We start from the raw sequence: 57,671 nt of genomic DNA on the forward strand, positions 1-57,671 counted from the left end.
TCCCGTTCCGCCTCCTGGGTTTCCTCCGGTTCCGTTATCTTTCCCCGTTCCGCCTCCTGGGTTTCCTCCAGTTCCGTTATCTTTCCCTGTTGTGTTTTCCATTTTTTTAATAATAGGGTTTTTAGCACTGTGTACTAACGGCATTATGCCATACTGTGATTTATGAACCACATTTTCCACCTTGCTATTTTCCGTTTGTGTTCCTTTATCTTCTTTGTTAGGTTTTTCTTTTTCAGGTTTATGAGTCCCACTCAATTCCCACTGCCACATTACAGGAGAGAAAACATCTATATTGATGTTTGGATCTTTTAACTTCACATTCAGATTAATTTTTATATCCCCTTCATTACGAGGAGGTATAGTAATTTCTCCGTTTTTCTCCAGAAACATACTTGTGTAATCCACATCATCAATCTTCAAAGCTTCTGTACTTCCATATAGTTCAAACTCTTTCGGAATACTTATCTTCAAAGTTTGTGCAGATTCCATTTTAATTACTTTCGCAGTATCACTAAATGTAATTCCCTCTGTATAAAGTCTATCCTTTACTTCTTTAATAGCGTTTCCTAAAGATATTTTATTTACAGGATCATAATAAAAATTATTTTCTTTATTATATTTTTTTGTAAATTGAATTACATTTTGCAGTTGTAATTTCGTTGTATCTGTCAAATCACTTTGACCGATTTCTTCCATGTTTAAACTAGGTAATTTCGCAATTAAATTCTCGATTTGTTTCTTTATTCGAGCATCTGGTTGTTTCATTAATGTATTTATGAAGATTTCTTGCTTTCCATCATTCGACATAGATTGCTTTAACTTCTTAATTACCGTCTCTTGAATATCACTTTCTAACTTTCCTGCAAGTTCTGTATCATATTCAGATACTTGTTTTTTTACATCTGCTAAATATTTTTGAATCGCTGCAGCATCAGTTAAAATATTCGGTTCTTTCTCTGAAAACGTAAATTGATTTGAAATAATTTTATTAGCGGATTCCAATGCACTTAATTGCTTTAAAGCATCGCCTGTATTCATATCATTCATATATTGATTGAATTGATTTGTGAAATTATTCGCTAACAAATTGTTATCAGTTTGCATTTTTTGAAAGTTATTAAAACCATCTAAGTACGTACTGTTAGATTTATTCCCTTCATCTAACGCTTGACCGAAACCTTTTAAAACATCCTGAAATCCTTTGAAACTATTAACAGAAACACCTGTATAATCTTGTACTGTTTTAAATTGATTTGTGTAATTTGCTAACGGACTATGTATATCTTTTTTATACATAGTTGTTTGAACGTTTCCTTTTTCAATTATTTTACCTATATTATCTTGTGCACCTTGTAGCTTACCGATAATACTCGCAAAATAAACGTCGATTATTTGCTTATTGAAATCTTCTAAAATAACAGAAGCTGTATTTTCTGCCTCAGCTTTCAAATCCTTATTCCCAGTTGCATTTACTTTGTAGTTTAACGTTAATTTCTCTGGAATCTCTGAATCAATCGCAACTGCCTTCCTAGAAAAATCATTTGGAATAACAATCATCATATTGTAATTATTATTTTTCAATCCATTTTCCGCTACCCCGCGGCTAACTACGTACCATTCTTGTTTCGTATTTTTATTTACATTTTTAACAAATTGATCTCCAAACGCTATTTTATTGCCCTCAAATACAGTGCCCTGATCTTCATTTACCAACGCAACTGTCATTTTTGGTGTAGTATTCTCATTAGCTTTCTTAACATTTTGATTTAATGCTAAATAGGAGACCCCTGTTGATAGTACAAGAGCTAAAATAATAAACAACAAGATGCTCCATTTGAACTTTTTCACTACTTATCACTCCTGCGACTGCGAGTCTATCTAATGAAAGACTTCGTATCTTACTCTAGTTTTAAAGTAATTTAGCCATACAACGTATGGTTGCATGGCTAAATTATATATTTCTTTTTATCTGTCTTATTGTAGACCGAAATTACGAGAAAGATCTTCGTCATGTCTAGCAACAGCTTCTGCAGTTTTATTAAGCTGCATATTAATTTCTTGTAATAGCTGTGCGAAGTTTTGTACTTTTGGCTTTAATTGATTGAACTGTTGGTCAAAACCTTCGAAAGCACGCCCTTCCCATTCTCCTCTTAATTCATTTTGTAAGTTTTGTAGTTGACGTAAAATGTCCTCAATTTGATTTGCACCTTGTCCATATCGAGTCGCTTTCGATTTAAGCTCCTCTGGTGACATACGAATTTGTCCTGCCATTATTAAATCCCCCTTAAAATTAAAAAATAGTAAAATTAACCAATAATCAATTCTACAAATTGATTATATCAATAATTTAAAAATTTCTAAACAAAAAAATGATATTTTTCCAAAATTTCTCTTTTACTATAATAACGATATATTGTATAATACTAATTTATTTGTTTTTTAAGCACACTCTATAAATCTACTATAAAATAAAGGCAAACCATCTATTTTATATATTTATAAGGACTTATTCACTTTAAATCCCAGCGATAAAGTAGCCACTAAATCATTATTTTCCTCCCATTCAGACTATAATACTCACTTCAAAGTCATAATTACCTGCCTTTCAACAAACCCAAACTCTTCGTACATCTCTTTTGCAAAATTCCCAGCAAATACATTCAACCGAATTTCTGAATACTTCTCCTTTAATTCCTTAATACTAGCTTCCATCAGTTCTCGCGATAATCCTCTCCCGCGATATTCTGGGAAAACGTACAATTCATATATAAATCCAAGTTTTTCACGAGAAAAATAGTCTGTATTTTCCCCTATTAATATCCATCCCATTACTTTATTTTCTTCTTTAATAATTAAATAGTATGCTCCTTTTTCTACAATCGGCTTTGTAATCTCAATTGCTTTCTCGGTACTTAATTGACAATTGCCTCTCGTCCCTTCAAAAAGCGATTGAGCCGAATATTTTAATATTTCATTGGTATCTTCTTGATTCGCCTTAACAATCATTTTTCACAACTCCCCTTGAATAATAGGCATTACTATCGCTTGTTCAAGATTCTCCGCTTCCATAACAATTGCTGTTAATCCGTGTTCTGTACTTGTTTCATGGAGCTCTCCCTTTTCCCAAAACACAGCTTGTCCCGCCTCTATCTTTATCTTTTCTTTATTTACTCCACATACATATCCTGTCCCGTCCACAATAAGAAGCAGTTGAGATACAACTGCTTCATGATTACCGATGATTCCATTCTCGTGTAAATGCATAGCACCGATATGTATATTTCCTCGATGGTTTAATATTTTCGACATGATGAAATTAGATTCAAATACTGATAGGTGCTTTCCTACTTTTTCACTAAAATCAAACATTTTCATTACTAGTCCTCCTTATACGTATAAAACCATCCTTACTGTCTGCATCATATGTCCTTCAAAGTCTTCTTCAAATTGCTCTAATTCAGCAAAACCTTTCGCTTCATAAAAGCGTTTTCCTTTTTCATTTGCTGCTTCTACATGTATGTACAATTTCCGTATCCCATTTAATGCTTTAATTCCTTTTTGTAATAAAGCACTTCCGATCCCTTTTCCTTGCTGATCTGGTAACAAATAAATCGCACCTAATTCCGCTTCGTTTTGTAGTCTAACAGGTGAAAAGTTCGCAAACCCTATTACTTCACCCTCTTCTTCCGCAACGAATAAATGTGTATTTTTAAGACGATATTTCATTTTTTCATCAGAATATGCCTCGTCTAAAAAACTATCTTGAATTTCTCTCGGAATAATGCCTTCATATGTATCATGCCAAGCTATTTTTGCTACTGATTGTACAGCGTGAATGTCTTCTTGCTTCATTTCTCTAATTATATATGTCATCTCGATGTCTCCATTCTCTTTAAATTATATTCTGCTAATATACTAGAAGAAACGGCAAAACCATTTTCATAATTCACCTTAATTAATTTTAATTTCTCAATTGAAGCTGTTGCAAAATTAAACTTTCCATAAATATATTCCATTACACTTAAAAACTGCTTTGTATGTAATCTATTTGCAATTGTACAATGCGGAACCCATTTTCCCGGTACGTAATATGAATTTGGGTTGTCATGAAAAGTTTTAAAATAATCATGATAAGAATAATGAAGTTTTAACAATTCATCGGTAACGGTCGGCGCTAGAAAGACCGTTCCATTAGTAGGAAAAATTCCAACAGAAGGAAAAGTTACTGCGTCTATATTTTCTTGAATAGCTACAAACTCCCCTAGTTTCTCCGTATACAAATGAACATCTAACTCATTATAATCCGCAATCGTTATATGAGGTTCTACTCCAGCTAATTGATTTGTTCCAATTACATTTGTTAATTCATTTTGCAGTTCTGTAATTTTATTAGTAAACACACCATCAAATGTAGCAATAATAGCGTACAATCTTTCTCACCCCTTCGTTACACATAGCGCTTCCCATTCTTCACGAATCATGCCCATTCGAATAGAATCATAGTATGTTCCGTTATAATAACGACACTTTCGCATTCTACCTTCTAAGCTCATTCCTATTTTCTCCGCTACTTTCATCATTCGTTCATTACCAGACCAAGTCGTGAGCCCTACTCTACCAATTTCCATCTTTTCAAATAATAAATCTCGATATAACGTTAACGCTTCTGTACCGTAGCCACCATTCCAGTAAGTTGGATTATAAATAACAATTCCCATCTCCAACCAACGCGTCGGTTTATGCTCCCAATAAAATCCGACCGTCCCTATAATTTGACCGTTATTTTCTATAATTAAATTTGACAGTGGTTCTTCTTGCAAACGAGTTTGCATCTTCTCTTTATAGGAAGAGTATTCTTGCATTGAGAACGGGAAATATGGCGCATCCCATTTCTTCCATTCTGGGCTTTCTTCTTTAAATATGATATTCCATAATGTTTTTATATCCGATTCTTCTATTGTACGAATTGTAACTTTCTTCCCCTTTAATACAACGTTTTGCATAATTCCCTCCTGCATTCCTCTTTATTTCATATATAATTATAATATTTTTTCAGAAAAATCAAAACTAATATCATTTATTATATTGTATAATTTTGTTATTAGATACCAATTATTGATTTAGAAAGCTGGTGATTTAGTGAATAATCGATTTAGTATTGCTATATTTCTCACTATTATTACGACAAATATTATTCTATATTTCTTCTTACCATCAAATATTGTTACGAAATGGGACTTCAATGGAACGCCTACATCAACAATGGATAAAAGCACTTTTGTAATCGTAAATATAATTATATGTTCCTTCTTATTCTTTGTATTTTTAGCTTTATCTAAAGCAGCGAGTAACCAGAAATTTCTCCATTGGATCGGCAACACAATGTTACTATTCTTATTTTTTGTCGATATTGTCATCGCCCTCATCGCTCTTGGCTTTTCACTTCCTCTTGATCATTTCATATTTTTAGCATTAGGGCTTTTATTTATATTAATAGGTTATTTCAGTTCCAAAATTGATACGACTAAATCAACCGTTTCATTAGAATGGAATGATAAGCACCTTGAAAAAAGAGCTTCAAATATTAGTAGTATTTCAATGATGATAGCAGGTATTTTTTTAGCGATACTTCCTTTTATCGTTTCTGCTCCCTATAGAGGTTATGCTATACTAGCAATTCTTTTAGGAATGACGCTTATCATTCTGCCGAGTACGATTTATTTACTTATTAAAGACAGCAAGCAATCTACTCCTTTAAAAAAATAGGAGGTTATATCCCTCCTATTTCAGCTTAATGTTTTATTTTTCACTTTTTCTATCTCAACTAAAATCCCTTTCCCTATCCAACCCTCTACGCCATCTTTTTTAATTAAATCATATCCTGAACAGCTATCATCAATGAGAGAAACGATATCTCCCTTCCTAACGCTTATTTGCGCACAAGAAATATCGGTTTTCACTGTATATTCACCTGACTCAAGTTGTTTCATATATTCATTTTTTACAGTGAGTAAATTATTCGTTTCCTTTTGTTTACATACGGTGTAATCTTGCATCTTCTCGATAGGCTCTATGTAATAATACGGATATGTCACTCCGCCCTGCATTTCTGAATTCGCATTAAAATCCGCTATTACTTCATACTCCGGAAAATAGTCTACATATGTATAAGAAAACGTATCGCCCGTTTGTTTCCTCTGAATAATAAATACGTTTAATTGCCCTGCTTCTTTAATTGCATTTCCTCCATCAATTGCAATAATTTTTTTCTCCTTATCAATAACTGGATTGTTAGACGGTGCTTCTTCAGAATAGTTCACGACAGGCCAATGACCAACTATTACATACTTATTTGCTTTATGTGATTTATTAAAAAACTGTGGCATTGCTATCGCATTTTTGCGCTCAGTTTGTTTCCAATCTACTCTATCTTCTAGACCGGCATGCACAAAAATATAATCTTCTGTTTCAATCGCTGTTGGCAACTCTGTTAGCCAATATAGTTCTTGTGAAAATTCACTTAACAATGCTTCTTTCACTTCACGAATTGAAGTGCCCTCATGAACTGAAAAACCCAATTGCTCTAGCCATTCATTAAAAATCGAGTGCTTTCTCATACATAAATAATTAATAAGATCAGGATTTTCATTTAGAAGAGCATCAACTATAACTTCACAATTCCCTTCAACAACGTGAACCTTTGAATTGTTCTTTACAAGATTCATAACGTAGTTTACTACGCCTACGCTATCTCGTCCTTTCTCGCAAAGATCTCCATTAATAATTAAATAATCTTCATCTTTAAAGTTAACTTTATGTAGTGCTTCTTTTAAAAGATTTAATTCTCCATGAATATCAGATATGACGATAACTCTAGCATCATTAGGGATTGATAGTTCCTTTATTTTTTTCAAGTATAAGCGCTCCAATCATTCTCTTTATTAAATTAAAACAATTCGACAAAATACACTATATAACCTTTTCAAATACATATACCATAACTTACAACCTATTTACGGTTTAATAATAACTTAAAAAATAAGAAGAAGCTGTTCCCAACTTTTGCGGGACAACTTCTTCTTATTTTTTATAATTCTTTATGAAAAGAATAACTCACCTTATCATACCCTTCTCTTTCATAAAAACGATGAGCATCAATTCTTGAAAATGCTGACGTGAGGACGATAGACTCACATTCGTTTTCCTTTCCCCAGTTCTCTATATACGAAAGTAATACTTTCCCATGTCTTTTTGAACGATGTGCTTCTGCTGTTACAAGGTCATATACGAAAACGTGTTTCTTATTATAAAAGTTCGTACAAATTGCTACACCTGCAAGGCTAACAACTTCACCATCCTCATTACGCAGCGAAAATAGTTTATAATTTTCTTCTTTCATATTTCGAAATAAAGAGCTTGTTTCCTCTTTTGAAAGTTTCGTTCTTAATTGCTGTAAAACAGGTAATACTTCATGTAATTGCTCTTCTGTTACTACTTCTTTAACATTCATTTTTAACTCTCCCTTAACTATTTAAATAATTTTCTAAATGTTATATCATTATTATAGAAAGAAACTGCCCTTTACTTAAGTGGCAGTTTAAGTGTTTTTTATAAGGCCAGTTTTAAAGGAGAGTTTTATATGGATTTTACTATCCCATTGCAATTACAAAGTAACACACCTATTTACTTGCAAATTTACGAATATATAAAAGCTGAAATTATACAAGGGACTATTTCTGTTGGCACACGTCTACCCTCACACAGAAATTTAGCATCACAACTTAATATTAGCCGCATTACTGTTGAATCAGCTTATCAACAGTTATTAGCTGAAGGTTATGCAGAAAGTAAACCGAAACGTGGTATTTTTGTAGCAAATTTCGATATTGACGTTATCCCAAATAAAAAACGAAATGCAGCAAAGAAGACGAACAATTTGATAGAAGAAAAATTTGAATATGATTGTAGCCAAGGGCTTATTGATCAAAATGCATTTCCGATTACAAATTGGAAACGAGCATTACAAGAATCCATACTTACATACGAAAATGCACTATTTGCCAAAGAAGATCCTCAAGGTGAATTCGCTCTTCGAGAGCATATATCAACATATTTATATCATTCTCGCGGTGTACATTCTTCACCTGATCAAATTGTGATCGGCGCCGGAACACAGCCACTTCTCTGGCTACTACTTCAACTGCTTGGCCCTACAAAAGAATACGGCATTGAAAACCCTGGATTTCACCGTATACACGCAATTATTAAAAGCTGTGATAGACAAATTCATCCCATACTATTGGATGAAAAAGGGATTGATATTTCTAGTTTATACAATACAAATTCCAATGTCGCATACGTTACACCATCACACCAATTTCCACTCGGGATTATTATGCCTTTATCTAGAAGATTAGAATTGTTAAAGTGGGCTAATGATTGCAATGGATACATTATTGAAGATGACTATGACGGAGAGTTTCGCTACGCTGGTAAGCCGATTCCTTCTTTACAAAGTCTTGATTCAAATGAACGCGTTATTTATATGGGAACTTTCTCAAAATCTTTTTTACCTTCTTTACGAATGGGATATGTTGTTTTACCACCACATCTTTTAAAAACATATCAAGAACTGCATGGAATTTTCAAACAAACAGTCTCTACAATACAACAACTTGCTTTTGCTAACTTTATACAAAACGGGAATTGGGAACGTCACCTTAATCGGAGTCGTACACTATATAAAAGAAAACATCATACGTTAGTAAAATCCATTACGAAAGAAATGGGGGCTAATGTTCAAATTCTTGGCGAACAGTCCGGACTTCATATTGTTTTATGTGTAAATAACAGTATGAATGAAAATGAACTGATTGAATCCGCTAAAAAACAAAGCGTTAAATTATACCCACTTTCTCCATATGATTTCGTGAATGATTTACGTAAGGAATCATACGTATTACTCGGCTTTGGTAGTATTCCGGAAAATAAAATTGAAACGTTGGCTATATTATTGAAAGACGCTTGGTTTCCTAGTTGCAAGGAAACTTGTTAACATTGGGTTTAACTTGTAACATGTTAACAATTCAACAAAATAAAAAAGAAGGCTGTTCCAAAATAACTTTTTGGACAGCCTTCTTCTAGTTATTCACCTGACCTAACTTTCCTTCCCGGACGTTTCACACCAGTCGTTTCTGTTGAATAGGAAGCTTCAATTATAGCGGTTGGATCTACAGAGAGAACGAGATCTTTCATTTTCGGATAAATGAATCGGTTTGTAATGCAATAAATGATTCTCTTATGCTCCCCTAAAAAACCACCTTCTCCATGTAGATACGTAACAGATAGTTGCAATTCTTTCATAAGTAAATCGCCTATTTCTTTATTCTTACCAGAAATAATCATAACGCTCTTACCTTGATTAATACCATCTAGTATAAAATCAATCATCTTCGTAACAATATAGAAAATTGCTAACGAGAACATCGCTTGTTCGATTGAAAATAAAATGGCAACAAAAATGAAAATAACTGCATTTACTGCAAGTAAAAATGTACTAATCGGTACATTAAAGTGTTTATTCATCCAAACTGCCAACATTTCCGAACCGTCAATTGCTCCACCCATTTTAACAACAATCCCAACACCAATTCCAAACAGTACTCCACCATAAAGTACAATTAATAACTCAGAAGTCGTAATTGCTGGAAATGGTTTTAAATAAATTAATCCGAGTGTTGTAACTACATTCGCATAAGATGTACGGATAAAAAATTTCTTTCCCATTACTTTTGCAGTAAATAATAAAATTGGGATATTAATTCCTAAGAACACACCATAAAGCGGCAATCCTGCGACTTTATTTGCCATAATAGCAATAGCCGTTACCCCGCCATCTACTAATCCATTAGGTGCTAAAATAAGCTCTAATGAACCTGCTACTATAATTGAGCCAATTGTTAATAATACGTATTCAAATACTTTCTTCATTCATTACCCCCAAAACTTATATATTTTCTTAGTATTATTTTAACGTAATTTTACTACTAATTCAAAGGTATCGATTTATATACAGAAAAGTTTCTCCTTTATCGCTATTTTTATGTAACACATGTAACGCGTAATACTAAAAACACACTTACAAATTAAAAGTAAGTGTGTTTTTAACATCTATTTAATCTTTACGTACGGCTTCATTTTTAATTTGAATATTTCCTCAACTGCCCTTTGATATCCACCGGCATTTCTAAGCGACTCTCCCACTTTACGACTATTCTCCTTAAACGTCACATCATCCATTACTTTCTTTACAGCCTCACGTAACAATTCAGAAGTTAACTCGTTGCGATTAAGTCTTATTCCTGCCCCTACTTCAGTCAATCGTTTTGCAACGAATGGCTGATCTCCTGTTACCGGAATTACAACTAATGGAACACCGTAATATAACGCTTCACTCGAACTATTCATACCACCATGTGTCACGAATACATCAGCATGCTGTAAAACTTCTAATTGCGGGACATAATTATACAACTTAAAGTTTTTCGGGATATTTTCAAATTGACTTATATTTATCTTCTTACCAACGACTAATACGACTGTCGCATCAACATCTTTAAAAGCTTCAAAACATTTTTCATACAAAGCAGGTTGTTCATTAAAAACTGTTCCCATAGAAATGAAAATCACTTTTTCATTTTTTAAATCTTCGGTAGGAAAACTCCCCACTTCTTTTCGAGTAGCAATTGATGGACCTACAAATTTATACGATTCATCAAATACCTCTGAACGTGGCTGATATTCTTTTGAAGTATATACAATCGTAATATCACCAGGATGGTTCATAATATCATACATACTATTACATTTCATTCCATACTGCTTATTCCATCTTTCCATTCCCGCTAAACAAGATTGATATAATGGATCCATTTCATCTACTTGTCTCGATTCTTGCTCATCATGAAAATTAATGTACTGATTAACAGCAAACGTTGTACAGGATGAAACACTTGGTAATTGTAAAATATTCGCTATAATACGTCCTACTGGAAAATGATTATCATATATTAAATAATCGTATTTTTCCTCTTTTGTTTCTTCTACAATTTGAGTAACAATACGCTCTGATGCTTCAATCATATGAGATAGCATCGTCAAAGGGCTCCCACCTTCATTTACTCGTTCCATAATATTAATTTGAGAGAGAAAATTCTCAAACACTCGGAATTCCGCACCTGTTGCTTCAACCTTCTTTCTATAATCTTCAATACAATAAGAAACAACTGTTTCCCCTCGCTGAATTAACTCACTTACAATAGCTAAAGTCGGATTAATATGACCTTCCCCAGGAAAATTTATTACGAGTACATTTGCCATAACATTCTCTCCTATCCAATTAATATAATAAAATTAACAATTAATTATATTAATTAATTTAAGTCTATTATAAATGAATGCATTCTACTTCTTCATGCTTTTCTCTTCATTTTATTATTGAGAAATATTTTCTATAGTCTACATTATTGTGATTCACAATCTTATAAATGAATGCTTAATTTTACTTTTACTCTTCATAGATTTAAAGATACGAGTCTTACATTCAAGTATTACCACCATTATTTTTAGACAATTCATACAAAAATAGAGAAATATAATATTTTTAATGAGTTTTCACTATAAATGTAAGTATGCTTTCAATCTTTTTATCTTTATCCTCATAACTCATCATCTGTTATATAATGAATTTATGGAATTTACAGAAAAAGGAGTCTTTTCATGTTACAACAACTATTCAATTCACCTATTCTATCCGTTCAAGCCTTGCACCCAGGTTATGAAGATCATGCAAGTGATGTTTTTCTCGTTCAAACAGAAGATACAGAAGTTATCGTTCGTGCTTCTAAAATGAATGAAGAACCAAATAATGATTTTTGGTGGGGATGTAAAAATCTATTTGGAATTGATCCAAGGAACGTCCATCATTTAGAAACTGTACATACATTGCTGCAAGAACATACGAATCTTCCTATCCCAACAATATTAGAAAAACATGTTTTAAATAGCCGTGAATTTGTGGTGGTCGAAAAGTTAGTAGGTAACACAGTTCAATCTTTTATCGAGCAACCAGATTCTATTTTATTCAGCCTAGGAAAAGGACTTGCAGAAATACATAAATTTAAAGCCGATTTCATAGGAAATCCGTCTGGCACGTTCCAAGTTCCACTAGATGAATTCCAATCACATATTTTAAACGTGAGTAAAGAGCTTGTGAATATGTTTTATTCCGATGATGAAAGCATAAAAAATGCATTCCCTACCTTTGAATCACAACTTTCTTCCCTGTCCGTACCAAAGGAATCTACACTCGTCTTAATTGATATGGATCCTACTCAATTTTTATCTGACGGTACAACTATTACGGGTTTAGTAGATACTGAAGCTTACGCTGTTGCTCCGCGAGAGTTTGATTTTATCGGACTAGAATATGTACTTACCGAAAAAGAAGCACATGCCTTTAAAAGTGGTTACGAAACAATTATGTCTATTCCTCACTTAGAAGAATATAGACAGCCTTATCGTTATTTATACCGACTGTTATCTGTGCAAGGTAATGTGGAATTAAAGAAATGGTTAAGTCACCCATCCTATTTTTAAATACAAATGAGAGGGAGTATACAATGGATATTCAGAAAAAGCGTTCTGTAACAGAAAGTGAAATACAGCAAATGAAGGATTTAGCTTATATTTGCGGACAACAAGATAATCTTGATTACTCTTCAGATTTACATATCAACTTTTTAAAAAATCGAAATGAAGATTATATAAACGTTTTTCTTCTTTATAACGGTACTCAATTAATTGGCGCTTTAAATATGTATGATTTCGAAAGACCAACAAAGCTTGAACTAATAGGCTTTGTACATCCTCATTTTAGAAAACAACATTTCGGAACTATCCTTTTACAAACTGCAATGAAAGAAATACAAAATAGAGCGACAGATGAAGCTCTTCTTATTATTAATGGGGATTCTATTTCTGGGAATGCATTTGTAAAACATATGAAGTTACCATATTTATATAGTGAATATAGTATGGCGTTCAAAACAAACGAAATTCAAAAAACAACAGATAATAATATACAGCTTACTCTTGCACCTTCAGAATCACTTCTTGACCTTATTAAAATTTCTAGTAAAGCTTTTGGTGATTCAGTAGAAAATACGGCTACATGGTTACAAAAAATGATGAATTCATCTTCCCATCAAGTTTACAGTGCCCTTATTGCTGAAAAAGTGATAGGAACAATTACAGTTTCTAAACAAGAGCAATCTACTACACTATCAGGATTCGCCGTTCATCCTTCTTATCAAGGTAAAGGATACGGAAAAGATATTCTTTGTAATATAGTACATACCCTTATTACAGAAGGAGTTTCAACAATTGAGTTAGACGTCGAAACGAAAAATATCCACGCTTTAAAACTATATACACAATGTGGTTTTGAAATTAAAACGAGGCATGACTATTATAATTTAATGAATTTTTAGGTGAATACATATGTTAAAAAAACAATTTATTCTAATTATGATATTTTAGCAAACATCTATAATAAACATTGGAGACATTTTGTTTAACACTCCTACCCAGCCTCGTTTTACAAGATGCTCTTCCCTACTCTCGTATATTAGATCTTTGTTGCGGGACTGGTCATCTCTGCCGGTGATAGTTTAATTTAGATGAACTAAAAAGTGTGTTTCACAAAGTTTACTCCGTATTACATAACGAGGGTATATTCGCATTTGATATGAATAAAAAAACTGAATCGAAATGATTCAGTTTTTTCTTAATATATTTACAACTGCAGTTGTTTCGTCATTTTCTTTATAGACACGCGGAATTCTTCTATCTAGCATACATGTAACTTCATAGTTTATTGTACCTAACATATCCGCTATTTCTTCTACTGCGATATTTTCTTCACCTTGTTTACCGTAGAATACTACTTCGTCTCCTACTTGTACTGGCATCGCTTTTGAAACATCCAACATTAACTGATCCATACAAACACGGCCAATAACAGGTACTCGAACCCCGTTAATTAACGCATAGCCTTTATTAGATAATTGACGATTATAACCATCAGCATAACCAATTGGTACAGTCGCAATCCATTCTTCACCAGTTGTTACATACGTATTCCCATAACTTACACCACGATTCTTCTTCGCATGTTTAATATGAGCTACTTTTGATTTTAACGACAACGCAGGCTGTAAAGAAACGACTGAATGATCCACTTCTTTTGACGGATACATACCGTACACGCCTATTCCAACGCGTACCATATTTTGAAATGTGTTACTTAATTCCATTGATCCCGCACTATTTGAACTATGAATATATGGTATTTGAATTCCTAATTCTTTCGCTGTATTAACAGCCTTTTCAAATAAACTTGTTTGCATATTCGTATATGATTTATCGATTTCATCTGCCGTAGAGTAATGCGTAAATATCCCTACTACCTCTACATACTCCATACGGTTTAATTCTTCTAAAAATGGTTTAACTTCTTCTTCTTGTAAACCGATACGACTCATTCCTGTATCAATTTTCACTTGAATTTGTACTTTCTTTTGAAGACGGTTTGCAATTTCATTTATACCATGTAAATCTTCTACTCTATAAACAGTCATCATAACGTCATATTGAATTACATCTTCTACAGCCGCTACTGGTGTGTATCCTAAAATTAAAATCGGCACAGTAATTCCTGCTTCTCTTAATTCTATTGCTTCATCTACAAATGCAACTGCAAGTTGATGTATCCCAGCTTCAATTGCAGCTTTGGCAACTTCAACTGCCCCATGGCCATACCCATTCGCTTTTACAGCAGCCATCATCTTAATTTCTTCATCATTTACATGTTTTTTAAATTCTTTTACATTATGTTTTACAGCATTTAAGTCAATTTCTACAATTGTATCTCTTCCATATTTCAAACTCATTGGTCTAACTCCTAACTCAATAATTGCATTCCATTCTATTTCACGTTTCATATGACCTTTTACAATATAATACTTTTCATTATGCTAGTCAAACTACTAGAATTTTCGGAATTTTGAGTATGATATAATATCCTCAAGAAACTATTATATACGGAGACGAGGAGAATTACAATGTTTGTTCAATCTGCATTGCATCAACTAAAAGTTGCTATTGATACTTCTATTTATATGCTTAACCAATATAGTGAAAACGATTTAAAAATACAACCGATTCACTCAAAACGATCATTATTTGAAATGTGTGCACATCTTTCTCTTATTTGTCATGCTGATTTACTCATTTTAAATGGTATTTCAGAAAAAGAATTACATACCTTTTATATAGAACATACGCCCGTAACAGTTGCTCACATGCAACAAACGATGATTGAAGGATACAACCTTCTCTCTAAAACATTTCTTTCCTACTCCCAAATAGAATTAGCAGAAGTTATGACTGCCTATTGGGGTATTTCTTATTCGCGCTTTGAATGGTTACTTGAAATCGTTGCACACTTTTATCATCATCGTGGACAAATTCATATTTTATTATGCGAGCATATGAAAGATCCTCGCATTCCTTTATTTGAGTGATTTTCCACTCATTCATTAATTATAAATAGAGAAGCTACAAAACCAATAAAAAGTATCATTCCTAATAAAATAAATGTTTGAGCATAACCGCCTATTTTCATAAGATAAATAGAAATGATAGGTCCTATACTAGTACCTAAAAATAAAATAAAAGTATAAATAGATACTGCTATTCCCCTTGCTTTCCCTCCTAATTGACCTACAAGAGAAACTAAAGACGGAACGGATATAGCAATACCTATTACAAAACAGACACTCATCATTACAAGTAGAGATAGATACGAAACAAAGCCCATTGAACTTAGACTAAAAATAGCAATCAACAATCCTCCTTGAAGAACTTTCCTTACTTCAAACCTCTTTGTTAAACGACCTGCAAGTGGTGACAGCAACATACCAAACAGCCCTGCTAAGCGAAAATAAAGGATTTGTTCTGCAGTTAAATTGTAAGTAGGAGAGCTCAAATAATTCCCTAAAACAGTATACATATTAACAAAAGCCATTATTAAAACAGGATTTTTCACACTGACTAACTATTAGTTTTAAATAATGCGCAACTTCTTTAACGCATAAGAAATTCCGCCTTCACTCGCCTTCGTTGTAAGGAAATCAGCCCTTCTCTTCAACTCCTCTCCACCATTTCCCATCGCAACTCCTAATCCTACATACTGCAACATTTCAATATCATTTCCACCATCGCCAAAGGCAATGGCTTCTGATTTACTAATATTTAAATGTTCCAATACTTTTTGAATTGCAGTTAGCTTCGATACTTTACTATCTTCCAATACATTTATAACGTAACCATGAAAACGCTCAAACGTAAGTGCTGGATATCTTTCAATGAATTTTTGAGCTTCTGTGTCATCAGCATACAGACATATGCAATACATTTCATCTGATAAGTTTCTAACTTTGTCAGGATACTGCTCTAAATTTAAAGTTTCATTTAACGCTCGCATGACACGTTCATCTTTGGAAGCAATATTATTCATTGCAAATTCTTCTGTAAAGTAAGAAACACTGTGACCATGTAATTCAGCAAAATTTGAAATATCATGAACGATTTCGCTTGAAAGTACTGATTTATGTATAACTTCTTTCCCACATTTTATATGTGCACCATTTGCTGAAATAAACGTATTTATACCTAGTTCCTTAAATTGTGAGCATAAACTATATGGTCTTCCAGTTGTAACAACTACGTGAATTCCTTTATCTATTAATCTTTGTACCGCTTCTTTTGTACTTTCGTGCATGCTTCTATCAATCTCACTTAATAACGTACCGTCAACATCGAAAAATACAACTTTGTACATAAGTCTTTACATCCCGTCCAAATGATTCGTATCATTAATGAAATGCACCGTTTTTTGTTCACCCTCAATTTCAATTAAACTTATTCCCGTATCTCCCATTTTGAAATAGTAGTCCATTGAAATTGGCATTTTGAAAAATGCACGTAATAGACTATTAATTACGCCTCCATGGGCAACAATTGCAATTCGGTCATATGTATTCTCTGTCAAGATTTTAGAAAAGATTCCTTCTATTCTCATTCGAAACTCAATAAACGATTCCCCGTTTTCAAAACGATCATGAAGAAACTTTGGCTCTGGATATTTCTTTGCTTCTTCAAATGATAAGCCTGCTTGCACTCCATTATTAAACTCCATTAATTCCTCTTCTAATTGAATTGGACAACCAATTGCTTCTGCTAATGTTTCACCCGTTTCACGAGCGCGTTTTAATGTGCTTGCCCAAATGAAATCTGGTGAAAAATCTTTTTTCACTTTCTGTACAAGTCTTTGTACTTGTTGTCTCCCTTTGTCAGTTAACTCAAAATCAGCTCGACCTTCATGCACATGTAAAATATCAGCTTCTGATTCTCCGTGGCGTATTAGTAGTATTTGCATGTTCCTCTCTCCCTTTATTTAACATTCATAAAATTCCATTATATCACATTTTAAGATTCCAAAATAAAAAAGGAACGGTCTCCCGTCCCTTATCCATTCACTTTTTCCGCATCATTCCAATAATATTTACTAAACGCTTCTGTTAACACATCAATTGTGTTATATAATTCATCTAACGTATTATCAACACCACCAACTTCAATTAACATCGCATTTTTCGATAAATCTTGGTTATAAACGCCATTTCCATCTTTTTTATACTTTGGAAAAATCCCTCTACTTAATCCGTAATAGTTTTCATCTAAATAACTATTGATCGCTCTTGCAATTTTTTCATTTTCAGCACGGCCTTCATTTTCCATCCCAATTATAAAATATAATCTTGCATACGATTTTCCGTTAATTACTTTTGTTGTTACTTTCTTACGCTGATCGTCACGGTGTATATCAATCGGAAACGCAATTTTATTATTTTGTGCTAATGCTTCTTTTACATATTCATGAGACGCTTTATATGACTGATACCATACCCACTTTTTACTCGCTAATAAATCACCCATATTCGTTTTATCATGAACTACCGGAATTCCTTGTCCTTCAAGTTGCTCTTTCATACGTTTCCCTAGTAAAGACACATTTACATCTGGGCTAGATGGATCAGTTGCCCCTGGTAATAATGGAAAGAAGGATTCCCAGCTATGTGTATGATAAATATATACTGCACTTTCACCTTTTTTCGCTCCGTTCTTTTTCTGAACCGGATTATTCTTTTCCGCTTCTGTAACTTTATCTTTTGCTATTTCCCGTTCTTTCGTTACTTCTTCAATCGGTACACTAGATTCATTTGGGATATTCGTCAAGTTTGTCCCTTCCCCAGCTACGATAATATTAGAATAATACTTTGACATACCAGGTACTTCTTTACCGACGAATGTTCTTAAATCTTTAATTTTCAAATCTGTCGCGATAGAGAACATTAAATTCCCAACTGACTCTCTTTTATTCTTCTTAAAATAATCAAATCCGTAATAGCGATTCTCACTTTCTATCATTTGAACAAAACCTTGCATCGATACTTTTCCAAACCATTGATTTGCATAATTCGATTTCATTGTATGTAAAAATGACGTCAAAATCGACGCTATTATAATTACTATTAGCGCATATAAAAGGAGTAACGAAATCAGCTTCTTCCCATGTATTCGAATTGCATACTTTTTCACTGCATCACCTTCTTTATACATGGATATGTACAAGCTTTTCAGAATATACACACAAAAAAAGAGAAATGGTATACCATTTCTCTTCCTCACTTTTATTGTTCTTTTCCTGTATCATTTGAAAGTAGTTTCTTCGCTTGTTTTTCTTTAAATATTTCTCCAATTGCCCCAAGAGTACCAAGTGTTTCAATTGCATTAGACGGAATAAAGACTTTATTTGCTGGTCCTTTTGCAACTTCAGCTAATGATTCAAATGATTTGTAAGCAAGTATACGCTCATCCAAATTCGCTTCACGAAGCAATTCAATACGATTTTGTTCTGCTTTTGCAATTTCTTCAATTGCTCGTGCTTCCCCTTGTGCTTCTAATTCTTTTGCTTCTTTTATACCTTCAGCTTCGCGAATACGTGCTTCTTTATCCCCTTCAGCCATCAAGATTTTACTTTGCTTTTCTCCTTCAGCGCGAAGGACTTTATCTTGTTTTGCTGCTTCAGCTTCTAAAATAATCGCACGTTTATTACGCTCAGCCTTCATTTGTTTTTCCATTGATGCTTGCACATCTTTTGGCGGGTTAATATCAACAACTTCGACACGTTCAATACGTACGCCCCATTTTTCTGTTGCTTCATCAAGCGCTAAGCGGATTTCTGTTGAAATTTTTTCACGACCAGATAACGTTTCATCCAGTTCCATTTTACCGATGATTTGACGCATCGTTGCTGAAGTAATATTACGAACACCATATTCATAGTTTGAAATACCATATGTCGCAAGTTCTGGTTCAACAATTTGATAGAAAATAATTGTATCAATTTCTACTTGAACATTATCTTTCGTAATTACCTTTTGCGGTGGTACATTCGTTTGTTGAATGCGTAAGTCATGATATACACGAACACGATCTACAATTGGTATTAAAATATTTAACCCTGGGTGCATTATACGTTGAAACTTACCAAATCTTTCAACAACCCCAACTTTTTGCTGAGGAATAATTTTAATTGTTAATGCGATAAATGTAACTACAATTAGTGCGAATATAATCGTTAACGTTAATGCTACCATATTTATTCACTCTCCTTTTTCACTTGTAATATAGTACTATGCCTCTTTATAACAACGACTTTTTCTCCAGCATCAATTGAAGAATCTGCAATAGCTGTCCAAGTATCTCCATCCACCTTCACAATACCATTCGCTTCATTTGTAATCGCTTGCATAACAAGCCCTCTTTTACCAACAAGCATATCTACTGTATCAGTAAAACCTTTTGCTTCTCGAAAGTTTTTTGAAATTCTTTTCGTAAAGAATGTCAAAGTTAAACTTACAATTGCACCAACAGTAACTTGTAACAGTAGTGCATCAGGAGCAAACAAAGCAATAAGACCTCCGACAACAGCTCCAATTCCAAGCCAAAGCATGTAAAATGTAATCGACAACATTTCCGCGATAAATAAAATACCAGCTATTATAAACCAAATTACCCAAGCATCCATATGCAACCCTCACTTTCTTTCTCATTTTCTATATGTATATGAAGAAAAGAATGGTTTATCCGCCCTTTCTTACACTTGGGCGTTTGCTACAAGCTATTGTACATATTCACTGTTACAATGATCATTAATATAATACTATATCAATATATTCTTCATTATACATGAAAATCCCTTTCAAAAAGTGACAAAAAATTAAATTCTTTTAAAATTTTAATTTTTAAATTATAATTATTCAAATTACTAAATACTATTTTTTATAGAGGTGATATTCTTATTGAGAAACCTGTCACTAATCTACTATTTAGGTTCCAAAATATGCATTACTCTCGCTGACATCGTATATGTAATGATTATTACAACTCATATTTATATAGCAACTAAATCAGCTACTATTACTGCTCTTTTTCCATTATTACAAGTTATCACAAATCTAATTGCTAACATCTCTGCACCACTTATAATAAATCGTTTTCCATCTTATACGTTGTTATATACGCTCCAATGGCTGAAAACAGTCTTTTTACTATTATTAATGATTTTGTTCCCGGTCTTATCCACAAACATTATAGCTCTATTAACTTTTATTTTTGTCATTTCATTATGTAGTGGGTGGAGTGCTCCATTATTATACGGTATTCTTCCGCGCCTTACACCGAAAGAAAAATTAGTAAAAGTAAATAGTATCTTTTCCTTTTCAACACAAATTGTGCAAGCCGTTGCTTATTCATTTACGAGTATTGTCGTTCTTCTCATTGGCGCTACTTCTACACTCATGATTAATAACATTTTAATGATTTTCGGATGCATTGCATTACATTTTTCATTACGTTCCATACATACTGAAAGAATAGCAGATTCTCCCTCTTCCAAAAGTACTGTTTTATTGGAAGGTTGGAAACTCCTATTTCAAAATCCTTCTCTCCGTACCGTTACATATATGGACTTAATCGAAACTTTCGCAGGGACAATATGGATTGGCGCTATTACGATGGCATACGTTACGACTATCCTTCATAAGGGCGAAGAATGGTGGGGGTATATTAATACAAGTTATTATGTTGGCACGTTAATCGGTGGTCTATTAGCCTGGAAAATGAGTTCCTATATTCAAAACAATTTAATACGATCTATGTCGATTGGCTCTCTTATATTTAGCATTCTTACATTTTTATATGGTATGACAAGCAGCGGATTTATTGCGCTTTTTCTATGTGTTCTAATGGGACCCTGTTATCAAATTAGAGATATTTCCCAAACGACTGTTTTACAATCAAGTGTCGCCCCTTCTTTATTATCAAAAATGTATACAGCACATGGCGCACTTCTTTCAACAGCCTCTGGACTATCTATGCTTATCATTGGCATTATTACTGATATGTTCGGTGTTCGTACAATTTATATCATCGCTTCTATTCTTATTTTATGTTCCGCTTGTTTATCTTTTAGTTTATTAAAATATCATAAGACAGAGCAGAACGATATTTCAATTTAATCACTAAAACAAAGAGGACAGGGATTCCTGTCCTCTTCGTTTATTCTATTTATGATAAGTTGGGGATTTTTCTATGCTTTGTCGCTTGTTCAAAAGCATAAGCTAATTTAATTAATATCCCTTCACTAAAGGCAGTGCTTGCAATGGTAATTCCAAAAGGCCTCCCGCTTTCCATATACCCTGCCGGTATTGCTATAGACGGATAACCCGCTTTCGCACATATAGTAGAACCTATATAGGAAGGAAACAGTATCGCATCAAGATTATATTTTTCCAATGCAAAATCAATGCCTTGTTCTTGAGAAAAATATATATCTTCTAATCTCGCATTTAAATATTCTGGATTTCGTAACGTATTAGGAAAATCTTTTCTTCCCTCTAACTTAGTTTGTCCATATTTTAAAGCTCTTTCTGCTATGTTTTTATTAAACTCCATTAACTCCGAAATAGAATGTACCGGGATAGTAGAAGGTAATTTAGAAAGATAGTTATCTAAACTATGCTTCAGCTCATAAAGCGGAACTCCCCAGCTCCATTCTCTATGAAAAGAAGGAATATCAATATTTTCTACTACTGTCGCTCCTTCATTACGTAATACTTGGATCGTTTCCTTAAACAAGATTTCATCATACTCACCATTTTCGTAATAATCTTTTGGTGCATCGTTAAACACACCAATCTTCGCTCCATTTAAACCATTTGCATCAAGGTAAGATGTATAATCCCGATATGCCCTACCGTCACTTTTGTGAGTAACTACATCTTTCTCATCCACTCCAGTTAAACTTCCTAGCAAAATAGCAGCATCGGTTACCGTTCTAGCAAATGGTCCAGCTGTATCTTGCGAATAAGTAAATGGAATAATTCCTCTACGACTAATTAAACCGACAGTCGGTTTAATACCTACTACAGAATTTTGAACAGCGGGGCTCACAATAGAAGCATCGGTTTCTGTCCCAACAGATACTACTGTAAAGTTAGCAGCAACTGCTATTGCAGATCCTGTACTAGATCCGCCAACAAACATATGATCCTTGCCAGCTCCATATGGATTGATTGTTTGACCACCTCTTGCACTATATCCAGCCCACATGTCAAAAGACATTGCATTTGCTAATTCTGTCATATTCGTTTTTCCTATTATCACTGCCCCTGCTTCTCGCAGTTTAGTAACGAGAAATGCATCTTCACTGCTTATATTTTGTTCTAGAGCTATTGTACCTGCACTTGTATGCATGAAGTCATTCGTTTCAATATTATCCTTAAGCAAAACAGGTATTCCATGCAATGGTCCCCTTACGCCGTTTATCTTTCTTTCATAATCTAACGCTTCTGCAATAAAAATAGCATCTGGATTGATTTCTAAAATTGAATTAATTTTCGGCCCGTCTTGATCATACTTTGCGATTCTATAGAGATAATACATCACTAGCTCTTTTGAAGTTAGCTTTCCAGATTCCATTTCATTTTGAATATCTTGAATTGTTAATTCCTTTTTTAAGATTGGATTAAACTGAATTTCCATTTATATTCTCCCTTATATGAACTTTTTTTAGCATATACCCCTTACTTTTTCAATTTTTCATCTCAACACATCCTAAATTAATATCCCTTTAAAGAAATTCAATATCCTTATTTAAACACCTTTAATTTCCCGAAAAATAAAAAAAGTCTGAAACGGATTAGCCTTCGCTTCAGACTCTTACATTACTGTGCGTATACTTCATCTAATAAATGTAAAAACTCACCTTGTTTTCCAGCTAATTCAGGGCATTTTGCAATATCAACCCATTCGTAGCAAAATACTAATCCTTTATCTTCCTCACCAGCACTTACAATATGTTCCCAAGTATCCTTTACATCTGTTAGTAAAGTTACATGGAAAAAGTGGCGTTTTTCATACTCCTGTTTTTCTTTCATATGTATAATGTAATCTGCTAAAAAACGCTCTATGCATAAATGACGCAATCCGGATTCTTCCTGTACTTCACGCAATATAGCAGCTTCTAACGTTTCACCTTCATCAACCGTTCCCCCTGGCACTTGAATACCAGCTTCATGTATATCACGATGTTTAAAAACAAGTAATTGCATAACCCCCTCTTGTTCTCTTGTAATATATGCATGTACTTTTTTCTTATATAACATCGTCATTGTACGTCTCTCCCCTCAATTGTTCACTCTGTTACTTCTTCAAGTGTCAGTTGATTATCATACAAATATGTAGCTTGTGGATTTCCCACATACCTTACGTGCCATGGTTCATACCGATAGCCCGTAATCGTTTCTTTCGCTTTTGTGTATCGAACCACAAAACCAAATTTATGGGCATTTTCAGAAAGCCACTGACCTTCTTTCGTTTCCCCAAAAACTGTCTCTAACTGAAATTTAGCAGATTGAGACGTAATATCCATAGCTAGTCCAGTTTGATGCTCACTTGTGCCAGGAACCGCGCTAGACATTGCTGTTTTTGCTTCCCCGTCTTGTTTTTTATACATCGTATTTAATGCTTTTTGTCGATCAAAAGATCTAAATCCAGAAACTGCAAAAAGAAAAATACGCTCGTTGTCAGCCTGCTGAAACATATCCTCAAGCGCCCTCGCTGCCTCTTTTCTCATCTTTTTCTTTTCTTGATCCCCTTCACTAGAGTAGCGCACTTTCGGAATAACTAAATCTGGCGGTCTATACCCATCTGGTAAACGCCTACTTTTATTTACAAGTACAAGCATTGAATTCGGATTATTAATTACCGCAATATCCCCATCCATATTAGCAATCGTTTCTTTCGCTTTCGGAAATATGCTATTTACACTTACTTCCCGCGCCTGCTTATCCTTATACATTTTATAATTGATTCCTGCTACTCCAATAATAATTATTGCAGCTACAATACCAAGTAGTGCCCATCTTTTTTTCATATAACGACCTCTTATTTTAATAATTTGGCCATTTCATACTCATCGATGCCCTTTCCATCGATAATAAGAGCAGCTTTTTTGACACCTTCTTTCTCAAATCCAGCTTTTTTATATAGTGCCTGAGCTCTTGTATTGTGGGCCATTACTGTTAATTCTAAACGCCATACATCATGTAATTTTGCCCACTTCTCAACCTCTTTAAACAATCTCGTCCCAATACCTCGCCCGTTATACTCTTGTAAAATACCAATTACAATGGTTGCCACATGCCTCTTTCTTTGAATGTTATTTCCATTCACTAATATAAAACCTACTATCCTCTCATCTTCAACTGCTACAAATATTGTTGCATATTCATTTTCTATAAAGCGATGGATCATTTTTTCTTGTTGCTCAGCTGTAGTTTTTCTTTCTCCTGGTTCATATAACATAAACTTCGTTTCTTCATCTAATTGCTTACTTAATTGCAAAAATGATGATGCATCTTCTATTTCGATCTCCCTAATCACTTCAATCACCCTACCAGTTTCATCATAAAAAGTTTTCCTTATAAAAAGATTTTCTCTACTTTCCTGAAAATCCCTTTGTAAATCTCCTGCTATAAATTGACAAATTTCGATATTACTATAACAACGACAAATTATGTCTATTCTGTGACGTCTCATCATTACAAAGAAAAAACGCAAGCATTACACTTACGTTTTTTCAAAAATACTGTGAATTCCTCCTCATCAGGTGAGGTCTCTCACCAATTTAAATTTCACTTTATCCATTCACTTTTTCTGCCTGCCAAAAATATTCACCAAATGCTTTAGCAAGTGCATCAATTGATCGATTCAATTCTTCCTCTGTATTATCTACACCGCCAACTTCTATTAATATCGCTTGTCCTGATAGGTCTTGATTATAGATTCCATTTCCTGTCTGGAACCCTTTTTGAATGACCCCACGGCTCACTCCTGGATATTTCTTATTAATCGCCTCATATAAAGCTGTCGCTAATTGTAAGTTTTTTTCATAGTTTTTATTTCCTTTCCCTACTACAAATGCAAGCTTTGCATATGATTTATCTCCAATTGTTTTTGTCGTTACATTCTTTCGGGCACTATCACGATGCAAATCAAAAAAGTATTGAAGATCTTTATTTCCAGCCATAGCTTGCTGCACAATTTCTCGTGACATTTTATACGAACTATTACTGTTTAAACCTTTACTTATTAACTTTTGACCAACATCACTCTTATCGTTAGTAGCTCCAATCCCTTCACCTTCTAGTTGTTCACGGAAACGATCTCCTAATATAGAAATATTCGACACAGAACTCGTTGCTTTATTCGGATTCGGGTCATTCGTTAAGTTAAGTAAAGGTAAATAAGATTCCCAGCTATGTGTATGATAAATAAACGCAACTTGTCTCTTCCCAGTCGTTTGGGACGGCTGTTTTTTCTCTTTATTCGTATCTTGTTTAGGTGCTTGTCCAGTTCCACTAGTCCGTTCCTTCACTACTTCTTCAAGAGGAACACTCGACTCTATCGGTAAGTTAGAATAATTTGTACCCTCACCCGCAATTACAATTTCTGTATCGTACTTACCAAATCCCGGGAGCTCTTTCCCGACAAAACTGCGTACATCATTAAAGCGAATATTTGTAGCCATAGAAAAGAGAAAAGAAGAAATTGAAAAATCTTGATTCAAATTTCGATACTCCTGTGTAAAATAATGATTCTCTTTTCCAAGTACATACATGTAACCATTCATCGATAACTCATTTAACCAATTATATAAATACGTTGACTTTGTCTCTTTCATAGAGGTTACCATCAGACTAATAAGAAAAAAAGTCGCTAGCACTGTAGTAATAACAAATAAAACTAACTTACGCATATTTGTAAACTTCATAAAAAAAAAGCCCCGATTCATACTATCACCTCTCTATTTCAAGTTATGTACAAGCCCTAGAGAATAGACCGTTAAAATTTCGGCTATATTGTTAATGAGGTGAAATGAATTGAAGCTATTAATAGGAATATTACCAATCGCTCTATCATTCATTTTTTATTTGTCCGCTAAGCAACCAAAAATCTCTATTGTGCTACATATTTCTGCGTACTTGGCACTATATGCACTTGGTACAATTATTTCCATTAATATATACGATGTTTTAATACAAGATTTAGTTTTCATGACGAGCATTCATGGAATTTTACTGAATCCATTTTTCCTTATTGCAGGAGCGTATATAGGAACATACACTTTGTACCTACTTTTGTCTCACATTATTATGAAAATAAAAAATGGAGCGTAATGAAATGCAACCACCATTTATCTGTCATACATGCAAAAAAAGAATTGTGAGAAAGAAAGACCTTATTACAGCCACATGGTACTTCCGCTTTTATTTATTCCACAGTGATTGTTTTAAACGACAGCAAGTGTTCGTCTCACGATTTCTCCCTGTGAATACACTTTTCAATTTCTTTCTTATTATATATGGACTTATTTTTGGCAGTATTCTTATGATTACAGAACCATCTATTATTTGGCTGACTTTCTTTTTTCCTATTTTTTATCGGTTTCTTTCTTATTATTATGTTGAACGTTTTTTCTCTACATAACGCGCAGACTGACCTCTCGGAATACTTAAACATTCCCACTCATTTTCTTTTAACATCTTCCCAATGTAAATAATCTGACCAATATGCAATGCATAATGAGAAATTTGCCTTTCAATTGCTTGCATGACAGTATGTGCTTCACCGCGAATGTATACCGTCTTCAATAAGTGTTCCGGCGTTAAAGTATTCATCGTATTAAAAACATATTTCCATCCTTCTTGCCAAGCTATAAGGGTTTCTTCTTTTGAATGATAGCATCCTTCAAATTCACCATCTCGATTACGATCTGTTTTTTCACCATCAGACGTTAAAAAATCCGTCCATCTAGAACGCATATTACCGTGCAGATGCTTAATAATAATCGCTATACTATTTGTTTCTTCATGAGAAGACCATTGTATTTGTTCATATGATAATTGAGAAAGTGCCCGTTCCCCTTGTTTCTTTGTTGCTTTAAAGTTCGAAATCGCACATTGCAAATATTCTCGTCCGATATCCATATTAGCCCCTACCTTCACCCTAGCTAATTTTTGTTCCATTTGGCAATTCCATATTAGGCTGAAGTAACACAACATCATCAGCTTCAGGAACACCACCAAGCACAAGCACTTCTGATTTGAATCCAGCTACACGCTTTGGTGGAAAGTTTACAACAGCAACGATTTGTTGACCGATTAAATCTTCTGGAATATACCTTTTCGTAATTTGAGCACTTGACTGCTTTATCCCGATTTCTCCAAAATCTATTGCTAGTTTAATCGCTGGTACTCTCGCTTCTTTAAATTCCTCTGCATGTATTACAGTTCCAATTCTCAAATCCAAATTTAAAAAATCTTCAAAATTAGCCATTTATCATTCCCCCCAATTATTACTTAGACAAAATACAAAAATCCCCTTCAAAAAAAGAAAGGTGCCTAAGCACCTTTCTTTTGTAATTCACTTGATTCATTTGATTTATAGAAGAAGAAACCGAGAATCCCGCCAATACATGATGGAATTAACCATCCGATTCCTTCGTTATATAACGGTAACATTTGTAGTACATTAGAAATCGCGTCAATTTTAATTTTCGCACTTTCTAAACCGTTAAAGAAACTAATTAACAATGCACCTAAAATAGCTCCAATATAAATTGTATTACGCTTCCCAATCCACTTATGGAAATACGAAAGTACGATTAATACAATTGCAACTGGATAAATGATCATTAACACAGGTAATGTTACTGCGATTAATTGTGTTAAACCTAGGTTAGATACAATTAAACTAAATACACATACCATTGTTACAATCGTTTTATGCGAAAGTTTTGGGAATAAGTTTGTAAAGAAACCTGCACACGCAGATGTTAACCCAACAGAAGTTGTTAAACAAGCGAGTATAATAACAAGCCCTAATAAAATTTTACCACTCGTCCCATATAGCTCATTTACAACATTCGTTAAAATAAGGCCACCGTTTTCTGAGATACCAAGTGATGTACTTGTTGAACCAAGATAAGCAAGTGATAAATAAATTAACGTTAAACCAAGTACAGCAATAATACCTGATACTACTGTTATTTTTGCAATTTGACTACTCTCTTTTATCCCTTTAGAGCGGATAACTTGTACAACGACAATTCCGAATACAAGCGCGCTAATTGCATCCATCGTTAAATATCCTTGAATAAATCCACCAAAGAAAGCATTTTCTTTGTAAGCAGCTAACGGCGCAGCTGGCTCTCCAATTGGATCAATAATTGCCTTTCCGACAATAACAGCGACAATTAATACTAATAATGGTGTAAGAAACTTTCCGAACCAATCCACTAATTTAGATGGATTTAATGATAAATACCACGTTATTCCGAAGAAAACTATCGTGAAAAGAAATAGCATGTACCACTCTGAAACCATTGCCTCTGATAAAAACGGCTTCATACCCATTTCAAACGAAACAGCTCCAGTACGAGGAATCGCGAAAAATGGTCCAATTGCTAAATAACTAATCAATGGGAAAATAAACGCAAATATAGGGTGGACTCTAGAAGATAGCGCTTTCAAGTCCCCCTCTACAAACGCGACAGCTGTTACAGCTAGTAGGGGTAATCCGACTCCCGTTACAAGGAATCCTATTGTAGCAATCCAAACATTCTCTCCTGCTTGTTGACCTAAAACTGGCGGAAAAATTAAATTTCCTGCTCCTAAAAATAATGCAAATAGCATTAAACCAATTGCTACCGTATCACCTGGCCTTAAACGTCCCTTCATGCTCTTCATTTGCATAGCACTTTTTCATTGTTTATCTCTATATTTTACAATATGCTATGCATCCTCCTCTCTGCTCAAGATGATAAAATATGCCCCTTACAAAGCAGTGTCTTTCTCCATAATTTCTCCATTCCCCTTATTTTTACTCTAATCATTAATACAATTATTATTTTGAATTTTGATTTTTTTGAATTTTCAAATCATTAGAGTGTTATTACGTGGAGTGTAGATGTCAGACCTCTTTGTTTTTATCACACATATAGTAACATATTTAGTTGCAAAATAAAAACATATTTTCAAATTGATTTTTTTGAAAATCGAAATTATCTACATTTTTTATTCTCTTACACAAATATTGTTACAATCTCACCTATTATTCAATTGTTATTTTCAAATAACTTTATACACGTAACATACAAAAGCCATCTAATAATATAATTAGATGGCTTTTGTATGTTACTCTATCGTTTCAACTTCACGTGGATTTTTCATCTCTTCCACATACACAACTCTAAATCCGTGATCTTCTAAATCTTTCAATAATGTCTCTAATTCACCGTCGTTAAACTCTTCTCCTAATGTAAACATAATTCTACGAACTAATAAGGCATCATTATCAAAAGTCATCAAACTTTGAATACCAGTGTATTTCTTTAAAACTGTCGATAATTTTTGGATTGCTCCATTATAGTCTTGCGTTCCAATCATGACAGAGTATTTACTAGAGTGAACGCCCCATGCATCCTCTAATAACTCAAAAACTTTTTTATGCGTTAAAATTCCAAGGAAAACCCCTTTTTCATCAACTACTGATAAATAAGGCAATTTTTTTATTGTAAAAAATACTTTAAAGAAAGATGAATCTTCTCTCACAAATCCTTCTTTATCGTTTAATAATTGTATTACACTCTCATCAAGTGATCCTTTATATTCTAAAATATCTACTTTATATATATTCCCTAAAAATTTCTCTTTTTTTTCATCTAAAACTGGTACACAACGATACCCCGTTTTATTTAAATGCTCTAACGCTTCCCCAATCGTAATCGAACTTGAGCACAGTAAAACTTCCCTTTTCGGCACGTAATTCCCTTTAATCCTCATAAAAAGCCTCCTTATGTTAAAATACTTTCTGTGCCATAACTATATTATATTTTCAGAAAAAAATAAATGATTTATTTTATTTTTCTGAAAATTATTCATTTTCTTGTCATAATTTATTCATGAATCCTTCACTTGTATATTTTTGCTATCAAATCTTCTCTCTGAATTACTAAATGAAAAATATATTGTAACTTCTTTCAAAAAAAGCTAAAATAAGAATAAGAATTTTCTGAATATTCTAAGAGTAGGTGGTTATATGTCCTTATTACGCTCACATATATGTAAATTTATAATTGGTGTTATTTTTATTTTTGCCATAAGTCCTATTCCAGCTCTTTTTATTACACACAATTACTCTTATCAAAATGGATTTATTAGCATTTTTCAAAACTTCGCACAGCTTTCTTCTATATCAATTCCAAAGGTTGATTGGATGCATGAATCTATCTTTTTCTCAGCAAACCAAATGATACATACTTCTAATCATTCAACACCATTATTCCCTTACATATGGGAAATATATTTTATATCGATTGTTCGTTTTACTTTTACCCTTGCGATCGGATTTTTCATAAGTTTGGGTATCGGCCATTTATTTTTCAAAGTACCTAACTCGTTTAAAAAGTTTACTACTGTATTGAAATGGATACCTTACTCTTTTTGCACTGTAGTATTACAATGTTCAGTCTTATTACTACTTCTATACATCGCACAATTTATAAACCTTCCTTACTACTCATCATTTATCATCGTATGTAGTACTTCCATGATTATCGTTATGCAAGCAGTAAAAAAATGGATTCCTTTCTTAAAAAACACAAATGAATATGAAATAAAACATGATTCTTTTCTTGTAGACACATTGTTTTTAGCGCTTACTTCAAATCATAAATCAATTTTAGGTTCCATTATTCTTTCATTCGTTTTTATGGAATGCGTTTTTCATGCAAATGGACTGTTACAATTTATCGTTCAATTTGGCGGAAATTCACCTATAATTGTTACAATCGGCTTATTACTACTCTATATCCCATATAGCATACTTTCTTTCCTTCAAACACTATGGACCACAAACTACTCCAAGCAACAGTCATACACTTTAACGAGAAGTGTTCCAAAACCTTAATTTAAAATAACCCTCTATAATCTAAAAGTAGGGGGTTATTCCTTTTGTATAGCGGACAAAATAACAGCAAATTCAAAAACTATTACAGAAACATACCAATATTTACCCTTTTCCTTTGACTATTCTTTTCATTTGGATTTATTATAAAAGTATAACATAATTGCAGGAGGTGACATCTTTATTCCAGACCTTGGAATGGAGAACACGCTTGGACATATTAAATATTTTTCTCATCTTTGTACTTATTCTTATTTCTGGCTTTTTCGTTGCATCAGAATTCGCTGTTGTAAAAGTACGAAAAAGTCGAATTGACCAACTTGCAAATGAAGGTAATAAACAAGCTTTAGCTGCAAGAAGCGTCCTATCTAATTTAGATGTTTATTTATCAGCTTGTCAGCTCGGAATTACAATCACTTCTTTAGGGCTTGGTTGGCTTGGTGAACCGACTGTGGAACATATACTACGACCGCTCTTTGAAAAAATTAATATTACTGGAACAATGGCTAACACTTTATCTTTTGTTATTGCTTTTAGTGTTATTACATTTTTCCACGTTGTATTAGGTGAATTAGTTCCAAAGTCTTTCGCAATTCAAAAAGCAGAAGCAATCACACTCAAATTTGCAAGACCGCTTATTTTATTTGATAAAATTATGTATCCATTCATTTGGCTACTCAATAGTACAGCTATATTTTTCACAAAACTACTCGGATTAGAACCTGCGAAGGAAAGTGAACTTGCTCATTCTGAAGAGGAATTGCGACTCATTTTAGGTGAAAGTTTTAAAAGCGGTGAAATAAACCAAACCGAATATAAATATGTAAATAACATTTTTGAATTTGATGATCGAGTTGCGAAAGAAATTATGGTTCCTCGTACCGAAATGATTTGCTTGTCTACTGAAAATACGTTAGAAGAAAATATGGATATCGTCGCTACTGAAAAATATACACGCTATCCAATCATTGAAAAAGATAAAGATGATATCATTGGGATGATCAATACGAAAGAAGTATTCCATGATCAAACGAAAGGTATTTATAAACCACTTGAATCTTATATACATCCTGTTCTAACTGTATTTGAAACAGTTCCAATTCGTAAAACGTTAGTCCACCTTCAAAAAAATCGCGTTCAGATGGCAATCGTTATGGATGAATATGGTGGTACTGCCGGACTTTTAACGATGGAAGATATTCTTGAAGAAATCATTGGAGAAATTCAAGATGAATTCGATGCTGATGAATCACCTATGATTGAAAAGCGTACACCTAAGCTTACTGTTTTAGATGGAAAGGTGCTTATTTCTGAAGTAAATGATATGTTTGGCCTACATATTGATGATAGTGATTTAGATACAATCGGAGGATGGCTTCTCTCTCAAGCAGTTGACTTAAATATTGAAGCTGGCTATTCCATTGAATACGCTGGTTTTCAATTTAAAGTATTAGAACTTGATGGACATCAAGTCAAAAAAGTTGCTGTACATAAACTAGATATTAAAAAGGAGCTATAAAGTGACTGTTTTATTAACAATTTGTATCATTGCCTGTTTCGTTGTTTCATTTCTCGCCTTTATTTATCCAATTATCCCTGGCATACTAGCTGTCTGGGCTGGATATTTGATTTACCATTTCGGTATAAATGGAGGCGAATTAACAACTTCTTTTTGGATTATTCAAGTCATTTTCACTCTTTTTATTTTCGTTGCTGATTTTATTGCAAATGGATATTTCTTAAAAAAATACGGTAGTTCTAAATGGGGTGAACGTGTCGGAATGATTTCTATCATTGTCGGCTCGTTCTTCTTCCCACCATTCGGACTTATTATCATACCGTTCTTATCAGTATTTATAACAGAACTAGTACATAAAAAATCGCCAAAAGATGCTTTTCTAGTTGGAGTCGCTACTGTAGTTGGTTTTTTAAGCAGTACAGTAGCGAAAGCAATTCTCCAAATCATTATGATTATCATCTTCTTGTGTTATATCATCTTTTAACCATCCCGACTTCGGGATGGTTTTTTAATATGCAATACCTACTCGACTATTTTCATATATATTTTTCTTACATAGATCCCATGCAAAGTGTGCTGTATCACCCACTGTAATTTTTGATCCACCCTCTGGCAATATATCTTTTTCAGTTCGATATACCTCTGTCGCCTCACCATCTATTAAATGTGTCGGACAAACAACTGTCCAACATAAATTATTACTATTACTTAGTACCTTATATGCAGCCAAATGATCTTCCGCTGCCGTTGTCGTTTTCCTTTTTGATTCCGTTGATTGAAAACGATATAAATTTAGATCTGTTCTTGCTTGTAAAATACCAGCTGTTCCTATTGTTATGATCCTACGAACCCCATCTTCTTCCATTTTCTTTATAATTTGTGGCATACTCTTCGCTAATGTTCCATTTTGATCCGTTCCAAGTGCACTAATTACTATATCACTTCCTTCTATCGCTTTCTTTATATCATTTTCGTTCAATACATTCCCTTCTATCACTCTTAACCTTTCATGTTGTATTTCTATTCTATTTAAATCACGCGCTAATGCAGTCACTTCAGCTGAATCCTTTAATGCTAAATTAATTATGTTTGAACCTACTCGTCCTGTTGCTCCCAATATACATACTTTCATTTGTTTTCCCCCTCTTTCATTCTCTTTCTATTTTTCAATAATCTCAGTCAATTTACAACAAAAAAACTTCCTCATATATAAGAGGAAGCTTTATTATTACTTTATTTCTTTTCTTTAGAATCAGTAGACTTCTCGGTTCCGCTTGTTTCTTTATCCTTTTTGTCCTCTTGTTGTGTTGTTGTGTCGTCTTCTTTCTTCTTGTCCTCACCTTTACTACAACCTACCATTAATAAAGAACTTGCAAGTGCCATAGCAGTTAATGATTTAACCCATTTGTTCATTTGCGTTTCCTCCTTGTGATAGAATATGTACAACCTCATATTACTCTCTATTTTTAAAGGAGAGATTGAAAAACAGTAAATATACGGTAAATTTTTGTAAATTTTCCGATAACAAAACCTAATTTTAATTTATATATTTCATTTCCAATCGATACACAATAAAACTAGTTTTTTCTCTCAATAGACGTAAAAAAAACTAAGGCGCATACCATTTCGCCTTAGTTTCTCATGCAAACTTTTCATTTTCATATAGATGTGTAATCTTATATTCCTTCTTCATAACATATTGCCACACACTATAAGCGTAACGGTTCATTTTCAGGAAACAATTTTCCAAAAATGAGCGAAACTCTGGGTTAGCAACTTCCACTGCAACTTGAGCAAACTTTAAAGCTAATCGTTTCAAATGCGCAATATAACTGGTTGCAATATGAATATCCCCTGTATATTTACTAACTGTTTCCTTTCCCATTTCATGCAAATCAAACTCCATTGTTTCACAGGTTATATGCTGCACATTCTCTCCTTCTTGAAAATTTACTTGTTCATTATATGCTTGTAACATATATGGTAAATGGTGCTGTAATAGATTTTTTAATTCTTCGTCTCTGACCTTTCCAGCATACTCTCCAACCTTGTATATTAGCATATAACTATATTTCATTAATTCTTTCATACAGTCCATTAAAGCGCCTCCCTTCTCTTTTGTCCATATACTATAAATATGATGCTAAAACATTCGCTATTCTCGCTAAAAACCAATCCCATCTACTAATTTTCTCAAAATCTTCTTCAGAAAATCGTTTTGATTTATGAAAGTCTACCTGTAATCGACTCCATACTTCATCAACAACTGTTTTATCATATATGATACAGTTAGACTCACAATTTAAATAAAAACTTCTATTATCAAAATTCGCTGTCCCAATATCAACAATTTCTCCATCAATAATTGTTACTTTCCCATGAAAAAATCCATTTCGATATTGATAAATCTCCGCTCCAGCATGTAACATATCTTTCAAATATGGATAGGCAGCTTGTTTTAACAATATGGCATCACTTTTAAATGGCACGAGAATTTTCACATTAACACCACGATTTAATGCAGCTTTTAACTCTTGCACCATTTCTTTACTTGGTACAAAATATGGTGTAGCGATAATTAAAGACTTTTTAGCCTTTTTTAAAAGTGCCCCATACTTTTCCCATAAGCCTTTTCCATTTGAAAATAAATATTGATATTTCACATTCCCTAATGTAGGTATACTTTCATGTATAGGCATTTTTTCTCCTGTATCTTCTTTCCAATCTTCGGCGAACTTTCTTTCCATATCCGCTGCACCCTCACCATGGATGCGCACGTGATAATCACGCCATGGCCCAAACTTTGGATTTTGTCCAAGGTACTCCTTTCCGATATTAAAACCACCGACGTATGATACCTTTCCATCTATCGTAACAATACGTCTATGATTCCGTTGATGCAAAGAATAGAACACATTTTTCAGTTTCGGTTTTTTACTAAATGTAAACTTCACACCGTTTTCCTTTAATCGGCTAATTACCTTTTTCTTCAGCTTATATCCACCTATCCGATCGACTGACAATTTCACTTCTACTCCGCTAGATGCTTTTTTCTCTAATAACTGTAAAAACTCTTGGCTTATTTCATCTTTTCCTACAATATAAAAATGGATATATATATACTTTTCTGCATCGTTTATATCCTCAAATAATTTTCTATATAACTCTTCACCGTTCGTATATAATTGAAATTCACCTAATCGAACTTGTCCTAATTCATATTCACTAGCCATTTCCTTCCCCATTTCCACATCGATGTTCATCCAAATGAATACACCTATTAAACAAAGGATTATAGCGAAAAAGTGCTTCATGGATAAATTCCTTTCTCCACTTACTGTTATTTCTATATCTTCCCTTTTTTATTACATTATCATTCAAGAAAATATGTCATTGCATGATATATGTCCATATCAAACAATAGCTCATTTGCATATTGTATGTTGTATCTTAAAATAAAAGGAGGAAATAACAATGGGCTTCGCACATGGTAATGGATTTGCGCTATTAGTCGTATTATTTATCCTCTTAATCATCGTCGGTGCTGCTTGCTTCTGCTAAGTAGCTACTGTCATATGATATGTGGATGAAAAAACTATAAAAGCGGACACCTATTTTTAGGTATCCGCTTTTCATTTTAAAACCATTTCCGACTGCTATAGTAACTTAAATGGCTAAATATTCATCTCAAAAGGTTAACAATGTGGCTACTTTCTTACTCTCTGCCTTACGTATATGACGCTGTTCTGCACGTAACACAGCAATACGATGTAATTCTTTCTCTTCTTCTGTTTCAGGGATAACACGCGGTACTGGAACTGGATTATTTTCCTTACTAAGTGCCACAAAAGTAACGAATGACGTTGCCGCTATACGCTTCTCACCTGAAATTAAATCTTCAGCTACTACCTTCACAAACACTTCCATCGAAGTTCTTCCCGTCCAAATTACGAAAGATTCATAACTAACACAATCTGAAGAACGAACAGGATGTAAGAAATCGACCCAGTCCATAGATGCTGTGACACATTCCTTTCTCGAATGTCTGGATGCTGAAATAGAAGCAACCATATCCATCTCCGCTAATATCTTCCCACCAAATAGCGTGTTATGATCATTTAAATCTGTTGGGAATACTCGGCTCGTTTTGAACACCCTTGACTCATTGGCTGTTTTCCCCTTTACTTCTGTCATTGTTATCACCCCTTTAATGATTTATCCCTAATATTTCAATAATCACTATACTAAATGAACTACACGTTTAATATTAACAACATTCAGAACTTTTAGTCCACAAAAAAGAACCGATTTTATCAATCGGCTCCTCTAAATACATATTGTTCTTTCGGCTGTTCAACTTTATTCCATTTTGTTACTTCTAATACAGGAATATTCGCATGAAACGGCTGATAAAACTCAGTAGTTATCTCTCCTTCTACTTGAATCCAGTCATCATTATTCCACTCTACGCCTTCTGGCTTTTTCACTAACATACCATACACACCAGAATCTGCTACGCAATGTATAATACCGAAACGGAATAAGAAGTATTGTTCTTTTTTAGAAGAATCATCCCTAAAAACAAACCCTTTAAAAGATAATTTTTTCCCAGTAAACTCGCCAGGATAATTATAAATTGTTTCCATACCCTTTAGGAAGTCTTCATCTTTCAAATTAATATTGTCTTTCGTAACAAACTCTTTCTTCCCTTTTTCCATTACACCACGGTATCCTTCTTTCCCGTAATAAATGCTCGTATCAGGTCTTAGAAATTGTCTTGTCATAAATGGATCCTTACTTTCTGCTTGTGCAACAGGAAAGTGAAATCCTTTCGCTTTAACAATATCCGAATCTAACGTCGCAATTGGGAAAAATAACCCTGAGATAATTGGAAAACAAAACAAGGAGTACGAAAATGCTTTTTTCCACCATGTATTCTCATCTTTTGAATGATCATGCCCGCAATGGCTATGGTCACAACTGCAATCATTTTTCTCTTTTTCCTTTTGGTGCTCTTTTTGGAAAACGACGATAATTTGTATAATCGTTAAGAAACCTAAAATAATTGCTGCTGTTGTTGATAAATAGGCATACTTCATATTGATATACTTCGTAATGTTACCGGAAATATGAAGCTGCGCAATTAATATTGTAAAACCTAATAATATATATGCTCGAAACATAACCTACCACCCCATCGCATAAATGAGTAGTGAGCTTGCATAAACAACAAGAGTAACTGTAACTATAACAACAATTACAAATTTAGTTTTAAATGTCGCAAGCATCATAAACATATTTTTAATATCCACCATCGGTCCGTAAACGAGGAACGCGACAAGTGAAGCTGTTGAAAACGTACTTTGGAACGAAGAAGCGATAAATGCATCTGCCTCTGAACAAAGTGATAATATATAAGCAAGTCCCATCATAACAGCTGATGAAGAAAACGGACCTTGTCCAATAGCAAGAAGTGTTGAAGTTTGTACAAACGTTTGTACCGCTGCTGCAATTAACGCACCTAGTACTAAATATTTTCCCATTGAGAAGAATTCCTCAACAGCGTGTGTACATACATCCCACATTTTTTTACGCAGTGGACGCTTATTATTCACTTCTGGGAAGTGATCATCTCTTAATTGATGTTCTTTAAACATAAAGGATAATATAATTCCAACGATAATGGCTACGATAATCGCTACAATAGAACGATACCATACCATGTGCATACTACTCCCAAAGGCAACATAAGTAGCAAATAATACAACTGGATTAATAATAGGTCCAGTTAACATAAATGCAATCCCTGCGTATGGTGGAACGCCTTTTCCAATTAATCGTCTTACAATCGGAACAATTCCACATTCACAACCTGGAAACAACATACCTAAAAAAGTAGCTAATAAAACAGACAGAAATCGGTTCTTCGGCATCCATTTTGCCACCATATCTTCTGTCACGAACATTTGAATGAATCCTGAAATAAATACACCAATGAGCACGAAAGGAAGTGCTTCGATCAATATGGAGATAAAAATTGTATTCATTTGCAGGAATGCTTTCGGTAATTGAAACAATTCCATGATGTATTTCCTCCAACTTTTCATTAACAATATGTAATTTTAACCCCATTTCATTAATTGAACAAGGTTTATATGGCATACATCCCCTTTATATACATTACATTGTACAAGTTATATTCTATTCAAAATTTGAGATTTCATAGCAAAAAAGCTGCTCTAGCGTAGTTATATAACTATGCTAGAGCAGCTTTCTTATCGTTAAAAGTAACGTTTCTTCCAAAAAACAAAAGCTAACGTGAAAGATAGTGTTACACATATGATGAGTACAATTACAAAACCGTGGGCTTCCCCTTCAAACGGAACCTTTACGTTCATTCCAAAGAAACTAGAAACCATCGTCGGTAAAGATAAAATGATCGTAATTGACGTTAACAGTTTCATAACACTATTTAAATTATTTGATATAACGGAGCTAAAAGTATTCATCATTCCACTTAAAATGTGACTATATATTTCCGCCATTTCAATAGCCTGTTTATTTTCAATTAATACATCTTCTAATAAATCTTGATCGTCTTCATACATTTTTAAAAATGTACTATTACGCATTAACTTTTGAATTACAATTTTATTAGCCTTTAATGACGTTGTAAAGTATACTAAACTTTTCTCAAGGCCTAACAATGTGAAAATCTCTTTATTTTTCATTGACTGATTTAATTGATGCTCTAAATCAATTGTTTTTCGATTTATTTGCTTTAAGTATCTTAAATAATAAGTAGAAATCGTATATAAGAGCTGAAGTGCAAAGCGCGTCTTCTTAAACGTATAAAATTCTTTAATACGTTGATTAATAAAACGTTCAAAAATTGGATTCTCTTCTAAGCAGATTGTAACAAAACAATCCGGCATCACAATCATACCTATTGGAATCGTGTCATAAATCGAATTTCCTTCTTCATCATGTCTAACTGTCGGAATATCCACGATAATTAAAGTATTATTGTCTTCCTTTTCAATACGAGAGCGTTCTTCATCATCCAAAGGGTCTTTAATGAAATCTAAGTCTACATTTAAAGTTTGTACTAGATATTGAATTTCTTCTTCTGTTGGATGAAGTACATTAATCCAGCACCCCTTTTGCATTTCCTCAATCTCTTGTAGTTTTCCGTTTCGGTCTGTTAAATATATATTTAACATACTATCACCCCGATTCTTTTTACATGTAGGAATCTACCTCTCTTAAATCACAGTTTTTAAACCGCCATTCTCAGCATATGAAACATACGTTTAAATTTCAATAGAAAAATTATTTTGAAAACGTTTTTATAAGAAAAATATTATAAAGTGAAACTTTAATCAGTGGGGGGCTTCATCCTCACCAATTATTAGTCCTTACAAATCGGGCTTTTACGGGTTATCCGCCCCCAACCAAACTTCTTTTTTTCGCTGAATTTTGAGGTGAGGGTCTCACTGCCCGTTAAAGCGGGATAAACATAGAAAAAGACAGAGTGCTCTCTGCCTTAAAAGCTTATGTTGCCTTTATAACATATTTATAAAGCATCCACAAGTTAAACCCGACTGAAATCGTATAGCCCGCGTATGTTGAAATGATAAAACTTACATAATCGAAATACGGAAGCAATACAATATTTAAAACTATCTTCACAATAATTCCAATCACTAGTCCTAGCACCGTCTTCTGCTGTTGATTGATTCCTTGTAGCATAGCAGCCGTTACTGTAAAAAGAGAAAATAGTATGCAAGCAGGAGCATAATACTGTAAAATGATTCTCCCCATCTCTGGATCATTTCCAGCACCGAATAAAAGAGTATATACAGGTTTGGCTAACACCATCATTCCAATTGCCGCCGGTACCGTAATTGCTACTACTAATACATTTGTTCTCGTAAAATGTTTGTACAATAGCTTCGTATTTCCTGCTGTGTAAGCTTTCGTCATCTCTGGTACGAGAGACATACTAAAAGCTGTCGCAACGGATACCGGGATAAGCACAACCATTTGAACAAGACCAATTATCGCATTAATTTTTTCCGCTTCTCCTTGCATATACCCTATTTGTATAAGTAGTTTATTAATTGTAAATGTATCAATCGTCTGATACAACGGAATTGCTAAGCCCACCACAACAAAAGGAATAGAATATGTAAAGAGCTCCTTATACAATGAGAAAAAAGATTTCGTTGTTTGTGGTATACTTTCCATCTCTTTTTTCTTTAAGTGCCTTCTCCTTCTTATATAATACGCACTTAAAACAGTTAATCCACCTACAGCTCCCATAAATGCACCGAACGTTGAAATACCAACTGCTAGCGAAACAGAAGCTTTTAAAACATATAAAACGACAAAGCTTCCTATTAAAATGGTTAAAACCCGAAAAAATTGCTCTACAACTACACTTAATGCAGAAGGCCCCATCGATTGGAATCCTTGAAAGAAGCCCCTTAATAAACTCATTACTGGCACAAGTATTAACGCAAAACTTACAATTCGAATATTAGTAGTAACCGCTCCTACACTATTCCCCGTTTGATCATTCCCATCGATGACAAGTTTAGCTAAATGCGGAGCTAGCATATATAACGTAAAACACGAAATGACTCCCATTATAAACATAAACACGATTCCACTTTTCAACACTCTCTTAACCGTATGATAATCATTCAGTTGATCATATTTTGATACCATCTTTGAAACAGCTAGCGGTAATCCCATTGTTGCTATACTGAGCATGATGGTATAAGGACGATATGCATATGTGTATAGAACGTAACCACTCGTACCGACCATCGCTGTAAATGGTATAACATATATAAACCCTAACATTTTTGATATCATCGTTGCCATCGTTAAAAATATCGTTCCACGTATAAACGGTGACCCTTTCATCACATTCCTCCGCTACGCTTTATTATTACACATTATGGACAACTCCTTTTCTTTAGAACCGAAACAAACAAAAAAAGCCAATGAAAAATCATTGACTTTAACGCGCTGCTTTTTTCTTTTTGAAATACTTTAAACCAAAGTATAGAGCAATAAAAAGAACAGCTCCTATAATTATGTAATGTGTGTAATCAGATGCATACTCTTTAATTTGTCGCCAATTCCCACCAAGTTTTTCACCTAAGTATATAAATAGAATTGACCATGGAATGATCGCTACAACCGTATAAAGTGTAAATAGTTTTAATGGCATCTTAGCTAGCCCTGCTGGAATAGAGATCGCATGACGTACTACTGGGATAAAGCGCGCAGAAAATATTACGCCTGCTCCATAACGCTTAAACCAACCTTCCGCTATGTCTAAATGATGTTTATTAATAAGTAGATATTTCCCATATTTCTCTACAACCGGACGCCCTCCGTAGTATCCAAGCCAGTATAAAAAGATTTGCGCTAAAGTACCACCAATCGTTCCGGCGATAACTGCACCCACAAAACTAATTTTACCATTCGCTACTAAAAAGCCAGCATACGAAAGTACAATTTCACTCGGGATTACTTCAATCATTAAAGCAAGAGCTACTCCAAAGTAACCTAAGCTTGCAAAAAATTGCAATAACTGATCTATTATGTTTGCTAACATGTTCTTTTTTATCTCCTTTTTTCTTCACATACCATCCCATTATTACATAAAGGCTGCAATCTGCCAATATCTTCATTTTAACAATATGTACAATTCAAGCAGGATTAATCTATTAATTTCTCTTTCTGCGGGTCCTTCATGTAGGCAAACATCTCTTTAATTTGGTCTTCTGTATTTCTAGCAATTGATAAATTAGGCAATTCATTTTCACAAAAAAACTCCACCTCTTCTGTTTCAATACTAGTTTTCTTTTCTCCACCAATAATCTCGCATCCAATGAAAATCTTATATACATGCGTCGCCGATGGAGAGGGTTGATGTTTTTCTTTATCAAATATAGCTAGTAACTTAAAATGATCTACCTCATAACCAGTCTCTTCGAAAACCTCTTTTGCTGCAACTTCGGTTGGCGTATAACCGACATCAGCCCATCCACCTGGCAATGCCCATTTCCCATCGCTTTTTTCTTTCACAAATAATAACTTTTCATTTTGAAAAACAACCGCTCTTATATCAACTTTAGGTGTTTGATAGCCTGTCTCACGTGCAAATAATTTCTCTACGACTTCCCAATCTGTTTTCGTGTAATGTGACATCATTGAAATAGAAATATCTCGTAATTGCTGGAAACGCTCAATATCATACACATCCTTAGAATACGTTAAACCCGCTTGAGCTATAGATTGTATTTGTTTTACCCAATCAATCCATTTAATCGTCATATATCCGCATCCCCATTCTCTATCAAATATATTACTTCATTTTTATTGATACATCTTTATTATACAAAAAAAAGAGATTGATAACGTTTCAATCTCTTTCAAAATTAATCTAATTCATGTAAGTGGTCTTGTATATACTTTCTTCTTTTATTTATATATTCATAAATCATATCAGCCTCTTGATCAAATGTTTCTAATTTTTCTTTCATGTATGGATCTTGTAGTAAATATGGGCGAATCAATTCACACAACCCTTCTACTTTCGGCCTCATAAACGAAACTGTGAATTGATTTTCTAATATTTCTTCCAAAATACTTCGATACTGCTTTCTAAATACAGGTATGTCTAGCAATCTTGCACTTAACGTATTATACCCTTGAATGCGAATATATTCATGATTAAGTGGTCTCCCTTGTACATCTCGCCCCCAAGTCGCATCATAATCCCACGGTATAACTTCAAATAAATTTGTTTCATCGTTATGATATAGTGCATAGTTATGAACGAAACCATCAAAGTTTTGCGTAAAAATAACTCCTGCTAACCATCGTAAATATTTATCTACATGTAGAAACTTCCCAATTTCTTTTTCATAGGCTTCCCTCGTCAAAGTATTCGCTTGAAATACAAATTCACTCAGTTGTTCTTCACTATTTTTATTCGAATATTTAAATTCATAACCCGCAAAGAGCTCTGTCTTAACATCTTTATCTCGTTCACTCATTAATGAAAAATTCGCATCATCATCTATCGCATAATAAATAGAACCACTCGGTAATCCTCTATTTTTCAAAAAATTTTCATCAACCGATTCTAACTGTAAATACACACCTTGAATTTGACCATTAATTTTTATAAATACATGTTGTGATTTTGGCGAAAGTACACCAATATCATGAAAAAAATCTAAAGATAATTTATTTCGTATGAGAGACGGATCCATAAACTCCGAATTCAAATGAAACTCTTTCGCACCTTGAAATTTTTTAGGCTTATAAAACATAACATGATAAGACTTTTTCTCAAATTCGCGAATATGAGCTCCTCGGTATACGATATCAATATCATACTTCTTTTTTCCATAAGTTAATTTTGCTGGCACTGGACTATCTGACCAAATGTCCTTTTTCAATTCCACTAAGTACATTGGATGAACAAAAAAATCATATGAAGGCAGCATGTTTTCTCATCCCTTCTCAGTTCTCTTCATTCAATGTATGCGCCTTGTCTTGTCCATACATCCGCAATCATCTATTTATATAAAATTACACTCTTGTCCTGTTCAGAAAGATGCCTACATACATATCATGTTAAGGAAAAAGAATACCTTTTCACTTTAATACATGATAAGGAGGATTTCTATGAAACGTGATATTAGAAAAGCTGTTGAAGAAATCAAAAGTGCTGGGATGGAGGATTTCTTACACCAAGATCCAAGTACTTTTGAATGCGATGATGATAAATTCACTCATCATCATTGTACAACTGGATGTAAATGTACAACTGGGGGTAAATGTCCAAGAACAAGATGTACTCGCGTGAAACATTGTACGTTCGTTACAAAATGTACGCACGTAAAAAAATGGACATTTGTTACGAAATGTACACGTGTACGTGTTCAAAAATGGACGTTCGTTACGAAAGTAACGCGTAGAAAAGAATGCGTATTAGTTACAAAACGTACTCGCAGAAAACATTGTACATTCATTACAAAATGCATACGCTTTGAAAAGAAATTTTTCTGGACAAAACGAAGTTTCTGTAAAAAATGCGAATTCTTCCCTAACAGACACGGTCACTCTTGCGATGATTCATGTGATCATGGTAAAGACTGTCACGATAGCGGACACAAATGGAATGATTGCAAAGGCGGACATAAATTCCCATCTTGCAAAAATAAGAAATTCGATCACTTCTGGTATAAAAAACGTAACTACTAGTTTTTATACCACCCAAAAAAGGCCGTTTTGCGGCCTTTTTTACATTTATTGAAAGTGACTTATATCTGCAAATTGTTTCACTTTACCAATACCCTCTTCAAATTCTATTATGCTCAAACTGGCACTATGCATAAATGGATCATCCCACACATTTTCTATTTCAATTCCCGCGAAATGCCCTACAAGTAATTTTGCTGCTGCCGCATGAGAAACAATCAATATGTTTTGTCCTTTATGCTTCTCTAAAAGAAGCTGCATCCCTTCAATTACTCTTTCATAAACGGCCTCAAAATTTTCGCCTGATGTTGACTGAAAAAGATGTGGCTCATTCCAAAACAGATGCACTTCTTCTGGAAATTGGTTTTCTATATCCGCGATTGTTTGTCCTTCCCATATACCCATGTTGATTTCATAGAAATGCTCATCCGCTATAATGGGTATATCACGTTCCCCCTTTATTAACTCTGCCGTATGAAGTGTTCTTTCGCTCGGACTACTATAGATCGCATGGATTGGTAAATCTTTCATTCGATTCCCTAATTGTTTCGCCTGAACTATACCATTTTCAGTTAAAGCAGAATTTTTCCGTCCCTGCATTCGCTTCGCTACATTCCACTCTGTTTCACCATGCCTTGTTACATATATAGTTGTTTTCATTTCTTACTCCCCCTCACCATGTTGGTCGTAATTCCCACGGTTCAACTCTCCCTACAATCCACTCCGCTCGTTTACTTTCAATCCCTTTTATAACTCCATCAGCTATCTCTTCATGAGTAAGCCATCTTCCATATGTATCTTCTAAAATAAAACCTAAAATAATTCTATGATAAATACATCGCGTACTCCCTATTTTTTGTGCAGGCATACGTGATGCTTTACTACCTAAAATATGAAATAAACTATATGTTTTAGACGACAAATCTAGTTCTTTACAAATATTTGATAGTACATGCTTTGCACTTGTGTGTACCCATGCAACAACTAATGTGATTGGGCCATTTTTCTCAATTGTACTTTTAATAGCTAGCTTTACATCTTCATCATTATGATAATCTAACGAAAGGCATGTAATATTTTCTGGTGCAGAACTCATTCGCTTAACATTTTCTAATTTCACTTCATCTCGCCCGATAATAGAAACATAAAATCCTTTCTCACAAAACCACATAGAAACTTTCTTTAGCATTCCTGTTCCACCAATTACAAGTGCATGCAAATGCTATCCCTCCCTAATAAAATGTCATATGAGGTTTCTCATCTCTATAATAATTTAAACGGTCTTGCAGTGTCCCTGAGTGAAACTCAAATTTATGACCGTCAGGATCAACAAAGTATATAGATTCGCAATCTCTTACATCACGTTCTCTTCCTTGTAAAATATGAACATCATTTTCTTCTAATCGCTGTATTAGACATTTAAAGTCTTCTTGTTCAACAGAAAATGCAATGTGCGTATAAGATTGATGAATCTCATTTCTCGAAATATGCGTCTCTTCATTAAGCGCTATCCATACTCCACATATGTTAAAATAAGCCAATTTTCTTCCTTTAACTAATAATTCTCCTTCTAATACTTTTTCATAAAACATAATAGAGTTTTCTAAATTAGATACCGAAAAACAAATATGATTGATTCCCCTTAACAACTATAATTCCTCCTTATACAAATAAAAGATGAGCGAAAATTCACTCACCTTTCATTATACTATTTTTTTGTAATATATGCCCATTTATAACTGAAGTCCCCGCCAAACGTATGGTTAGCAATGCCTTTTACAAACGGCTTCTCTAAATAAGCTGTACTTTGTTGGTACGTAGGAGAAATTGCTGCGTCTTGACCAATTAAGATTTTTTCAGCTTCCGCAAGTGCATTCCAGCGTGCTTTATCATCTTTTAATAGCTCTCCTTTTGATTTCGCTACTAAATCATCATACTTCGGATTAGAATAATCCATTTCATTAAATGAGCTTCCAGTAACAAACATATCAATATAAGTCATTGGATCCGGATAATCAGGGCTCCATGCAGATAATGAGAATTCGTATTGGAATTTCTTTTCTAAATCTAGCTTCTGCTTGTATGGTTGCTGTTTCAAATTTACTTTAATACCAGGCAAGTTTTTCTCTAGTTCTTCCTTAATAAAGTCGCCTACTTTTTTCCGGCTACCGTTATCATCGTTTAGTAATTCAACCGTAATTGTATCTTGACCAAGCTCTTTCTTCGCTTCTTCCCATAATTTTTTTGCTTTCTCTGCATTATCTTTACTATCACGGAAGTTTTTATTTACAGAGCGGAAATCTTTTCCATCCGGACCTGTCGTGAATTTTTCAGGTACTAAGAAATATGCTGGCAATGAACCGTCATTTAAAATGACATCAGCAATTCCTTTTTTATCGTATGCTAAATCAATCGCTTCACGTACTTTTTGGTTTTTAAATGTTGCATTTTTTTGGTTAAAACGTAAGAAATATATGCGTGGATCTAACTTCGTTTTAAATTCATCTGGCTTATTCTTTTTATATTTATCAACAAATTCAGAAGTTAAAATAACTCGATCTGCTTGATCACTATCATATAAATTTACTCCCGTGCTTGTTTCCTTCACAATACTTACATTAATTTCGTCTAATTTTACAGTATCTTTATCCCAATAATTAGGATTTTTCTTCAACTGATAATTTTGTTCATGTTTCCATTGACTCATTGTAAATGGTCCATTATATACTAATTTATCTGCTTCTAATCCGTATTTATCTCCTTGCTCTTTCACATATTTTTCATTTAATGGGAAAAATGTAGGGAACGACGTAAGCTCAAGAAAATAAGGTGCTGGTTGCTCTAATTCTACTACCAACGTTTTATCATCCTTCGCTTTAACACCCAATTGATCTGCTGGTAATTCACCTTTATTTACTTTCTGTGCATTTTTCACATCAAATAAAATGAATGCATATTCTGCCGCTAATGCTTTATCTAATGTACGTTGCCATGCATATACAAAATCTTGTGCTCGAACTGGATCACCATTTGACCATTTCGCATCACGTAATTCAAATGTATATGTCTTTTTATCTTCACTAATCTTCACATCTTTTGCCATACCTGGTGTTGGTTTATTATCTTTATCTAGACGATATAAACCTTCCATTGCATTTACAAATACACGGAAAGATACAGAATCCGTTGATTTAGATGTATCCATTGAAGGAATTTCAGCTGTTTCTAGCAAATTTAAAACTTGTTTATCGGCCATTCCCTTATTCGATTCTTTCTTCGTTGTCGAAGCCTTCTCACCATTCCCACATCCTGCAACCAATACACTTGTCGTTAACGCAAGTGCAGCAATTGTTGTTGTCTTTCTCTTCATTCTTCCTTCCCCCAATCTATATGTATAAGTTAAATCCTATATAATATATTTCATTATACAAAAGATTCTGATTATTTTAAATATTTATTTTAACAAACATAGAAAAAAGCGATCGGAAATTTCTTTCCAGCCGCTTTCTTGAATAGCATTTACTTGTAATCCATCCTCTATATCAAATGGATTTTGAACTTTAAATATTTCTTCCATCAGCTTCAAAAACTCTTCTTCAGTTTTAGATTCACCATTAACCATAAGTGAGTATGGTTCCACTTCACCTAATTTATAATCGACAACAAATTGAATCTTCACCTTTTGTCTTGGCGTTCCGGTGTTATATCCTTGGAATTCTACTAATTCTAACCCTTCCGTTCCACGATAATATATCCAACCTGAATTTTGAAAATAATTTTCGAAAGATTCACCTATTGAAAAGAAAGGATATTCATAAAGCGAGCTTGTACGAACCTTTTGAATAACGTCTCGATCAGTCGGAAAAAAGAAATGACTAAAAAATATGCTAGCAACTGCTAAAATAGTAACAATTGTCGCTCCCATTTTGCTCGTTCCGCCGCTATCATTGATTAGATAGTTTTCAACTGATTTATCTTTTATTTCTCTTGCTTTTATTCGGTATATACGTCTTTCCGCAAATTGATAGTATAATCCATTTGCAAAAATCCCCATTCCAAACAGAATAAAAATGAGTAATAAAAACGTAAGAGGCACCATATTAATGATTGGCAACGCTACATTAAATCCCATATAATACGAAAATGCATCACACGCTACTAATAACAACATAAATAAAGCAGCTGGTACATAATACTTACGATATCCTAGCCAGCCTATATTGAAAATAGCAGCCCAACCATTCCAGCTCCACCTAGCAATCCGCTTATTCTCAAGATCCCATTTCCTTTTGTAATACGGATATTGTCTCCCTACATATACTTCCAGTTCTTTATCTATTAACGAGCTACCTTCCTCTTGTTCATTATCCAAGTTTCGCTGACAACTTGCACAATTTAACTGTTCCTCCTCGCAAGGTTGCCCACAATTTATACATTTCAAAACAATCCCTCTTCCCATCCATACGTCATTTCAAAATACCTTCGTGTTTTAATAACCACTCTTTCCTCCATAAACCACCAGCATATCCAACAAGCTTTCCACTCTTTCCTATTACACGGTGACATGGAACAATTATTGAAATTGGATTCCGACTATTTGCCCCTCCTATTGCCCGTACAGCTTTTATATTTCCAACTTTCTCTGCAATATCTAAATATGAAGCACTTACGCCGTATGGAATAGTATAAAGTGCATCCCATACATTTTTTTGAAATGCTGTTCCCTCCGCAGACAGCGGGACCGTAAACTCTTTTCTTTTCCCTTTAAAATATTCATCTAACTCATTTATACATTGTTCTATCATTTCATTTTTATTTTCTTCTTGTCGTTCATCAACAAATATAACAGACGTAATTCCTTCTTGATTCGCTGTAATTTCAAGCAAACCTAATTCGCTTTCATAATAAGCCTGGTACATATGCCATCCTCCAATTCAGTTCATATTAGTCATTGTAACACGAATATACAAAATTTTTCGTATAAGCGTTTTATTAGAGAAACAAAAAAGAGAATGGTAAAATATAAGAAAATTCAATCAAGGAGGCTATTTGATGAATTCCAAGCTTTTTTCACCTTATACAATTAAGAACGTTACACTAAAAAATCGTATCGTTATGTCGCCTATGTGTATGTATTCCTCGGGGAATGAGGATGGCAGCGTTACGAATTTTCATCTCATTCATTATGGAACTCGCGCTGCTGGCCAAGTAGGTTTAGTTATGGTTGAAGCAACTGCGGTGTTAGCTGAAGGACGAATTTCTAACAAAGACTTAGGTATTTGGGATGACAACCTAATTGAAGGCTTACATAAAACGACTACTTTTATACATGATAACGGCGCAAAAGCTGCCATTCAACTCGCTCACGCCGGAAGAAAAGCAGAATTAGAAACAGATGCGTTAGCTCCTTCAGCCATTCCATTTAATGAAACAATGAAAATGCCAATAGAAATGAGCAAACACCAAATTAAAAATACTGTATTAGCTTTTCAGCAAGCTGCAGTACGATCAAAACAAGCTGGATTTGATGTTATTGAAATACATGGCGCTCACGGTTACCTTATCAATGAATTCCTATCACCACTTACTAATAAACGGACGGATGAATACGGCGGCTCACCTGAAAACTGCTATCGTTTCTTACGCGAAATCATTGACTCGATAAATGAAGTTTGGAACGGACCGTTATTTGTCCGTATTTCAGCAAATGATTATCATCCTGAAGGGTTAACAGTTCAAGATTATGTTCAGTATACAAAATGGATGAAAGAACAAGGAGTAGATTTAATCGATTGTAGCTCTGGAGCTGTTGTCCCTGCAAGCATCGATGTTTATCCTGGGTATCAAGTACAATATGCTAAACATATTAAAGAGCATGCTAACATTGCAACTGGTGCAGTTGGATTAATTACGACCGGAGTACAAGCAGAGCAAATTTTAAACAATAACGAAGCTGATTTAATTTTCATCGGACGTGAGTTACTTCGCAATCCGTACTTCCCGAGAATAGCGGCCAATGAACTTGGCTTTGAATTGCAAGAACCATATCAATACAAGCGAGCGCCAGGGAAAATTCATACGAATAAATAAAACCGAGAAGTCATTCTTCTCGGTTTTATTTATTCTATCGTTGTAATTTCATTTGAATTATAAGTATGGATACCCGATTCTTCTCGCAGCGCGGTTATATACATCCCTTTCGCCACATCTTTAGCTGAAATTGGTTTATACTTTTTGAAAGCCCCTTTAAAGATAAAAGGAATAATACGAGATAACTTTTCAGCCATTTGTTCGCCGAAACGAAATTCTTGTCGATTTCCTACTAATAATGATGGTCTAAAAATGTGAATACCACCGATCACTAACTTTTGCAATTCTTCTTCCATTTTCCCTTTCACTTGTGAATAAAAGAAAAATGATTTAGGATTCGCTCCCATAGAAGACACGACAAGGAAATTTTGTACCCCTTGTTTTTCAGCTAAACAAGCAGCTCGTAACGTATATTCATAATCTACTTTTTTAAAATTTGCTTTTGTTTTTGCTTTTTTTATTGTTGTTCCTAAGCAACTAAAAACATCATCCACAGCAAAGAACTCTTTATATTCCTCTAATACCGAAAAATCAACTTGTTTCTGCTGTAACTTCTCATGTTGCAATTGCATTGGCTCTCTTACAAAAATAGTAACCGAATCGTAGTAATCTGATTCAAGTAATAGACGCGTTATCTCTTGTCCAACTAAACCACTTGCACCAAGTATTAACGCTGTTCGCTTATTCATATATACATATACCTCTTATTTTACTTTTCTCTCCTTCAGTAAAATACAACCTTTAGGAGTTTCCTGCTCTTATTTTACCACAAGTAAAACACTATGCGTACGCATAGTGCTTTACTCACTCTTTTTTCTCATTTCTCTCTTGTAATTTCGTTATTGTTGTAGCGTCCCCTAAATTACTTATTAATCTTCTTAAAAAAATTAATACGAAAGATAATGGCAATACTACCGCTAATATTAATAAAATAGCTTCCATTAAGTAACCCAAGCGCTCATCCCCCTCTTTACCTCCTTTTCAATATATGAAAACAGCGTTGTCACATATGCATGCATTTGCAAAATAATACACCTATATTTGACAACTTTATAACAAAAACAAATCGGAATGATTATTATTTATTGCAACTTTATTAAAGATGTATTATACTAAGTTCGCAAACTAAAACGTAATTATTCCGTTTTGTATTAAAATGATATTTTTCTTCTATAATTGGGGAAAATATATCCGTAAAAAAGAAAAGAGGAGAACTTCATGCCTAAAAGATTGACTATATTTTCATTCTTACTTATTTTTACCTTAATTTTCGCTGGCTGCTCAAATAAAAAAGAAAGTAATGCCAAGAAAGATGGAAAGCTAACAGTTTATACAACGATTTTCCCACTTGCTGATTTCGCAAAGAAAATTGGTGGCGACTATGTAAATGTTGAAGCAATTTACCCACCTGGTGCAGATTCACATACATTTGAACCAAGTCAAAAACAAACAGTACAAGTTGCAAAAGCCGATTTATTTGTTTATAACGGCGCTGAATTAGAACCATTTGCTGAAAAAATGGAAAAAACATTACAAAAAGAAAATGTTAAAATTGTAAATGCATCTAAAGGTATTGAGCTTCGTGCTTCTACTGAAGAAAAGCATCATGATCATGGAGATGGCCATAAAGAAGATGAACATCATCACGATAAAGACCCACATGTTTGGTTAGATCCTACTCTAGCAATGAAACAAGCAGAAAAAATTAAAAATGCACTTGTAGAATTACAACCTGAACATAAAAAAGAATTCGAAAAAAACTTTGCAGCACTTCAAACTAAATTTACTGATTTAGACGATGGATTTAAGGCAGCTGTAGCGAACGCAAAAACGAAAGAAATTTTAGTTTCTCATGCTGCCTATGGTTACTGGGAACAACGATACGGCCTAAAACAAATTCCTATCGCTGGAATTTCAGCTTCTGATGAACCATCTCAAAAGCAGCTTGCTGACATTACAAAAACAGTAAAAGAACATAATCTAAAATATATTTTATTCGAAACGTTCTCTACTCCAAAAGTAGCATCCGTAATTCAAAAAGAAACTGGTACAAAAGTTTTACGCTTAAATCACTTAGCTACTATTTCTGAAGATGATGCAAAAAATAATAAAGATTACTTCACTTTAATGGAAGAAAACGTAAATACATTGAAAGAAGCAACAAACTAATCCATTATATTTTCTAGGCAGCTGAATCTGTTATTCAGCTGCCTTTTTATGTATTTATCCTTGACTTGACCAAAATAACAAGTAAAATTATCCATATTAGCTTGAAAGCTATATTAATTTAGAAGGTGAGTTGGAATTATGAATCTTCACATTTGTGAAGTAACAGCAAAAAATTGGCGTTCAATAGTTGCTTTAGACGTCGCAAAAGATCAGCAACAATTTATTGAAAGTAACGCGTTTTCTTTAGCAGAATCATTATATGAAGGAAACGGAACGTCAGTAGGTTTATATGATGGCGAAACAATTGTAGGATACGCAATGTATGGATGGTATTCAGTAAAACATAAAAGTGTATGGCTCGATCGCTTTATGATTGACCAACAATATCAAGGAAAAGGATACGCAAAACGTTTCCTTCGCTTACTCATTCAATTCTTACAAGAAAAATTTGAATGTAAAATAATTTACTTAAGTTTACATCCAGACAACAAACTTGCAATGGGACTGTATGAATCATTTGGTTTCCGCTTAAATGGGGATATTGATGATGAAGGTCCAGTTGTAGGTGTTGTAATGGAGTTACTAATAGACGAAAATACAAGCCTGTGAAAACAGGCTTTTTATTATACAGTTATCAATTTTTAGTTTCTTTCCCTTATTTAATTCTGTTTTACAATCTAATAGAATGCTCATAAAAAATAAGCCTACAATTTACGCAGACTTATTTCACACACTCCTCGAAATGTTCTTGGAACCACTCTTTATTAATATCTCTTCCGATAAAAACTACTTCACTTACTCGCTCTTCGCCCTCTTGCCACTCTCTATCGTACGAAGCAGCAAATAACGTATGTACGCCTTGGAAAACGATACGTTTATCTACTCCGTCTATCGATAAAATTCCTTTGTAACGATATAAATATTCCCCTAGCTCTTGCACGACAGCTGACATCCACTCATTAAGCTTTTGTAAATCCAGCGGACGTTCTTCACGTAATACAAATGATTTCACACCTTCTAAGTGGTTATGTTCTTTATGAGGGTAAATTTGCAACGTATCTTTCGTTTTAAACGTTTGGATTTGTAATAAAGATGGTATATCTACCTCACAGTTAGTCGCCTCAATTAACTTTGCAGTCGGGTTAATTCCTTGAATTTCATGCAAGAGATTTTCTTTCTCATTCTCTTCAATTAAATCTAATTTATTTACTAAAACAACATCAGCAAACGCAATTTGCTCTTTTGCTTCTAATCCTTTTTCAAAATGTTTATGTATATGATAACTATCTACCACCGTTACAACACCGTTAATTTGGTAAGCAGATTGGATGACTGGATCTAAAAAGAATGTTTGAATAATCGGGCCTGGATTTGCAAGGCCAGTCGTTTCAATTACTAAACCATCAAAATCCATTTTCCCTTCTGCTTTTACGTCCAATAACTGTTTTAAAGCAACAAGTAAGTCTTCACGTACAGTACAGCATAAACAGCCATTTGTCATTTCCATAATTTCTTCTTCCACATTCATAATCAACTGATTATCAATGCCAATTTGCCCTATTTCATTTACAATCACCGCTAATTTCTTACCGTGATTTTCTGATAAAATACGATTTAATAATGTCGTTTTCCCCGATCCAAGAAAACCAGTTAATATTGTTACTGGAATCATTTCGTACATCTCCTTATAGCTATATGTTTCTACATTATAACATATAGAGAAAATCATTTTTGTAGCAAAACATATTTATTGTCTGTACACCTAATTAACTATATAATAATATGTAGTAAGAAAGCCTTTTCAAAACATTATTATTCATCAAGGGGGTACTTATAATGGAGCGAGTTCAAATGGCTGAAACGCTAGAATTTTCTCGTATTATTCAAGGATTTTGGCGTTTAGCAGAATGGAATATGACAAAACAAGAATTACTTTCTTTCATTGAAGATTGTATGGATATGGGAATTACTACTTTTGATCACGCTGATATTTACGGCGCATATACGTGTGAAGGGTTATTTGGCGAAGCTTTACAATTAAAGCCTTCCTTACGAGAAAACATGCAAATTATTACAAAGTGTGGAATCGCTCCCCCATCACCGAAATTTCCAGAACGATATGTTCCTCACTACAATACTAGTACAGAGCATATTATGCAAAGTGTAGAAGCATCACTTAACAATTTACATACAGATTATATTGACGTATTACTTATTCATCGTCCCGATCCTTTTATGGATCCAAATGAAGTGGCAAAGGCATTTTCACAATTAAAACAAGAAGGAAAAGTTCGTCACTTCGGTGTATCTAACTTCTTACCTTCACAATTTAATATGTTAAATTCGTACTTAGATTTTCCACTTATTACGAACCAAATTGAAGTTTCTGCATTGCAGCTTGAGCATTTTGAAAAAGGAACAATTGACTTATGCCAAGAAAAACGAATCAATCCAATGATTTGGTCACCTCTTGCTGGTGGTGAGATCTTTACTGGTCAATCAGAACGTGCTGTACGTGTACGCGAAACTGTGCAAAAAGTTGCTACTGAGCTAGGTGTTTCTAATATCGATACGGTTATGTATGCTTGGTTACTTGCTCATCCAGCTAATATGATGCCAATCGTTGGCTCTGGTAAATTAGATCGCGTAAAAACTGCCGCTCTTGCTACAAAAGTTAACTTAGACCGTCAACAATGGTTTACAATTTTCGAAAGCTCTAATGGACATCCTGTACCATAATGCATAAAAAGAAGAGCTATTTTCTTACAGCTCTTCTTTTTCATATGTATTTCTAGTCATGGCAAATACACACATATCCCTTAATCCGTTTCCATCTACCGCAACACTCGCACTTTCTAACGTACCTTCTAACTTAAAACCTAATTTCTCAGGTATCGCTCTACTCTTCTTATTTAAAGAATCACAACGAATTTCTACACGGTTTGCTTTCAATTCAGAAAAAGCGTAATCCGTTATACCTTTCGCAGCCTCTACCATATAGCCTTTTCCGCTAAACCTTGTATCAATCCAATATCCGATTTCAAATTGAGGTATATCCCAATTAATACGATGTAATCCGGCTGAAGCAATAAATTCACCTGTTTCTTTCGAAAATACTAGTAATCTTAAATCCTCACGTTGCAAAAATTGAATATGTGATTTTCTAATACTTTCTTCTACTTCTTGCTCTGTTTGCTCTTTTTGTGCAAACACCATCCAAGGTTTTAGTTCTTCTATTGAAGCCTGAATTGCATCATATACAACTTTACCATCTCCTGGTTTCGGCATTCGAATAAAAAGCCTGTCAGTATAAAATTCAGAAGGAAAATCGAATAATAACGGATTCACTGTAAACACTCCCTATATTTCTTTTATATATAATAATATCCATCTCAAGTTATATAGTAAAGAATTTTCTGAATTGAAAACCTTTTACTCATTCACTTCCACCGCTACACGAATTCCAGATTCAATCGCACCTTGAATCCATCCGTGATATAGCGTTGTATGATCTCCAGCGAAGAATATTCTCCCCTCTGGTTTGACAATCGCTGGTTGCAACTCAGATTCTTGACCTGCTTGAAAAAGTGCAAATCCTCCAAGCGCATACGGATCCAATGTCCAGCTTTTTGATATTCCAGATATGAACTCATCATACACTTGACCACCTAATATTGTTGCTAAGTTGTGTAATGCGTAATAAATACGATCACCTTTTGATAAACCATCCCATAACAACGCGTCATAAGACCATGTATAGCTACCTAACATCATAGCCGGTCCTTTCTGCCCAATTCCATAACTTGGATAATAGGCATAA

General features: G+C 33.9%; 66 protein-coding genes and 2 pseudogenes (1 of these 68 running past the window's edge). 18 read left to right on the top strand and 50 right to left on the bottom strand.

Annotated features, from left to right (window positions below; translation table 11 throughout):
- From esaA to HMAS_RS14035, 7 genes are all read right to left on the bottom strand, one after another.
- On the bottom strand, positions 1-1,848 hold a 1,848-nt coding region (gene esaA, locus HMAS_RS14005; RefSeq protein WP_116344882.1), incomplete at its 3' end, for a type VII secretion protein EsaA.
- Between the two features lie 126 nt (positions 1,849-1,974).
- Positions 1,975-2,271, bottom strand: coding sequence for a WXG100 family type VII secretion target (locus HMAS_RS14010; RefSeq protein ID WP_000918601.1), 297 nt, complete (start codon positions 2,269-2,271; stop codon positions 1,975-1,977).
- Between the two features lie 306 nt (positions 2,272-2,577).
- Positions 2,578-3,006, bottom strand: coding sequence for a GNAT family N-acetyltransferase (locus HMAS_RS14015; RefSeq protein ID WP_046392636.1), 429 nt, complete (start codon positions 3,004-3,006; stop codon positions 2,578-2,580).
- 3 nt (positions 3,007-3,009) lie between these two features.
- The gene (locus HMAS_RS14020) at positions 3,010-3,375 is read right to left on the bottom strand and encodes a cupin (RefSeq protein ID WP_046392635.1); all 366 of its coding nucleotides are present in this window, start codon (positions 3,373-3,375) and stop codon (positions 3,010-3,012) included.
- A gap of 12 nt (positions 3,376-3,387) precedes the next feature.
- A complete protein-coding gene (locus HMAS_RS14025; RefSeq protein ID WP_000221048.1) occupies positions 3,388-3,873 on the bottom strand; it encodes a GNAT family N-acetyltransferase in 486 nt (161 codons plus the stop codon).
- Positions 3,870-4,430 (bottom strand): 2'-5' RNA ligase family protein, encoded by a 561-nt coding sequence (locus HMAS_RS14030; protein ID WP_006923797.1) that lies wholly within the window; start codon positions 4,428-4,430, stop codon positions 3,870-3,872. Before HMAS_RS14030 ends, HMAS_RS14025 begins: the two co-directional genes overlap by 4 nt.
- 6 nt (positions 4,431-4,436) lie before the next feature.
- A complete protein-coding gene (locus HMAS_RS14035; RefSeq protein WP_001181857.1) occupies positions 4,437-5,003 on the bottom strand; it encodes a GNAT family N-acetyltransferase in 567 nt (188 codons plus the stop codon).
- Between the two features lie 136 nt (positions 5,004-5,139).
- Between HMAS_RS14035 and HMAS_RS14040 the strand changes: the two genes are divergently transcribed.
- Positions 5,140-5,766, top strand: coding sequence for a DUF1648 domain-containing protein (locus tag HMAS_RS14040; RefSeq protein WP_006923794.1), 627 nt, complete (start codon positions 5,140-5,142; stop codon positions 5,764-5,766).
- A 20-nt stretch (positions 5,767-5,786) separates the two neighbouring features.
- Here HMAS_RS14040 and HMAS_RS14045 read toward each other — a convergent pair whose 3' ends face one another.
- Both HMAS_RS14045 and HMAS_RS14050 read right to left on the bottom strand, forming a co-directional pair.
- Positions 5,787-6,914 (bottom strand): metallophosphoesterase, encoded by a 1,128-nt coding sequence (locus HMAS_RS14045; RefSeq protein ID WP_016122366.1) that lies wholly within the window; start codon positions 6,912-6,914, stop codon positions 5,787-5,789.
- A 173-nt stretch (positions 6,915-7,087) separates the two neighbouring features.
- On the bottom strand, positions 7,088-7,510 hold the full coding sequence (locus HMAS_RS14050; RefSeq protein ID WP_001101118.1) for a GNAT family N-acetyltransferase: 423 nt from the start codon (positions 7,508-7,510) through the stop codon (positions 7,088-7,090).
- A 129-nt stretch (positions 7,511-7,639) separates the two neighbouring features.
- Between HMAS_RS14050 and HMAS_RS14055 the strand changes: the two genes are divergently transcribed.
- Complete coding sequence (locus tag HMAS_RS14055) at positions 7,640-9,055, top strand: PLP-dependent aminotransferase family protein (protein WP_006923789.1); 1,416 nt, start codon at positions 7,640-7,642, stop codon at positions 9,053-9,055.
- 89 nt (positions 9,056-9,144) lie between these two features.
- Here HMAS_RS14055 and HMAS_RS14060 read toward each other — a convergent pair whose 3' ends face one another.
- Entirely contained in the window at positions 9,145-9,990 is an 846-nt protein-coding gene (locus tag HMAS_RS14060; protein ID WP_000755127.1) for a YitT family protein, read from the bottom strand.
- Positions 9,991-10,170: 180 nt separating this feature from the next.
- Positions 10,171-11,379: a macrolide family glycosyltransferase gene (locus HMAS_RS14065; protein WP_006923787.1), complete on the bottom strand. Its 1,209-nt coding sequence runs from the start codon at positions 11,377-11,379 to the stop codon at positions 10,171-10,173.
- A 399-nt stretch (positions 11,380-11,778) separates the two neighbouring features.
- On the opposite strand from HMAS_RS14065, the gene HMAS_RS14070 reads away from it, so the two are divergent.
- The 3 genes and pseudogenes from HMAS_RS14070 to HMAS_RS28110 form a co-directional block, all read left to right on the top strand.
- Entirely contained in the window at positions 11,779-12,657 is an 879-nt protein-coding gene (locus tag HMAS_RS14070; RefSeq protein ID WP_006923785.1) for a hypothetical protein, read from the top strand.
- Between the two features lie 23 nt (positions 12,658-12,680).
- Positions 12,681-13,550 (top strand): GNAT family N-acetyltransferase, encoded by an 870-nt coding sequence (locus HMAS_RS14075; protein ID WP_086388647.1) that lies wholly within the window; start codon positions 12,681-12,683, stop codon positions 13,548-13,550.
- Positions 13,551-13,813, top strand: a pseudogene (locus tag HMAS_RS28110) (class I SAM-dependent methyltransferase); the annotation flags it as partial.
- Positions 13,814-13,835: 22 nt separating this feature from the next.
- Here HMAS_RS28110 and alr read toward each other — a convergent pair.
- Entirely contained in the window at positions 13,836-15,011 is a 1,176-nt protein-coding gene (gene alr, locus HMAS_RS14085; protein WP_002182683.1) for an alanine racemase, read from the bottom strand.
- 171 nt (positions 15,012-15,182) lie between these two features.
- On the opposite strand from alr, the gene HMAS_RS14090 reads away from it, so the two are divergent.
- On the top strand, positions 15,183-15,644 hold the full coding sequence (locus tag HMAS_RS14090; RefSeq protein ID WP_000498002.1) for a DinB family protein: 462 nt from the start codon (positions 15,183-15,185) through the stop codon (positions 15,642-15,644).
- 8 nt (positions 15,645-15,652) lie between these two features.
- Here HMAS_RS14090 and HMAS_RS14095 read toward each other — a convergent pair.
- The 6 genes and pseudogenes from HMAS_RS14095 to HMAS_RS14120 form a co-directional block, all read right to left on the bottom strand.
- Positions 15,653-16,156 (bottom strand): annotated as a pseudogene (locus tag HMAS_RS14095) (MFS transporter); the annotation flags it as partial.
- 30 nt (positions 16,157-16,186) lie between these two features.
- Positions 16,187-16,963 (bottom strand): Cof-type HAD-IIB family hydrolase, encoded by a 777-nt coding sequence (locus HMAS_RS14100; protein ID WP_000278974.1) that lies wholly within the window; start codon positions 16,961-16,963, stop codon positions 16,187-16,189.
- Positions 16,964-16,969: 6 nt separating this feature from the next.
- A complete protein-coding gene (locus HMAS_RS14105) occupies positions 16,970-17,560 on the bottom strand; it encodes a histidine phosphatase family protein (RefSeq protein WP_001166439.1) in 591 nt (196 codons plus the stop codon).
- Between the two features lie 89 nt (positions 17,561-17,649).
- A complete protein-coding gene (gene spoIIP / locus HMAS_RS14110; RefSeq protein ID WP_308808350.1) occupies positions 17,650-18,855 on the bottom strand; it encodes a stage II sporulation protein P in 1,206 nt (401 codons plus the stop codon).
- A gap of 20 nt (positions 18,856-18,875) precedes the next feature.
- Positions 18,876-19,844, bottom strand: coding sequence for an SPFH domain-containing protein (locus HMAS_RS14115; protein ID WP_000226251.1), 969 nt, complete (start codon positions 19,842-19,844; stop codon positions 18,876-18,878).
- Positions 19,845-19,846: 2 nt separating this feature from the next.
- Positions 19,847-20,275 (bottom strand): NfeD family protein, encoded by a 429-nt coding sequence (locus HMAS_RS14120; RefSeq protein ID WP_116344883.1) that lies wholly within the window; start codon positions 20,273-20,275, stop codon positions 19,847-19,849.
- 274 nt (positions 20,276-20,549) lie between these two features.
- On the opposite strand from HMAS_RS14120, the gene HMAS_RS14125 reads away from it, so the two are divergent.
- Complete coding sequence (locus HMAS_RS14125) at positions 20,550-21,767, top strand: MFS transporter (protein ID WP_001245229.1); 1,218 nt, start codon at positions 20,550-20,552, stop codon at positions 21,765-21,767.
- A 49-nt stretch (positions 21,768-21,816) separates the two neighbouring features.
- On the opposite strand, the gene HMAS_RS14130 is transcribed toward HMAS_RS14125, so the two are convergent.
- The 5 genes from HMAS_RS14130 to spoIIP (HMAS_RS14150) form a co-directional block, all read right to left on the bottom strand.
- Positions 21,817-23,292, bottom strand: coding sequence for an amidase family protein (locus tag HMAS_RS14130; protein WP_116344884.1), 1,476 nt, complete (start codon positions 23,290-23,292; stop codon positions 21,817-21,819).
- A 182-nt stretch (positions 23,293-23,474) separates the two neighbouring features.
- The gene (locus tag HMAS_RS14135; protein WP_000178293.1) at positions 23,475-23,921 is read right to left on the bottom strand and encodes an NUDIX hydrolase; all 447 of its coding nucleotides are present in this window, start codon (positions 23,919-23,921) and stop codon (positions 23,475-23,477) included.
- 23 nt (positions 23,922-23,944) lie between these two features.
- Positions 23,945-24,685 carry a M15 family metallopeptidase gene (locus tag HMAS_RS14140; protein ID WP_000747647.1) on the bottom strand — a complete coding sequence of 247 codons (741 nt, stop codon included), beginning with the start codon at positions 24,683-24,685 and terminating at the stop codon, positions 23,945-23,947.
- Between the two features lie 11 nt (positions 24,686-24,696).
- Positions 24,697-25,194 (bottom strand): GNAT family N-acetyltransferase, encoded by a 498-nt coding sequence (locus HMAS_RS14145; protein ID WP_000617576.1) that lies wholly within the window; start codon positions 25,192-25,194, stop codon positions 24,697-24,699.
- A 256-nt stretch (positions 25,195-25,450) separates the two neighbouring features.
- Positions 25,451-26,605 (bottom strand): stage II sporulation protein P, encoded by a 1,155-nt coding sequence (gene spoIIP / locus HMAS_RS14150; RefSeq protein ID WP_116344885.1) that lies wholly within the window; start codon positions 26,603-26,605, stop codon positions 25,451-25,453.
- 88 nt (positions 26,606-26,693) lie between these two features.
- Here spoIIP (HMAS_RS14150) and HMAS_RS14155 point away from each other — a divergent pair, with 88 nt between their 5' ends.
- Both HMAS_RS14155 and HMAS_RS14160 read left to right on the top strand, forming a co-directional pair.
- Complete coding sequence (locus HMAS_RS14155; RefSeq protein WP_048535520.1) at positions 26,694-26,990, top strand: hypothetical protein; 297 nt, start codon at positions 26,694-26,696, stop codon at positions 26,988-26,990.
- Between the two features lie 4 nt (positions 26,991-26,994).
- A complete protein-coding gene (locus HMAS_RS14160; protein WP_041183981.1) occupies positions 26,995-27,300 on the top strand; it encodes a hypothetical protein in 306 nt (101 codons plus the stop codon).
- Here HMAS_RS14160 and HMAS_RS14165 read toward each other — a convergent pair.
- The 4 genes from HMAS_RS14165 to cbpA form a co-directional block, all read right to left on the bottom strand.
- Complete coding sequence (locus HMAS_RS14165) at positions 27,273-27,839, bottom strand: DUF1572 domain-containing protein (protein WP_000435830.1); 567 nt, start codon at positions 27,837-27,839, stop codon at positions 27,273-27,275. The two genes, HMAS_RS14160 and HMAS_RS14165, sit on opposite strands and share 28 nt — an antisense overlap.
- Positions 27,820-28,149, bottom strand: coding sequence for a chaperone CsaA (gene csaA, locus HMAS_RS14170; RefSeq protein WP_001263013.1), 330 nt, complete (start codon positions 28,147-28,149; stop codon positions 27,820-27,822). The genes HMAS_RS14165 and csaA overlap by 20 nt, the downstream gene beginning before the upstream one ends.
- Before the next feature lie 65 nt (positions 28,150-28,214).
- Positions 28,215-29,552 (bottom strand): branched-chain amino acid transport system II carrier protein BrnQ4, encoded by a 1,338-nt coding sequence (gene brnQ4, locus HMAS_RS14175; protein ID WP_011110049.1) that lies wholly within the window; start codon positions 29,550-29,552, stop codon positions 28,215-28,217.
- A 456-nt stretch (positions 29,553-30,008) separates the two neighbouring features.
- Positions 30,009-30,656 (bottom strand): cyclic di-AMP binding protein CbpA, encoded by a 648-nt coding sequence (cbpA, locus tag HMAS_RS14180; protein ID WP_001220526.1) that lies wholly within the window; start codon positions 30,654-30,656, stop codon positions 30,009-30,011.
- 256 nt (positions 30,657-30,912) lie between these two features.
- Here cbpA and HMAS_RS14185 point away from each other — a divergent pair, with 256 nt between their 5' ends.
- The 3 genes from HMAS_RS14185 to HMAS_RS14195 all read left to right on the top strand — a co-directional run bounded on the left by HMAS_RS14185 (position 30,913) and on the right by HMAS_RS14195 (position 33,782).
- Positions 30,913-31,782: a hypothetical protein gene (locus HMAS_RS14185; protein WP_000055265.1), complete on the top strand. Its 870-nt coding sequence runs from the start codon at positions 30,913-30,915 to the stop codon at positions 31,780-31,782.
- Positions 31,783-31,990: 208 nt separating this feature from the next.
- Positions 31,991-33,298 (top strand): hemolysin family protein, encoded by a 1,308-nt coding sequence (locus tag HMAS_RS14190; protein ID WP_000353738.1) that lies wholly within the window; start codon positions 31,991-31,993, stop codon positions 33,296-33,298.
- 1 nt (position 33,299) lies between these two features.
- On the top strand, positions 33,300-33,782 hold the full coding sequence (locus HMAS_RS14195) for a DUF456 domain-containing protein (protein WP_000217339.1): 483 nt from the start codon (positions 33,300-33,302) through the stop codon (positions 33,780-33,782).
- Between the two features lie 24 nt (positions 33,783-33,806).
- Here HMAS_RS14195 and HMAS_RS14200 read toward each other — a convergent pair whose 3' ends face one another.
- The 4 genes from HMAS_RS14200 to cls all read right to left on the bottom strand — a co-directional run bounded on the left by HMAS_RS14200 (position 33,807) and on the right by cls (position 36,612).
- A complete protein-coding gene (locus HMAS_RS14200; protein WP_000861645.1) occupies positions 33,807-34,430 on the bottom strand; it encodes an NAD(P)-dependent oxidoreductase in 624 nt (207 codons plus the stop codon).
- 101 nt (positions 34,431-34,531) lie between these two features.
- Entirely contained in the window at positions 34,532-34,711 is a 180-nt protein-coding gene (locus HMAS_RS14205; RefSeq protein ID WP_001045960.1) for a hypothetical protein, read from the bottom strand.
- Between the two features lie 226 nt (positions 34,712-34,937).
- Positions 34,938-35,396: a spore coat protein gene (locus HMAS_RS14210; protein ID WP_000340527.1), complete on the bottom strand. Its 459-nt coding sequence runs from the start codon at positions 35,394-35,396 to the stop codon at positions 34,938-34,940.
- Positions 35,397-35,427: 31 nt separating this feature from the next.
- A complete protein-coding gene (gene cls, locus HMAS_RS14215) occupies positions 35,428-36,612 on the bottom strand; it encodes a cardiolipin synthase (protein WP_025710176.1) in 1,185 nt (394 codons plus the stop codon).
- A gap of 160 nt (positions 36,613-36,772) precedes the next feature.
- Here cls and HMAS_RS14220 point away from each other — a divergent pair, with 160 nt between their 5' ends.
- Positions 36,773-36,859, top strand: a complete 87-nt coding sequence (locus HMAS_RS14220) for a YjcZ family sporulation protein (protein WP_000505094.1) — start codon at positions 36,773-36,775, stop codon at positions 36,857-36,859.
- A 126-nt stretch (positions 36,860-36,985) separates the two neighbouring features.
- On the opposite strand, the gene HMAS_RS14225 is transcribed toward HMAS_RS14220, so the two are convergent.
- The 8 genes from HMAS_RS14225 to cotH form a co-directional block, all read right to left on the bottom strand.
- Complete coding sequence (locus HMAS_RS14225) at positions 36,986-37,492, bottom strand: acyl-CoA thioesterase (protein ID WP_000141164.1); 507 nt, start codon at positions 37,490-37,492, stop codon at positions 36,986-36,988.
- Between the two features lie 119 nt (positions 37,493-37,611).
- A complete protein-coding gene (locus HMAS_RS14230; protein WP_000488043.1) occupies positions 37,612-38,481 on the bottom strand; it encodes a TIGR03943 family putative permease subunit in 870 nt (289 codons plus the stop codon).
- A 3-nt stretch (positions 38,482-38,484) separates the two neighbouring features.
- A complete protein-coding gene (locus tag HMAS_RS14235) occupies positions 38,485-39,381 on the bottom strand; it encodes a permease (RefSeq protein WP_000418716.1) in 897 nt (298 codons plus the stop codon).
- Between the two features lie 198 nt (positions 39,382-39,579).
- Positions 39,580-40,521: a magnesium transporter CorA family protein gene (locus HMAS_RS14240; protein ID WP_000932389.1), complete on the bottom strand. Its 942-nt coding sequence runs from the start codon at positions 40,519-40,521 to the stop codon at positions 39,580-39,582.
- Between the two features lie 331 nt (positions 40,522-40,852).
- On the bottom strand, positions 40,853-42,232 hold the full coding sequence (locus HMAS_RS14245; protein WP_116344886.1) for a putative polysaccharide biosynthesis protein: 1,380 nt from the start codon (positions 42,230-42,232) through the stop codon (positions 40,853-40,855).
- A 97-nt stretch (positions 42,233-42,329) separates the two neighbouring features.
- Positions 42,330-42,932, bottom strand: coding sequence for a DedA family protein (locus tag HMAS_RS14250; RefSeq protein ID WP_000880691.1), 603 nt, complete (start codon positions 42,930-42,932; stop codon positions 42,330-42,332).
- 104 nt (positions 42,933-43,036) lie between these two features.
- Positions 43,037-43,654: an NUDIX hydrolase N-terminal domain-containing protein gene (locus HMAS_RS14255; protein WP_000153582.1), complete on the bottom strand. Its 618-nt coding sequence runs from the start codon at positions 43,652-43,654 to the stop codon at positions 43,037-43,039.
- Positions 43,655-43,758: 104 nt separating this feature from the next.
- Complete coding sequence (gene cotH, locus HMAS_RS14260) at positions 43,759-44,835, bottom strand: spore coat protein CotH (protein WP_000938001.1); 1,077 nt, start codon at positions 44,833-44,835, stop codon at positions 43,759-43,761.
- Between the two features lie 181 nt (positions 44,836-45,016).
- Between cotH and exsB the strand changes: the two genes are divergently transcribed.
- Entirely contained in the window at positions 45,017-45,595 is a 579-nt protein-coding gene (exsB, locus tag HMAS_RS14265; RefSeq protein WP_116344887.1) for an exosporium protein ExsB, read from the top strand.
- A gap of 45 nt (positions 45,596-45,640) precedes the next feature.
- Here the strand turns inward: exsB and HMAS_RS14270 are convergent, their stop codons facing one another.
- The 6 genes from HMAS_RS14270 to HMAS_RS14295 all read right to left on the bottom strand — a co-directional run bounded on the left by HMAS_RS14270 (position 45,641) and on the right by HMAS_RS14295 (position 50,511).
- Positions 45,641-46,252 carry a phosphoserine phosphatase 1 gene (locus HMAS_RS14270; protein ID WP_000858832.1) on the bottom strand — a complete coding sequence of 204 codons (612 nt, stop codon included), beginning with the start codon at positions 46,250-46,252 and terminating at the stop codon, positions 45,641-45,643.
- A gap of 13 nt (positions 46,253-46,265) precedes the next feature.
- On the bottom strand, positions 46,266-46,811 hold the full coding sequence (locus tag HMAS_RS14275; protein ID WP_000543106.1) for a short-chain dehydrogenase: 546 nt from the start codon (positions 46,809-46,811) through the stop codon (positions 46,266-46,268).
- Between the two features lie 13 nt (positions 46,812-46,824).
- Positions 46,825-47,241, bottom strand: a complete 417-nt coding sequence (gene fosB, locus HMAS_RS14280; RefSeq protein WP_000943774.1) for a FosBx1 family fosfomycin resistance bacillithiol transferase — start codon at positions 47,239-47,241, stop codon at positions 46,825-46,827.
- Between the two features lie 59 nt (positions 47,242-47,300).
- Positions 47,301-48,962, bottom strand: coding sequence for a peptide ABC transporter substrate-binding protein (locus HMAS_RS14285; protein WP_000824278.1), 1,662 nt, complete (start codon positions 48,960-48,962; stop codon positions 47,301-47,303).
- Between the two features lie 84 nt (positions 48,963-49,046).
- Entirely contained in the window at positions 49,047-50,051 is a 1,005-nt protein-coding gene (locus HMAS_RS14290) for a DUF2628 domain-containing protein (RefSeq protein ID WP_002023926.1), read from the bottom strand.
- Positions 50,052-50,058: 7 nt separating this feature from the next.
- Positions 50,059-50,511 carry a methylated-DNA--[protein]-cysteine S-methyltransferase gene (locus tag HMAS_RS14295; RefSeq protein WP_000283907.1) on the bottom strand — a complete coding sequence of 151 codons (453 nt, stop codon included), beginning with the start codon at positions 50,509-50,511 and terminating at the stop codon, positions 50,059-50,061.
- Between the two features lie 133 nt (positions 50,512-50,644).
- Between HMAS_RS14295 and namA the strand changes: the two genes are divergently transcribed.
- Complete coding sequence (gene namA / locus HMAS_RS14300; protein WP_016122352.1) at positions 50,645-51,682, top strand: NADPH dehydrogenase NamA; 1,038 nt, start codon at positions 50,645-50,647, stop codon at positions 51,680-51,682.
- A gap of 29 nt (positions 51,683-51,711) precedes the next feature.
- Here namA and HMAS_RS14305 read toward each other — a convergent pair whose 3' ends face one another.
- Both HMAS_RS14305 and HMAS_RS27695 read right to left on the bottom strand, forming a co-directional pair.
- Complete coding sequence (locus tag HMAS_RS14305; protein WP_001042735.1) at positions 51,712-52,371, bottom strand: oxidoreductase; 660 nt, start codon at positions 52,369-52,371, stop codon at positions 51,712-51,714.
- 115 nt (positions 52,372-52,486) lie between these two features.
- Positions 52,487-52,636 carry a hypothetical protein gene (locus HMAS_RS27695; RefSeq protein WP_000540933.1) on the bottom strand — a complete coding sequence of 50 codons (150 nt, stop codon included), beginning with the start codon at positions 52,634-52,636 and terminating at the stop codon, positions 52,487-52,489.
- 264 nt (positions 52,637-52,900) lie between these two features.
- Here HMAS_RS27695 and HMAS_RS14310 point away from each other — a divergent pair, with 264 nt between their 5' ends.
- The gene (locus HMAS_RS14310) at positions 52,901-53,851 is read left to right on the top strand and encodes a metal ABC transporter substrate-binding protein (RefSeq protein WP_116344888.1); all 951 of its coding nucleotides are present in this window, start codon (positions 52,901-52,903) and stop codon (positions 53,849-53,851) included.
- A 138-nt stretch (positions 53,852-53,989) separates the two neighbouring features.
- Positions 53,990-54,460 (top strand): GNAT family N-acetyltransferase, encoded by a 471-nt coding sequence (locus HMAS_RS14315; RefSeq protein WP_025710174.1) that lies wholly within the window; start codon positions 53,990-53,992, stop codon positions 54,458-54,460.
- 112 nt (positions 54,461-54,572) lie between these two features.
- Here the strand turns inward: HMAS_RS14315 and HMAS_RS14320 are convergent, their stop codons facing one another.
- Positions 54,573-55,523, bottom strand: a complete 951-nt coding sequence (locus HMAS_RS14320) for a CobW family GTP-binding protein (protein ID WP_000613422.1) — start codon at positions 55,521-55,523, stop codon at positions 54,573-54,575.
- A 164-nt stretch (positions 55,524-55,687) separates the two neighbouring features.
- Here HMAS_RS14320 and HMAS_RS14325 point away from each other — a divergent pair, with 164 nt between their 5' ends.
- Positions 55,688-56,590 carry an aldo/keto reductase gene (locus HMAS_RS14325; protein ID WP_016122350.1) on the top strand — a complete coding sequence of 301 codons (903 nt, stop codon included), beginning with the start codon at positions 55,688-55,690 and terminating at the stop codon, positions 56,588-56,590.
- A 24-nt stretch (positions 56,591-56,614) separates the two neighbouring features.
- Here the strand turns inward: HMAS_RS14325 and HMAS_RS14330 are convergent, their stop codons facing one another.
- Together HMAS_RS14330 and HMAS_RS14335 are read right to left on the bottom strand one after the other, a co-directional pair.
- The gene (locus HMAS_RS14330; RefSeq protein ID WP_001068736.1) at positions 56,615-57,199 is read right to left on the bottom strand and encodes a GNAT family N-acetyltransferase; all 585 of its coding nucleotides are present in this window, start codon (positions 57,197-57,199) and stop codon (positions 56,615-56,617) included.
- Between the two features lie 84 nt (positions 57,200-57,283).
- On the bottom strand, positions 57,284-57,671 hold the final stretch of the coding sequence (locus HMAS_RS14335; RefSeq protein WP_001168130.1) for a flavin monoamine oxidase family protein. 1,076 nt of this gene lie beyond the right edge of the window; 388 of the gene's 1,464 nt are visible here — the last part of the coding sequence; its start codon lies beyond the right edge, outside the window; its stop codon occupies positions 57,284-57,286.

Origin of the sequence: Bacillus sp. HMA207 (genome assembly GCF_003402455.1) — a bacterium.
Taxonomy (GTDB): domain Bacteria; phylum Bacillota; class Bacilli; order Bacillales; family Bacillaceae_G; genus Bacillus_A; species Bacillus_A cereus.

What these genes read in the sequence shown, in the direction of transcription:
- csaA (WP_001263013.1), bottom strand. Translation starts at nt 28,149, where the DNA reads ATGGCTAATTTTGAAGATTTTTTAAATTTGGATTTGAGAATTGGAACT.
- HMAS_RS14115 (WP_000226251.1), bottom strand. Translation starts at nt 19,844, where the DNA reads ATGGTAGCATTAACGTTAACGATTATATTCGCACTAATTGTAGTTACA.
- HMAS_RS14075 (WP_086388647.1), top strand. Translation starts at nt 12,681, where the DNA reads ATGGATATTCAGAAAAAGCGTTCTGTAACAGAAAGTGAAATACAGCAA.
- HMAS_RS14060 (WP_000755127.1), bottom strand. Translation starts at nt 9,990, where the DNA reads ATGAAGAAAGTATTTGAATACGTATTATTAACAATTGGCTCAATTATA.
- HMAS_RS14130 (WP_116344884.1), bottom strand. Translation starts at nt 23,292, where the DNA reads ATGGAAATTCAGTTTAATCCAATCTTAAAAAAGGAATTAACAATTCAA.
- HMAS_RS14320 (WP_000613422.1), bottom strand. Translation starts at nt 55,523, where the DNA reads ATGATTCCAGTAACAATATTAACTGGTTTTCTTGGATCGGGGAAAACG.
- HMAS_RS14065 (WP_006923787.1), bottom strand. Translation starts at nt 11,379, where the DNA reads ATGGCAAATGTACTCGTAATAAATTTTCCTGGGGAAGGTCATATTAAT.
- cls (WP_025710176.1), bottom strand. Translation starts at nt 36,612, where the DNA reads ATGAAGCACTTTTTCGCTATAATCCTTTGTTTAATAGGTGTATTCATT.
- HMAS_RS14090 (WP_000498002.1), top strand. Translation starts at nt 15,183, where the DNA reads ATGTTTGTTCAATCTGCATTGCATCAACTAAAAGTTGCTATTGATACT.
- HMAS_RS14210 (WP_000340527.1), bottom strand. Translation starts at nt 35,396, where the DNA reads ATGGACTGTATGAAAGAATTAATGAAATATAGTTATATGCTAATATAC.
- HMAS_RS14055 (WP_006923789.1), top strand. Translation starts at nt 7,640, where the DNA reads ATGGATTTTACTATCCCATTGCAATTACAAAGTAACACACCTATTTAC.
- HMAS_RS14025 (WP_000221048.1), bottom strand. Translation starts at nt 3,873, where the DNA reads ATGACATATATAATTAGAGAAATGAAGCAAGAAGACATTCACGCTGTA.
- HMAS_RS14250 (WP_000880691.1), bottom strand. Translation starts at nt 42,932, where the DNA reads ATGTTAGCAAACATAATAGATCAGTTATTGCAATTTTTTGCAAGCTTA.
- HMAS_RS14230 (WP_000488043.1), bottom strand. Translation starts at nt 38,481, where the DNA reads ATGTTTCGAGCATATATATTATTAGGTTTTACAATATTAATTGCGCAG.
- HMAS_RS14205 (WP_001045960.1), bottom strand. Translation starts at nt 34,711, where the DNA reads ATGAACAAATGGGTTAAATCATTAACTGCTATGGCACTTGCAAGTTCT.
- cotH (WP_000938001.1), bottom strand. Translation starts at nt 44,835, where the DNA reads ATGCTGCCTTCATATGATTTTTTTGTTCATCCAATGTACTTAGTGGAA.
- HMAS_RS14245 (WP_116344886.1), bottom strand. Translation starts at nt 42,232, where the DNA reads ATGAAAGGGTCACCGTTTATACGTGGAACGATATTTTTAACGATGGCA.
- namA (WP_016122352.1), top strand. Translation starts at nt 50,645, where the DNA reads ATGAATTCCAAGCTTTTTTCACCTTATACAATTAAGAACGTTACACTA.
- HMAS_RS14070 (WP_006923785.1), top strand. Translation starts at nt 11,779, where the DNA reads ATGTTACAACAACTATTCAATTCACCTATTCTATCCGTTCAAGCCTTG.
- HMAS_RS14015 (WP_046392636.1), bottom strand. Translation starts at nt 3,006, where the DNA reads ATGATTGTTAAGGCGAATCAAGAAGATACCAATGAAATATTAAAATAT.
- HMAS_RS14120 (WP_116344883.1), bottom strand. Translation starts at nt 20,275, where the DNA reads ATGGATGCTTGGGTAATTTGGTTTATAATAGCTGGTATTTTATTTATC.
- HMAS_RS14225 (WP_000141164.1), bottom strand. Translation starts at nt 37,492, where the DNA reads ATGACAGAAGTAAAGGGGAAAACAGCCAATGAGTCAAGGGTGTTCAAA.
- HMAS_RS14270 (WP_000858832.1), bottom strand. Translation starts at nt 46,252, where the DNA reads ATGAAAACAACTATATATGTAACAAGGCATGGTGAAACAGAGTGGAAT.
- HMAS_RS14020 (WP_046392635.1), bottom strand. Translation starts at nt 3,375, where the DNA reads ATGAAAATGTTTGATTTTAGTGAAAAAGTAGGAAAGCACCTATCAGTA.
- HMAS_RS14235 (WP_000418716.1), bottom strand. Translation starts at nt 39,381, where the DNA reads ATGGAATTGTTTCAATTACCGAAAGCATTCCTGCAAATGAATACAATT.
- HMAS_RS14160 (WP_041183981.1), top strand. Translation starts at nt 26,995, where the DNA reads ATGCAACCACCATTTATCTGTCATACATGCAAAAAAAGAATTGTGAGA.
- HMAS_RS14105 (WP_001166439.1), bottom strand. Translation starts at nt 17,560, where the DNA reads ATGCAAATACTACTAATACGCCACGGAGAATCAGAAGCTGATATTTTA.
- HMAS_RS14165 (WP_000435830.1), bottom strand. Translation starts at nt 27,839, where the DNA reads ATGGAACAAAAATTAGCTAGGGTGAAGGTAGGGGCTAATATGGATATC.
- HMAS_RS14185 (WP_000055265.1), top strand. Translation starts at nt 30,913, where the DNA reads ATGTCCTTATTACGCTCACATATATGTAAATTTATAATTGGTGTTATT.
- HMAS_RS14240 (WP_000932389.1), bottom strand. Translation starts at nt 40,521, where the DNA reads ATGTTAAATATATATTTAACAGACCGAAACGGAAAACTACAAGAGATT.
- HMAS_RS14255 (WP_000153582.1), bottom strand. Translation starts at nt 43,654, where the DNA reads ATGACGATTAAATGGATTGATTGGGTAAAACAAATACAATCTATAGCT.
- HMAS_RS14290 (WP_002023926.1), bottom strand. Translation starts at nt 50,051, where the DNA reads ATGGGAAGAGGGATTGTTTTGAAATGTATAAATTGTGGGCAACCTTGC.
- cbpA (WP_001220526.1), bottom strand. Translation starts at nt 30,656, where the DNA reads ATGAGGATTAAAGGGAATTACGTGCCGAAAAGGGAAGTTTTACTGTGC.
- alr (WP_002182683.1), bottom strand. Translation starts at nt 15,011, where the DNA reads ATGAGTTTGAAATATGGAAGAGATACAATTGTAGAAATTGACTTAAAT.
- HMAS_RS14310 (WP_116344888.1), top strand. Translation starts at nt 52,901, where the DNA reads ATGCCTAAAAGATTGACTATATTTTCATTCTTACTTATTTTTACCTTA.
- HMAS_RS14305 (WP_001042735.1), bottom strand. Translation starts at nt 52,371, where the DNA reads ATGAATAAGCGAACAGCGTTAATACTTGGTGCAAGTGGTTTAGTTGGA.
- HMAS_RS14050 (WP_001101118.1), bottom strand. Translation starts at nt 7,510, where the DNA reads ATGAATGTTAAAGAAGTAGTAACAGAAGAGCAATTACATGAAGTATTA.
- HMAS_RS14135 (WP_000178293.1), bottom strand. Translation starts at nt 23,921, where the DNA reads ATGACGATGTTATATAAGAAAAAAGTACATGCATATATTACAAGAGAA.
- HMAS_RS14035 (WP_001181857.1), bottom strand. Translation starts at nt 5,003, where the DNA reads ATGCAAAACGTTGTATTAAAGGGGAAGAAAGTTACAATTCGTACAATA.
- HMAS_RS14010 (WP_000918601.1), bottom strand. Translation starts at nt 2,271, where the DNA reads ATGGCAGGACAAATTCGTATGTCACCAGAGGAGCTTAAATCGAAAGCG.
- HMAS_RS14140 (WP_000747647.1), bottom strand. Translation starts at nt 24,685, where the DNA reads ATGAAAAAAAGATGGGCACTACTTGGTATTGTAGCTGCAATAATTATT.
- exsB (WP_116344887.1), top strand. Translation starts at nt 45,017, where the DNA reads ATGAAACGTGATATTAGAAAAGCTGTTGAAGAAATCAAAAGTGCTGGG.
- brnQ4 (WP_011110049.1), bottom strand. Translation starts at nt 29,552, where the DNA reads ATGAAGGGACGTTTAAGGCCAGGTGATACGGTAGCAATTGGTTTAATG.
- HMAS_RS14325 (WP_016122350.1), top strand. Translation starts at nt 55,688, where the DNA reads ATGGAGCGAGTTCAAATGGCTGAAACGCTAGAATTTTCTCGTATTATT.
- spoIIP (WP_116344885.1), bottom strand. Translation starts at nt 26,605, where the DNA reads ATGAATCGGGGCTTTTTTTTTATGAAGTTTACAAATATGCGTAAGTTA.
- HMAS_RS14285 (WP_000824278.1), bottom strand. Translation starts at nt 48,962, where the DNA reads ATGAAGAGAAAGACAACAACAATTGCTGCACTTGCGTTAACGACAAGT.
- HMAS_RS14295 (WP_000283907.1), bottom strand. Translation starts at nt 50,511, where the DNA reads ATGTACCAGGCTTATTATGAAAGCGAATTAGGTTTGCTTGAAATTACA.
- HMAS_RS14200 (WP_000861645.1), bottom strand. Translation starts at nt 34,430, where the DNA reads ATGAAAGTATGTATATTGGGAGCAACAGGACGAGTAGGTTCAAACATA.
- HMAS_RS14220 (WP_000505094.1), top strand. Translation starts at nt 36,773, where the DNA reads ATGGGCTTCGCACATGGTAATGGATTTGCGCTATTAGTCGTATTATTT.
- HMAS_RS14315 (WP_025710174.1), top strand. Translation starts at nt 53,990, where the DNA reads ATGAATCTTCACATTTGTGAAGTAACAGCAAAAAATTGGCGTTCAATA.
- HMAS_RS14100 (WP_000278974.1), bottom strand. Translation starts at nt 16,963, where the DNA reads ATGTACAAAGTTGTATTTTTCGATGTTGACGGTACGTTATTAAGTGAG.